The sequence below is a fragment of the Colwellia sp. KS18-150 genome (assembly GCF_057551365.1).
This window is the reverse complement of sequence record NZ_BAAJMC010000004.1, coordinates 173,015-230,685: the sequence shown is the minus strand read 5'-3', so window position 1 is coordinate 230,685 and position 57,671 is coordinate 173,015. Positions and strand designations below refer to the sequence as shown.

Here is a 57,671-nt window from a genome sequence, read left to right as displayed (position 1 = left end):
GTTAATCATGTTATGTGTCTGTCTCGCTTTATTTGTTCAAGTGATCACTGCCACTTTAATAGGGGCTGTTCTGCCCTTGTTAGCCGTATATTTTAAGCAAGACCCTGCTGTAGTGGCTAGTCCGGCTATTACCACTATTGTTGATATGACAGGCCTATTCATTTATTTTTCACTGGCTAATTATTTACTATTAAATTAAGGGCGCATATCTGCGCTCTCTTACCTAATGACTTGAGTTCATAACTTAACCTCATCATTTAAAAAACTTGTATCAAAATAAGTTAAAAACGATCAGAAAATTACATTGATGATGTCTTCGTTTAGGCATTATGTTATTGATTGTTAACCTAGTATTCTTTTCATAATCCTGTCACAAAACTGTCATAAAAGTTTGTTCTACTGCGCCTGTCACAACAAAGTGACCTATTAGGAGACAAGAGAATGAACCCTTTGAAAAACATTTTAGTCAGTACGGTAGTACTAACAGGCCTTTTCAGTTCACAGGTATTCGCCAGTAAAACAATTACCGTAACTGGCTCAAACTCAATGACAAGTTTGATGGAAGTACTCGCTGAAACTTATAGTGAAAAAACAGGAAACTTCGTTGAAGTTCAAGGACCAGGCTCTTCTGCAGGTGTTCGTGCTGCTAATAATGGTACCGCAATGATTGGTATGGCTTCACGTGAAGTAGCCAATGATGAAATTAGCGATAAAATTAAAGTATTACCCATGGCACATGACGCTATTGCAGTCATCGTTCATCCCTCTAAAGCTAAGCAATTAAAAAACTTAAGTGTTGAACAATTAGCAGATATTTATCGTGGCAATATAACCAACTGGCAAGACGTAAATATCGACAGTAGCCCTGTTGTCGCTGTTACTCGTGATTCAGCTTCAGGCACTCGTGCAGGCTTTGAAGGAAATTTAGGATTAATTCGAAAAGTGAATGATATTAACGTTTCTGCCATTTCACCACGAGTACGTGTGGCTAACAGCAATGGCGCGATTAAAACCATGGTTGCCAGTAATCCCAATGCTATTGGTTATATTTCACTTGGTACAGTTGATGAAACAGTAACAGCAATCGCGATTGATGGCGTTGAGCCTAGCATTGCAAGTATTCAAAGCAGCCAATATCCAATCGCCCGTAATTTTAACTTATTACTGTCACACGATGTTGAAGACGAAGCTGGCGAATATTTACAATGGATATTATCAACAGAAGCTCAAAAAATTATTGCTGATAAAGGATATGTTCCTGTTACCTAACACCCGCCAACTCATTTTAAGATGAAATAAACCTTACTTTTTTATGACGTAGTTATTAGCTACGTCATTGCTTTTATTAGGTATGTCATAGTTATGAAAAATACAGCTCTAAACATATCCCACTTACCGTTAGCACCTAAGGCAAAGTCACCGCCAAAATCCTTGTTAACGCCGAGCACAAGGTTCGCTTGGAAAGATAAACTCTTTCATGGCTTATTATTACTCTGCGCACTGTTAGGTGTCACCTCGTTATTATTTATCGGTGTTTTCATCGTCAAGGAAGCTATACCTGCTTTTGAATTTTCAGGTCTTTGGGGATTGCTACTTGGCCGAGAATGGTTACCACCTGCCCTTTACGGTATCTTCCCAATGATTATGGCCACTCTGTGGTCAACTGCAATAGCGGTAGCCATTGGAGTACCCATTGGCGTGCTTTCGGCAATATTTTTAGCGGAAATAGCACCAGAAAAATTGGTGAAGGTGATGCGCCCTGCGATTGAATTATTAGCCGGTATCCCTTCTGTTGTCTATGGCTTTTTTGGTTTAGTGGTTATCGTGCCATTACTGGAGTCAAGCTTTGGTTTATCCTCTGGCTCGACGATTTTTGCGGCCAGCGTAGTATTAGCCATTATGATTTTACCGACAGTGATCACTGTCACTGAAATTTCATTACGTGCGGTGCCCAAACATTATAAAGAAGCAGCTTTTGCTCTAGGCGCTTCTCATATTTACACCATATTTGTTGTCCAAGTCCCTGCTGCTCGTTCAGGCATATTAACTGGGGTTATCTTAGGTATAGCACGTGCTGTAGGAGAAACCATGGCGGTTATTATGGTAATGGGTAATTCCCCAGCAATGCCGGATGGTATTTTTGAAGCTGCTCGCTCAATGACCGCTAATATCGCTTTAGAAATGTCGTATGCAACGGGTGTTCATGCAAGTGCTTTGTATGCAACGGGCGTTATTTTATTAGTATTTATCATGATATTAAATGCCGTATTAATGTATTTAAATCGACAGAGGGTTAAATAAATGATCACACGTTTGAATAAAGATCGTCTCTTAACTGCTACTGTTTGGGGATCCGCAGCAGTCACCATTACCTTTTTGCTATGGATACTACTCTATATCGTGATGCATGGCGCGGATCATGTTAGTTGGTCATTTATCACCAGTAACTACACTCGTTTAGGTGGTGAGTCTGGGATCTGGCCGATGATTGTCGCTACCGTTTATATGATTGGGTTGTCTATCGGTATTGCCGCGCCCATTGGTATTATGAGCGCCATTTACTTAACTGAATATGCCAAACCAGGCAGTACTATTGTTAAGGTATTACGCTTTGCAACAGAATCATTAGCCGGTATCCCTTCAATAATCTACGGCTTATTTGGCATGACATTTTTTGTCAGTATTTTAGGGCTTGGATTTTCAGTACTTTCTGGCGCATTAACCTTATCAATAATGTTGCTGCCAGTAATTATTCGCACAACAGAAGAAGCCATTATGGCGGTACCGATGAATTACCGAGAAGGCTCTTATGCCCTAGGTGCCCCCAAAATTTATATGTTGTGGAAGCTAATTTTACCTAGTGCATTACCGGGTATTGTTACTGGCCTTATCTTATCTATTGGCCGCGTTATCGGTGAGTCTGCGCCAGTATTTCTTACTGCAGGCATGGTTGCCCGAATTCCAGATTCAGTATTTGATTCAGGCCGTACATTAACGGTTCATCTATACATGCTAACCACAGAGCTATACACCCAACATGATTGGGATATGGCCTTTGCTACAGCCACTGTTTTAGTGATTTTAGTGTTAATCATCAATGTATTAACCAAGCTAATCTCAAACCGATTCAGCGCGTCATAACCCATTTTATCGAGAAACTTATGCATACTTTTGAAATTGAAAAATTAAATTTGTTTTATGGTGATAAACAAGCCCTAACGGATGTGTCGATGACAATTCCAGCAAAACAAGTTACCGCCTTTATTGGCCCGTCAGGTTGTGGAAAATCAACCTTATTACGGGTATTAAATCGCATGAACGACCTTATTGAGGGGGTAAAAACCCAAGGTAGTGTCTTACTCGAAGGTGAAGGTATATTTGGTAATATTGATGTACGCCAATTGCGCATGAAAGTCGGTATGGTGTTTCAAAAACCAAACCCTTTCCCTATGAGTATCTATGACAATGTTGCTTTTGGGCAACGTGCCCAAGGGGTCAGTGATAAAAAACTCCTCGATGACATTGTTGAAGATGCCTTAAAACGGGCTGCATTATGGGATGAAGTGAAAGATAGGCTAAACACCAGTGGCTTAGGTTTATCAGGTGGTCAGCAACAACGATTGTGTATTGCACGCACTATAGCCATGAAACCCGATATTATTTTAATGGACGAGCCAACATCGGCATTAGACCCTATTGCAACCACACGCATAGAAAAAATGATGGCTAGTTTACGTGAACATTTTACTGTAGTTATTGTTACTCACTCTATGTCACAAGCAAAAAGAATTGCCGATAATACCGCCTTCTTTTTAATGGGTGAATTAGTAGAATACGGCAAAACTGCGCAGATATTTAACCAACCCAAAGACCAGCGAACATTAGGTTATATTTCAGGTGACTTTGGTTAACTTAAAATGAGTAGTTAAATATCCCTGTTGGTCTCATTAATTGATGGGGATTTTTTTCACTGCTAAGTCATTCGCTTCATTACTTCATTAAGATGCAAAGCTACATGAATTGTTACATTCTGTGATGAAATGAAAAATGCTTTTAGGCTATCTTCTAGTCATAGATAATGATCGATGGCTAACAAAACTCAATGGAAAATACGGAAACCTTTTGCTTTAATAAGAATAAACTTAGCCATCTCATATGGAAAACAAGTCTACCAATGTTTGGCGCTATTCTAGCGTTGTTGATGTACGACTTGTTAGAATCCAGCCTGTTATCATTTAGTGGTGTTGATACGCTAGCCGCAATAGGCTTCACCCTCCCCTTAACCACAGCAATGACAGCTATAGCCATAGGGCTAAGTATTAGAAGTAACAATAAGGTAATAAAGGCGAATTGTTTAGAAAAAACTAGGCTAAACAGTACGATTACCACATCGCTATTCACCACTGTGCTAGTTATTTGCATCTTTGCCCTTTTCGCATCTTTTGCTAATCAAACATTATTATCATTGATGGGCAATGAGCACTGGGCTGATGTTAGCTTAACGAGTACAAAACTAAACTTAATCAACCAGCAAGCAGATTATATGTCTGCGCGGTATATTAGCTGGATATTCTTAGCATTAATATGGCAAGTAAACGCTATATTAAGAGCGTTAGGTCATGGCGTTATTGCCAGCAACTTAATGTTCATCTGGTTAGCGATTAAAAGTATATTAGCGGTACTATTACTATACCCTGCAAGTGATTTATCCCTTAGTGCATTACCTGCTTTATCCTATGTGCATGTAACAAGCGACTCACTATTAGCGATAATATCCGTGGCTATATTAACCAGAAAACTCAACTTATCCTTGCCAAGCTACTCTGCATTAAAGTCACAACTAACGACAGATAAAAAAGATGCTGTCATTGTGATTTTACAGCAATTAGTTACTCCCATCAGCATGTCATTACTTACCATTATTGCCGCAAGTATTGATTATTCATATGTTGCAGCTTTTACCTTTATCTTAAGAATGGAAGCATTGTTTTTATTAATTCCGATGGTACTAACGACATCTATGCCTGCCATTGTGGGCAGCAATTTCTGGGTGGGAAATACAAAACGTGTAAAACAAGCCTACATTATCACTTTTGCAGTTATCATCCTTATCCAACTTATTATTGCGACGGTTTTGTTTTACTACATCCCTTCCTTTTCTCAACTAATTTGTGCTCAGCAAAACGTCACAAATTATATCAGTCAATACTTCATCTGGGTGTCTTGGGGATACATATCCATAGGCTGTATCATGGTCTACCAGTCATGTCTAAATGCAAAAGGTAAAACGTTACAAGCCTTAACTTTAGGTGTGCTACATAGAATTATATTCTTGTTGTTTTTTGCTTATATTGGTTCATTTTATGCTCTACAAGAAGATTATTATCAAGGCATGCTATATGGACACGTGATCAGCGTTGCCATCACAGTTAACGATCACTTTTACCAAGGTATTTTATCGGGGCATATCTTCAGTGGTTTATTGGTCATACTATTTTTGGCCAAAGATAAAACCCTCTTTACAAAATCCAAGTCAAAACCATTGAAGCCAATTGCTATTCAACAGCTAACTCGCAAACCAACATAATCATTACTTCACTGAAAAGGAAATACCATGATCAAAAAAACATTATATGTACCTTTATTAGCACTAGGTTTTACAAGTCTATTAGCAACTTCGCTAGTACACGCTGAAACATTAAGTGATAAGCAATTTATGATTGCCATGCAATCAAGCGATCGCGCCGATGCTGATAAAGCAAGGGATGCAAATCGAAAGCCAGATAAAGTCATGGAGTTTTTTGGTGTTGAGCCAGGGATGACGGTACTAGAAATATTAGCTAGCGGTGGTTATTACACTGAGGTTTTATCTCATCGCGTGGGAGATACTGGTAAAGTTTATGCGCAAAATAATAAATTCATTTTGGAAATAATGAATGGCCGTTTTGCAAAAGAATTTAATGAACGCATTGCAAACAATCGTTTAAATAACGTGGTGCATTATCAAAGTGAATTTAATGAAATTGATCTTAAAAAGCAGATTGACGTTATTACAATCGTATTGAATTACCACGACTTTTATTCCGTAATTCCAAAAGAGCAACGTATTGATATTTTAAAAAACCTAAAAGCGTCATTAAAATCTGGCGGTGTCTTAGGATTAATTGATATGGAGTCAGGTACCACAAACCATAATAAAGATTTACACCGTATCCATCACCAAATTGTACGTGATGAATTTAAAGAAGCGGGCTTTACCCTCGATGCAGAAGCTGACTTTCTTAAAAATGAAAACGATGATTACTCAAAAATGGTTTTTGAGCCTTCAGTAAGAGGAAAAACGGATAGATTTGTTTTCCGTTTTAAAGCTTAGCTTTTCCCCACTCACATTATTTTATATAAAACATAACGAAAGCCCGTTAATGCTTAACATTAACGGGCTTAAATTATTGTATAAATATGGACACAAGTATTGCGTTTTAGCTTATTGAAAATCCTCTGTTTCAAAATACAAAGGCTTTATCGTCCCACAATTTAGAAATTTGTATTGCAGCTCTGTTTCTTTGGGTACAGGTGACGAAGTATTAAATCGGGATAAACAACCGGCAACTAAATCTACCCCTAATATATGATCAAAACTCGGTGCTTGCTGAATTCTATGAATATAGATTTTATAGTTTTTTCTTAACGAGATAACATCATATTCTTGCTTAGTGCTTGAAGGTTTAATGTCGTCAAAAGTACGAACATATAACTGTTTATCAAAAGACAATGGAATATTTTCATACACTAGCATGCCACCACGCTCAAAATGTCCTGCATATAAATCAGCGTGTATGATCATTTTTTCACCACGCATTAAACGTTGTAAATTAAATGCTTTAGGTTTGATAGTAATAAATGAACTATCCCTAACGGTTTGTAATACCGCTAAGTCATTATTATCCAATTTATAAACAAGTTGTACGTTATGAGGCTTTTTATAAAGAGGTAAATGAGAGGCATAAATACTTGAGCCCTGTGTCACTAACACCATCCCATGAACCCCCATATACTCAGGGTCTAACGGTGGTAATGCTTTAACTTCTTCTTCAGCTAAACTCACTTGACTTAATAAAATTAAAATAGCACTTAATACTTTTTTCATGAAAAATCTCACAAGATAAATAGGTGGTATATTTATACAAAAACTAAATTTCAAACACTGTCTTTACAGTATAGTTGCTTTAAAATATATCGATTAAACGAATATCTATAATCAGTACTGCATTAGCACCTATTTTACTTCGATTGCCTTTTTTCCCCCATGCTAAGTCTGCGGGGATCACAAATTCAAAACGCTCACCTAAAGTCATATATTGTAATCCTTCAGTTAAACCATCAATAGCTTCTTCAACAGAGAACTTTTCCGTGCTATTGGTTTTATAGGTATCCGCGATTACTGACCCATCTGTAAGTGATAACCTTTGATGTACTTCAACACTGTCATGAATAGTTGCTTTTTTATTACCTGAGTTAGTATCATCAATAACACGGTACATTAGCCCAGATGGGCAATTGACAACGTCATTTTTATTCTGATATTTACTTAAAAACTCTTCACTATTCTTTCTGTTTTGACCAGCAGAGCCCTTGCCTGATTTTTTGTCTTTTTTACGTGCCACAGTTAAACTTTTGAGTTTGGAAATAATATAATAATTATAACCAATTATGATAAAAAAAGTACATAATTCAATTACTAATTGCTTAGCGTTTTTACCAGAAATGGTAACTACTTCTTGCTAGGAATGTTCATCCAGATATCCGCATTTGCTGATGATTTATTCTTACGTTTTTTCTTGCCGCTACCTTCTGGTTTTGCCATGGGTTTGTCGGCAACGGATAAGTAAATGTCATCCACTTCAAAACCTTCAATTTTCTCTCGTTCTAATCGTATTTTGTTCTTTTTTTCTATGACCTGAAAGTGGTGATAATCTTCATGATCTATCAAAGAGATGGCTAAGCCTACTTCACCAGCGCGTCCACTTCGACCAATACGGTGCATGTAATCTGAGGGGCTTCTAGGTAAATTAAAATTAATCACTACAGGCAGTTTATCTATGTCTAAACCACGGGCAGCAATATCCGTGGCAATTAAAACATCAACCTCACCTTCTTTAAAGGCTTCAAGTACTCGTGTACGAGCACCTTGCCCTTTATCCCCATGAAATACTTGTGCGGTTATACCGCGCTTAGCTAGTTTCTGCGCTAAATGTTCACAATGATTTTTGGCATTAACAAAAATAAGCGCTTGTCGCCATTGTTCACTCTTTATTAAATGCGCTAACAGGGCTGTTTTCTCACCCTTATTCACGGTAAATACGCGCTGTACTAAAGTACTGCTATCTGCACTTTGTAATTGTATTTCAACAGGATTAATCAGTAAGGTTTTAGTCAATGCCTGTACTTGCTCTGGAAATGTTGCAGAAAAAAGTAAGGTTTGCTTTCTCTTAGGTAATAAAGCTAACAACGAAGATAATTCTTCAGTAAATCCTAAGCTTAACATCCGATCCGCTTCATCAAGTATAAAGGTACTAACCCTATCAAGCTTAATGGCATTACTTGAGATCAAATCAAGCAATCGACCTGGTGTTGCCACTAAAATATCAGTGCCACCACGTAATGCTAACATTTGAGTATTTACCGACACACCACCAAACACAGCCACTGTTTTGATTTCACCGTTAAAGTGCGCTGCATAAGATTTAATGCTATCAGCAACTTGCTTGGCAAGCTCTCGAGTAGGTACTAATATAAGCCCCGCCGCATAGTTACCCTTGCTGTTTTTACCCGCTAACGGCTTTGCTCCATACAATTGCTGTAAGAGCGGTAGCGCAAAAGTAGCTGTTTTACCTGAGCCAGTATTGGCCCCCGCGATCAAATCTCGACCAGCTAAAACACTGGGGATAGCTTGTGCCTGTATAGGCGTTGGTTGCTGATATTTCAGTTCCATTAATCGAGCTAATAAAGGAGGGATTAGACCAAGCTCGGTAAAGTTGGTGTCAGTTGTAACTGAAGTCATTAATGTATAGGGCTCAAAGCAAAGGTAAGTATCTCCATTTTAGCGTATTAATGACGGCAAAGTTAGTAAAATAGCAGGTATAGCGAATAAAACATTTAATTGAGGTGAAAGGTTTTCGACAACAATATACAGATAATACCTTTAAAAATAGTAGTTATAATTTGGCGATTAAGGGTAATATAATCAGACACTAACTAAGAGAGCATCACGAATTGAAAACCGATTTAACCATTAATTTTATCGATGATATTAATAATATCTCTTCGAAAATATGGAGTGACCTAAATCACACTCAGTGCCCTTTTTCTCAATTTGAATTTTTTAATGCCCTCGAACAAAGTCAATCAGCTAGTGCTAACCAAGGGTGGCAAGCTCACCATTTAATGGCTTCTTCAAACCATGAAGTGAAAGCTATCATGCCAATGTATTTGAAAAGCCACTCTTGGGGTGAGTTTGTTTTTGATTGGGATTGGGCCAGCGCATTTGAGAAAAATGGCATAGAATATTACCCTAAATTAGTTGCCACTATTCCTTTTACACCGGTTAGTAGTAATAAGTGTCTATCTACTGAGCAACAAGCACAGGCTTTATTTCCTGCTTTAATTGAACATTGTCAGCAAGAAAATATTAATAGTTGGCATATCTTGTATTGCGATGAAATTAAGACTCCGTTACCAGAAGATGTTTATCAACGAAATACCGTACAATTTCATTGGTTTAACCATGACTACCAAACATTTGATGATTTTCTTGCTCATTTCACCTCGCGTAAAAGGAAAAACACCCTTAAAGAGCGGCAATCTATCAGCCAACAAGGTATTAAAATTCGCCAATTGAAAGGCGCTGAAATAACACCACAAGATCTGAACTTCTTTTATTTAACTTATCAACTAACCTATTTAAAACGTAATCATCAACCACATTTAAGTATTGAGTTTTTTCAGCAGATAGTTACGACTATGCCTGATAATATTTTATTAAACATTGCCAGTGATGAACGCGAAGATATCGCCTGCGCGATATTCTTTTACGATAATGAACAATTGTATGGTCGGTATTGGGGCTGTACAAAATCTTATAAAAACTTACATTTTGAACTTTGTTATTACCTAGGTATAGAATTTTGTATAAACAACAAACTCAAACGCTTTAACCCCGGAACCCAAGGTGAGCACAAAATAAAGCGCGGCTTTGAACCGGTAATAACACACTCTTACCACTGGATATCGCACCAGCCATTTAGAGATGCAATTAAAGACTTTTGCCAGCAAGAGCAACGACATATGCTAACGTATCAAGAACAATGCAAATTATTGCTACCTTTTAAAAAACATTAAATACAAGACTCAATGATGAACAAACCATACTCTCAAGCATGCGAAAATAACAAACATCCCATTTTAACGATTTTGAGCGAAGCGTTCGTAAACGCTAAGCAAGTATTAGAAATTGGCTCAGGTACTGGGCAACACGCGGTATTTTTTGCTAAGCATCTCCCCCACTTAATGTGGCAAACGAGTGACTTGTCAGTAAACCACCTTGGTATAAACGCTTGGATAGATGACAAGCTTTCAGTGAATATACAAAGACCTATCGCTTTGGATTTAAACGAGGATTGGCCTACTTGTAGCAATAATCAAAGCTTTGATGCCTTATATACAGCCAATACCTTACATATAATTAGTTGGCCATTAGTGGTTAAGTTTTTTCAAGCACTTGAGAAAAACCTTGCCGCTAACGCAAGAGTTTGTATCTACGGCCCCTTTAAATACCAAGGAGCATTCACCAGTGAAAGTAATGCTAATTTTGACTTATGGCTAAAAGACAGGGATATAAATAGTGGTGTTCGTGATATAGAAGCTATTTTGTCATTGGCCACTAGTGCTGGCTTAGTATTAGATGAAGATCATAAAATGCCCGCGAATAACCAGCTATTGGTTTTTACTAAGCAATAAAGAGTAAAGCGCTAATATGAGTTTACTCCATTACAAAGCGCTAACTCATATGTCGTTGCTGTCTTTGTAATGAATTATTTTTACTCACCGCCTCAACTTGTTGCTCTGCATAAAGCTTAAGGCTATTAAACAAGCTTTTTAGTTTTGCTGCTTCATAGTCGACTTCAAGTGTTGAAATAACTTCTTGATGTTTTTCTGGATATAAAGCCTCTACCGCTTGTGAGATAAGCTCAAATAGCTTTTTCAGGTTAATTTTATGTATTTGCCCTGTTTTATTAAAAATCCACTCGGTAATTGCCATAAAATCATCAAAAGGTTTATCAGATAGAATAATCGGCAGCGAGTATTTAAAACGCCCTGAATTACCAATCATGTCCCAGTAACGGGCAAAACGGTTAATTCGCTGCATAGTGGCAAAGCTTACTCTATCGGTACTTAATATATTAAACGGTGGTAATGGGTTAAAGCGTAAATCGAAAGTTTCAGTATGACGAATAATTGGACTCCCCTTTAACCGTTTTAAAATACCCATTTGTATTTCATGCGGACGACAATGATAGAGCTGATTAAAGCTGTCTTTAAAGCTATCAAAGGTTTCGCCAGGTAAACCGAAAATAAGATCGGCGTGGATATGTGCGCTGGTATTATCTCTTAACCAAAGTAAGTTTTCTTTTGACTTAGCATTATTTTGCTTACGGTTTATATTCGCTTGTACTTCCACGTTAAAAGTTTGTATGCCAACTTCAAATTGTAAACTACCTTCAGGGAACTGACTTAGTAACTCTTTTAATTTTCTCGGTAGGTGATCCGGAACCACTTCAAAATGCAAATAGAGATCGTCCGTCATTTTATCTAAAAAGAACTGCATAATTTGCATCGTGGTTTTAATGTTTAAATTAAACGTTCTGTCGATAAATTTAAAGTTTCTTGCTCCGCGTTGATAGAGGATCTCCATTTGTTCAAGAAATACTGTTAATTCAAAGGGAACTGATGATTTATCTAAAGACGATAAGCAAAATTCACATTTAAATGGGCAACCTCGTGACGCTTCAACATATAGTAAGCGCTGCGTTAAATCTTCATCGGTATAATACTGATAAGGTAATGCTATTTCTGATAACTCTAATGGTTTCGAGTTAAGCACTTTTTTATCGGGCGGTGTGTTATTTATAATGTCTTTACACAGCTGATAAAAACTTAAATCTGCCGCGCCAGTTAAAACATAATCAGCACAACTTACAATTGGCTGCGATTCAGTTTCATAACTAACTTCTGGCCCGCCTAGAATGACCTTGATTTGGGGTGCGATGACTTTCAATAAATTAACGACATCGGTTGTTTCAACAATATTCCAGATATAAACGCCAAAACCGACAATATCTGGTTTTGACGCTAATATTTGCTCAACAATATCAATAGCGCGAGTTTGAATAATAAACTCTTTGATTTCACAGCATTGCTGTAACTCTTTTAAATTAGCGTAGAGATAACGCAAACCAAAACTGGTGTGAAAGTATCTCGCATTTAAAGTAGCAAGCACTATTTTAGCTGAGTCAGAGTTTGTTTCATGAATTGATGAACTGAACTTGTTCAAATCGACAATATTATCTTGCGCTAATGGAACTTGCGAAATGGTGAGTTCAGGTTGAATTATTTGCTCTGTCATACTGCACTTTAAGTAATTTAATGCGATTATCACAATTATACTGTGATTAGGTACGTTATTCAGTAATCTTATTTTTTAAACGACGGAATCCTCTATTTAACACATGCTAGCAATCGGCGGCCATATACTCGTTTGGTACACAAACTTTATTTCTGCCTGCATCTTTAGCCATATATAATTGGTTATCTGCAGATAAAACCATGTCATCGAGGTTTTTCATATTTTCATTAAAACTCGTTAAACCAATAGATACAGTAACTTTTATGCTTACTTTTCTACTAATACGAACTTTATTTTTTTCAACAAATTTTCTAAGCCTTTCGGCCGCAGCATGTACTTCTTCAAATGTTATTTCAGGTAGGATAACAATAAACTCCTCCCCACCCCAGCGCGCAATAGAATCAATGCCCCTTATATTTTTATGAAATATTTTTGCAATTCTAACCAGTACCTTATCGCCTGCAGCATGTCCATGAACATCATTAACCTTTTTAAAATAATCAATATCGATCATCATTAACGAAAAGCCAGTTTTTGTTCGTTGGTAACGTTCAATTTCTAGTTTAGCTATATCTTCAATGCCTCTGCGATTTAATACACCAGTTAAGGCATCTGTTTTACTTAACTGAGACAAAGGCAGCACAAACTTTCGTTCAATATACATACCTATGAAAATCACTGCTGTTAACCCTATAACAGCTAATACCCACAATACATTGATGTAATATTTAATTTGCGATTGAGACCGATTAACTTTGGTTGCAATACGTTCTTCAAGACTTGTTATGACGTGACTGATAGGGATCATAATATTTTCTTTAGCTTGCATGTATTCATCATTGTAAAGTAATAAAAGTGCTTTATTACTTTGAATACTAGCCATTTGAAAATCACCTTTAACGATTAAGTTATCAATAATGGCAAATGCTTGTTGTTCTATTAAAGCTAGCTTGTCAGATTCACTTTTAGAGTTATCAAGTAATGATATTTCTGACTTTGTAAAATTAGCATTGAGCATCAGTGACCTAAGCGAGGCTAATGGCTTATCGCTAGTAGGCTCAGCGTAAATATCCTTGTCTAGATATAAATGCCAATAGATAGAAGAATAATCTTTAGGACGTGGAATAATTCCATTTCTGATATTGAGAATATTAAAAAAGGCTTTTTTATAAATAGGTTTACCTGTAGAAACATATGAGTGGGCCATTCGAGTAAGATCTTCAGAGGACTGAAAAAGATCATAAGCGAGTTTTTTAGAATGACTGGCATTAAGGTGAGTATTCTTGATATCGTCATGCAAAACATTCATTTTATAAGCAATTGCCAATAAGAGCACTAAATAAAGTAGCCCTACAAGTTGCATTAAATATGAAAAATATTTGAATCTACTGATTAGTTGCATACTAATACATCATTGACAGTTAACTTTTAAAAAGTGAACGATAAACGCCCCCCTTACTATTTCCCTGTTAGTTTGAATACAAAAAGTAACTTCTGTTATTGAGTATGATATATGAATCGCTAATTTTCCTGTTCTTTTGGTAAAAGATGACAGAATATTCAATGTTATTCATATGCAGAGATAATCTAGGTTGGCAGACTCATTGATTATTCTGTTTTTTTAGCTTGGGCGATAAAGTCATTTAAATAGTCAATATGCTGATCGTTCTTGCGAATTCCTACAAAGATTTGCTTGCTAATCCCTTGCTCACCAAAACGAATGCTCTTAATAGGCATTGATTTTGAATACTCGTCGACTAGCCAACCGGGCAAAGCACAAACACCTCGACCTGCGGCCACCATTTGTAACATGATTTCAGTTGTTTCAATGTTTTTATGTTGCTTGACAGAGCATTTTGCGGGATTGAGAAACTGACTAAAAATATCTAGCCTCAATGGCTCTACAGGATAAGTAAACAGCACTTCATCGCTTAGTTGATCAGGTAAAACAAAATCTTGCTTTGCAAGTTGGTGAGACGTGGAAACGACAAGCCTATGTTCATAATCAAAAACAGGGATGTATTCTATTTTAGGTTTAAAGAGCGGATCGGGCGTAATTAGCACATCGATTTCGTAGCTAAGTAATGCCCCTAAAGCCCCAAACTGGAACTCCTGTTTCACATCCATATCAATGTCTGGCCACTGCTCTAGATAAGGCTGAATAACTCTAAGTAGCCATTGATAACAAGGGTGACATTCCATTCCTATACGTAGCGAACCCATTTCACCTTTTGCAATCTGATCCAGTAATAATTCCGTGTGTGAAAATTGCGGCAACACCCTATTAGCAAGTGTTTGAATACGTTCGCCAGCTGCAGTTAGACGCAAATTTCGACCATCTTTTTTCCATATTGGCGTAGCAAGTTGGCCTTCTAGTTTTTTGATACTATGACTTAACGCAGACTGGGATAGGTATAATGCATCTGCAGCTTTAGTTAAGGTTCCGTGTTCTTTAATTGCGGTTAGTATTTCTAAATGAATCCTCTCTAACACTTATTAACTCCTGTTTATCATTAATTGATGAACAAAACTCATCAATTAATGACGTTATATTACTTTTGTTCATCAAACAAGTTATTTACAAGGTGAAAAGCAACCAAGCCTATAGGATAAATTGTGCCAACATGCGTAAGCCTGTCAGTAATAATACTAAAGCAAAAATTCTTTTTAGTTTTACCGCATCTAATTTTGTAGCCAGTGATGCCCCAACCGGCGCGAACAGAACGGTTAACGGCACAATACAAAGAAAACCAATGAGATTAACTAAACCAAATGTAGCCACGGGTGCATCAGTGGGTGTACTTCCCAAAATCAGCATGGTTAGTGTAGCGGGTAAGGAAATAATTAACCCTATGGCGGCAGCTGTGCCAACGGCCTTATGAGCAGGATAGTTATACAAGGTGAGTAATGGCACCGAAATTGTACCGCCGCCAATCCCCACCATTGAGCTGAAAAAGCCAATGGAGGTACCCATCACGGTTTGCCCTGCTTTACCGGGTAAGGTGTTGTATAGAGCTGACTTTCCCGTTCTAAATAACATATTCAAAGCGGATAATATCGCGATACATCCAAACATCACAGTAAGTAAGGTACCGTCAACTCTTGTTACCAACCAACTGCCCCCCATGACACCGATAAGAATAAATACTGCCCAACGTTTAAGTAGAGTAAAATCTACATTGCCTTTTTGACGATGAGAACGTATTGAACTTATCGACGTGGGAACTATGGTTGCCAGTGAGGTAGCGGTTGCAACAAGCATCGCTGACTCTGGTGATACCCCAAAACTTTTAAACAGGAAAAATAGCACGGGTACAATGACAATGCCGCCACCTACTCCTAACAAGCCAGCTAAAATTCCTGCGAACACGCCTGTCGACACTAAGGCCAAAAAGGTAGAGATATTATTTGTTATAAATTCAAGGATACTCATTAATTACTACTTCTAATTTTCATTACTGCTGGAAAGCTCTTTTCGCACTATTTCTGCGCCAGCACTTAAGGCACTTAATTTGCCCCTTGCAACATGACGAGATAAAGGAGCCATACCACAATTGGTACAAGGATATAACTTGTCAGCATCAACATACTTAAGTGCTTCTCGTAAGGTGTTGGCGACTTCCTCAGGTGTTTCTATGGTATCGCTTGCAACATCAATGGCACCTACCATGACTTTTTTACCGCGAATAAGCTCAAGTAATTCGATTGGCACATGAGAGTTGTGACACTCTAGCGAGATGATATCGATATTCGACTTTTGCAGTTTAGGAAAAGCTTCTTCGTATTGACGCCACTCAGTGCCTAAGGTTTTTTTCCAATCGGTGTTGGCTTTGATGCCATAGCCATAACAAATATGTACAGCCGTTTCACATTTAAGTCCAGCAATTGCTCTTTCTAAACAAGCAATTCCCCACTCATTAACCTCATCAAAAAACACATTAAAAGCAGGCTCATCAAATTGGATAATATCAACACCCGCAGCTTCTAACTCTTTGGCTTCTTGATTAAGAATTTTAGCAAATTCCCAAGCAAGTTTTTCTCGGCTTTGGTAATAGTCATCATAAAGCGTATCTATCATCGTCATAGGACCTGGCAAAGCCCACTTTATAGGTTTATTAGTTTGCTTACGCAACAGTTTGGCATCTTCAACAAAAACGGGTTTTGTGCGAGAAACAGCGCCAACCACAGTAGGTACACTTGCATCGTAGCGATCGCGAATTTTAACGGTTTTACGTTGTTCAAAATCAACGCCGCTCAGGTACTCAATAAATGTAGTTACAAAATGCTGACGAGTTTGTTCGCCATCACTGACAATATCAATACCTGCTTGTTGTTGCTCTTGCAACGACACGAGTAATGCATCGTGTTTGCCATCAATTAATTCTTCACCTTGTAATTTCCACGGTGACCATAACGCTTCAGGCTGTGCAAGCCACGATGGTTTAGGCAAACTGCCTGCCGTTGATGTAGGTAAAAGTTGTTTTGGAGTCAATGTTTTCATAATACCTTTGTTCATAACATGATTGTTCATAATACGTTTCTTCAGAATAAATACAGCTCTGCTTTTGAGTTTATTAAAAAGCGTAATTAGCAGACCACTGCTCAAGTACAGTTTGGTAAGGTTTGATAAAGTGCTCTTCTGCAAATTTTCCCTGCTTAATAGCTAACTTACTGCGCTCTTCTCGATCATAAACAATTTGAGTTAATGAATGATCTTGGTTTTTCAAATTCGGTTGATAGCAATTACCGGCAACGGCATTAGCATTATAAATTTCAGGTCGATAAATCTTTTGAAATGTTTCCATCGTGCTGATGGTACTTATCAGCTCAAGATTACTGTAATCATTAAGTAAATCACCAAAGAAATAAAAGGCCAAAGGCGCTACGCTTTTAGGTGGCATAAAATAACGCACTTGCAAGCCCATCTTTTTAAAATACTGCTCAGTTAACGAAGACTCATTAGGGTGATATTCATAACCCAACAAAGGGTGTTGATTGCCAGTACGATGATAAGTTTTGTTATCCGAAACACTCAAACAAATAACCGGTGTTTTCTTAAAGTGCTCTTTATAGGTAGTTGAATTAACAAAATACTGAAAGAGCTTTCCGTGAAGATCACCAAAAGTCTCTGGAATGCTAAAACTACTTTGACCTTTATTATGATCAGAAAGTAAAACACTAAAGTCATAATCTCGCACATAAGAAGAAAAGTTATTGCCAACAATACCCTCAATGCGCTCGTTAGTTTGATGATCAACAATAGTAGTTTTTAACACTTCAATTGACGGAAAGGCCTCACCACTGTTTTCTATCGCCATATCAACGGAAATGATTTCAAGCTCAACAGAATAACGATCACCTTTAGGGTTATCCCAATAAGCTAAAGCATTAAAACTGTTATCGATCATCTTCAACGCGTTGCGCAAATTCTGCTGCCTACTCTCTCCCCTCGCTAAATTTGCAAAGTTGGTAGTAATACGTGTGCTTTCTGATGGATGATAGTTTTCATTAAGACGAATGTTCTTAATACTAAAGGTAAAATCTTTATTCATGATGATGTGATATCCAATTTCGGTAACTAAGCCTGAATGTATGTTTGTTCTTTCATAGGGCAATTTTGCCTAACGTTGAAAGCTAGGTGTATTTATACGTGGTTCATTCTATGAAAAAAATTGATATTACTTCATTGATACATGAGCAATACTCATGGTTCGTTTTTCAGAGTAAGTTTTGAAGTAAAGTTTGGGGCTGTTTCAGTCTGACTGTGAGAGAAATATTTGATCTGACCCAGAACGAAAAAACCCGCTAACTCTTTCGAATTAGCGGGTTTATCTAAATGTGGCGGTGATGAATGGAACGAGTATTGGCACTGGCTTAATTCAATTAACTCACCGTTAATTTAAGTATTATAAAAGCTAAAGCGTACACATTAAACAGTCAATATAATAACTAAAGAGTGTTTACTAAGCAGGTGGCTACGCTATATATTTTGGATATCAACAAATAATATCGATGACCTTTTATATTTACTTATACCACATTAGAGACATTGGCATTTAACCTGTTATGTTGATTTAGATTAAAATTTGTATTTATAGCGCTCTATCAGCCAGCGATTTAGCGGTCGGCTGTATTGGTTTTTTAAGCATTTTGCGATTATCTTTAAGGCCAGAGTTTACTGCTGCCAAGATACATATAATTAGGAGCACGGAAGAAATATAGATGTAATAGCTTTTAAAATAACTAAAACTCCCTTTCTCAAAAAACTCATATCCACCAAATTTTGACATAATTACTTTTGGCACAATTATAAATAATGGCAGGAATATTGAAGCAAATATAATCCACCATGTATAAATAGCAGGATCTTTAAGGCCATACCACAACCATATACCAATAGGCATCAAGACTCCAATGACCAAGTAAGGAATTAAATTAGGTTTAATCTCATTCCCGTATTTTTCACTAATCTTACGGAACGCTACTTTTTGGCCCATTGCCTGAACACGCATCCCAATAGAAGTACAAATAGATGAAACTGTTGCAACGTGTATTTCTAGTTCGGTGTAGTTCAAACCGATATGCGATGAAAGATAAGTTATCGGTTCAACGAAAATCGAATGATAAAACCTCAACCCATCAAATATTAATCCTTTCCACGCTACGATTTTTCCAGACAGTTCCGCCATAGAACTTAGAAGAAGAAAGAAGCCCATAACCATTACAATTCTGGTTAATGTGTTCCCATCTTTAAAGGAGCTTTTGAGCTCATTCAATTCTTTATTTAAATCTATCATTAATAATTCACTGATTAAGAAGTAGTCTCATTCAGACTAAAAGGACTATAATACGCACCAAGAAGTCCTTAGCGGTTACCTGTTTTTAGTTGGTCATTGATTACGTTCTAAAGTAATTGAATCCACAATTTAAGACATTTTATGATCATCAATCGCATTTAGAAATTCTTCTCTTGTATCATACAGATCTATATTTTGTAAAAGCGTCATGTAAAAAAATAAACAAATTTCATAAACTCTTCTATTATTTCAGTATCTTCTGAATTTTTACCGTGATGCAAATAATTAGACCTTAGCGCATAAACTGATCTGGTTGTCTTAATTAGATTCTTTCTATCAATTAAATTTCCCTGACTAAAAATAGCCATCCTTTCAGCTAGATTTTGTTGGATAGGTTCATTAGCATTCTTAAGTAAAAAACTCTCCAAAGAAGAAAGCATAAAAACTAATTTATCGAGGGGATCGGCAGTGAATGCAGCTTTTGAATATAGCATTAAAGAATTTAATGCCGACTCTTTAAAATTATTTAATTGATTAGTAGTTATCAATTTGGATACTTTTTCTATACCTAGTTCTTTAGTTTCTCGACTTCTATTTTAGATAAAAGCCAAGGTTCCATTGATGCTGTATCTAACATCTGGCTACTAAAAACTGGAGCTTCCTCTCCCAAACCAATAAATGATGTTACTGATTTAATATTTTCGAGTCCTTTAATTTGACTCATACATCTTATATCTGGGATTATTGTCGCTCTTGAGAATATAGCTAAAACAGAAACAACTTTTTTAGCTTCTTCTAAAGCTACATCTGAAGCATAATCAGGCTCAGCTTCAACGCTTGTAACTACACAAGCTAACCCTTGATACTCTTTTCTAAATTTTGTGATTATCTCATTAGGCAAAGCACTCGTCGATTGCATTTCATCAAAATATTCTTTTTTTATAGTGCGTATTTCAGAGCTACATATCTTAAATGATTCCACAACATGTAAATTTGAAATTGGAGTGAAAAAGGTGAAGTTATTAATATTTAAAAGTGCTTTTTCGATAAAAAAAGTTATGAAATTTAAATCATGCTTTTTTTTAAATCTATCTTTTATCCATTCAAAGAGATTTTGTTCAATAAAAGAAATGCTCAGTTTATCTCGGCATAACGGATTTGACTGAATTGTTTCTGCTAATTTATTTACTTTTTTATAATTATCAATAGTAAATTTTTCACCATTAAAGCTAAATAGACGCTCTACTATGTTTCCTTTATGATCACACTTTGAAGGTTCAATATCACCTATGATATTACTCTCATCAAATGAAGCTGACACATACCTTTCTGAAAAAACCTTGCTAGTTGCAGATGGAATATGGGGTGTAGGTTGAACCAATTGAAGTAATTCAGAGGCTTTGCTATTGAAATTATTCGTAGCAGAGGGGTGAAACTGAATATTCATATACGTCCTTGGAAAAATAAATACATATCCCTATATTACAAATAATATAAGCTAACAATAAACCAACTTAAAATTTAAATCTTACTATGTCAACAAAGCCACTATCAGGTTTCTATGCAATAGAATAACATCCATGGAGCCAATGGATTAGAAAATATATGGCAAATATTTTTAAGCTAACGTCTCCAATGCGCACAAAGTGCTCCTTAATAATGTTTTAATTAATTGGTAATTTCATAGTAAATCACAAAAAGTAGAAAGCAAAAAGCCGCTAACTCTTTCGAATTAGCGGCTTTTCTATATGTGGCGATAAATCCAGATTTGAACTCTACTGTAGGTATTACGCTACAACCCCCTCACTTAACACTCAAATATTGAATAGCAAAAAGCCGCTACAATAAATTGCAGCGGCTTTTCTATATGTGGCGGTGAGATAGAGATTTGAACTCTAGAAGGGCTACAAACCCTTGCCGGTTTTCAAGACCGGTGCTTTCGACCACTCAGCCATCTCACCTGAAGTTAACAAGTAGCTTGTAAAACAATGCTTGCTTGAGAACGAGGCGAATATTAAAGTGTCCCTTCTTACTTGTAAAGGCTTAATTAGCAATTAATAATCGTTTGCTAAAAAAATAGCCAGTTTGGCTCCAATTCAGGCAAAAGGATTAAAAATGCCCACTAAAGATGAAGAAATATGCCGCTGTCCTTGGCTAGATACAACTAAACCTGACTACGTTGCTTATCATGATAATGAATGGGGTGTTCCCGTGCATGATGATAAGACCATGTTTGAATTTCTAGTATTAGAATCTGCACAGGCGGGCTTAAGTTGGTACACCATACTTAAAAAGCGTGAGGGTTATCGTAAACTTTTTGCCGACTTTGAAGTCACTGAGGTAGCTAAGTTTACTGATGATGACGTTGAGCGTTTAATGGTTGATGCTTCAATTATTCGTAATCGTCTTAAAATTGAAGCGGCGATTAACAACGCTAAGCGCTTTATTGAGATACAAAATGAATTTGGTAGTTTTTGTAAATTTATCTGGGCGTATGTAGATAACAAAACCATTGTGAATAGTATCGACACTATCGGCGATTATGTTGCCACCTCAGCTATCAGTGACGCTTTAGCGAAAGATTTAAAAAAGCGTGGTTTTAAGTTTTTAGGATCCACAACGCTTTATTCTCATCTGCAAGCAACCGGGTTAATAAACGACCACTTAAATGCTTGTTATAAAAAATCGATAACTAAATAATGCACTACCCAATACTTAACCACATGTTTTATCAGAATAATAAACAGTTTAGACCTGTTACATAAGGAAACAATTATTCGCGTAATATCAATGCTAACATGCTAGTAATTTAAAAAAACGCATGCCATAATATGTCAAAAGAGCATAAGTTAAGTTTTATAAAACTTGAACTTTAACGAAATGCCCTTATCTTAGTAATTATAAAAACTACAGTATTTAGAATTAAACCTTAAAGGAAGTTTTATGCAATCTAATATGAGTTATCAATCAGCGAGTCAAAGCTCTGCTATCGAAATAAATAAAGTGTTGAAAAACACTTACATGTTACTCTCGATGACCCTAGCATTTAGTGCCGTTACTGCGGGCATATCAATGGCAATGAACTTGTCACATATTACAGCATTGGTGATGATGTTAGTTGCTTTTGGTTTAATGTTCGTCGTGAATAAAAAAGCAGATTCTGCAAGTGGTGTATTTTGGATTTTTGGTTTCACCGGCTTAATGGGTGCTTCTCTTGGTCCAATGCTTAATGTTTACGCAGCAATGCCTGGCGGTCCTGCAATGATAATGCAAGCACTTGGTGGCACAGCATTAATCTTTTTCGCTTTATCTGGCTATGCTTTAACCACTAAAAAAGACTTCTCATTTATGGGTGGTTTTTTAATGACAGGTTTGATTGTTGTGTTAGTAGCAAGTTTAGCTAACATGTTCTTTCAAATCCCTGCTCTTTCATTAGCCGTTAGTGCTGCAGTGATTATGGTAATGTCTGGCTTAATCTTATTCGATACTAGCCGTATTATTAATGGTGGCGAGCGTAACTATATTCGCGCAACTATTTCTTTGTACTTGAACATATATAATATTTTTGTTCATTTACTACATTTACTTGGCGTATTTGGCGGTGATGATTAATTTCATCCGTTGCCAATAGTGATTAAAGTGAATTCTTAAGTTTTATAACTTTATATTTATCACTATCCATTTATAATAAAGCCTCGCATTAGCGGGGCTTTTTTTATGCCTGCTGTTTTGCCAACTAATTTAAAGCACACAGTTTTGAGAAATCGTGACAATGTCAGATAAAACACTTGCTGTGGTAATTACCACACCACCTTATAGCAATTTAACAATCACAGCGCTCAATTATATTGAGACTGCTCTAAAGAGCGGTATTAAGCTAGTAGGAGTGTTTTTCTATCAAGATGGTGTTCTTAACGCCAATGATAAGGTGTACATTGCCAGTGACGAGTTTCAAACCATCAAACATTGGCAAACGTTACATGACACATACCAACTCCCCTTACATTTGTGTATTACTGCTGCTGAAAAGCGCGGTATGAGTGATGAAGCTGATAATAGTGTATTGCATACGGCATTTACCGTTTCAGGCTTAGGTGAGCTGGTAGAGCTATCAACTCGCGCAGATCGTGTGGTGCAATTTTAATGAGCAGTATTTCAAGCAACAATTCTTTAGCGCTAATTAACAGTAAAGCCCCTTTTGCTAATACTGCCGGTAAAGACTCATTAGATATTGCCTTAATTTTTGGCTCATTTGAGCAAGACGTAGCGCTGTTTTTTCAAGGTGATGGTGTCTATCAATTAATGCAAGGTCAACAAGGTGAGATAATTTCGGTAAAAGATTATTTAAAAACCTTTGCCGCTTTTGAGTTTTATGACATTGAAGATGTATATGTTTGCCAAGAATCCCTCAAAGAGCGTGGATTAAATAACACTTTTCACATCGAACCTGTGCAAGTGTTACCGGCACAAGAGTTTGCTATTAAATTAGCATCATATAAAACTATATTAAGATTTTAATAAAAGAGACATTATGACCACCTTGCATATTGTTAGACAAAGCGCCTTTTCCAGTAATGATTTTGCACAATGCCTGCAGGTAATCCAAAACGGCGATTGCCTCGTATTTTCTGACGATGGTTGTTATTGTTTGACCCATTCATTAATTAACCAAGTCTGTGAGCATGTGCAGCTAAAAGTTATCAGTGAGCATGCTAGCGCTCGAGCCATTGACCTAACTAAGTTATTAACTAACAATCAGACTACAGCTATTTTCATGCAAGATTTAGTTGAGTTAACTTTTCAAGCAGATAGAGTGATCACATGGCAATAAGTTTTGATTTCAACGGCCAGACAATAGCAACAGATAAACTCGGTTATTTACTCGATTATACACAGTGGCAAGAAGATATGGCGTTAGTGATGGCAGAGCTTGATGATTTCGAATTGACTCCTGCTCATTGGGAAGTCATAAAGTTTGTCCGTGAGTTTTATTTAACTTACAACACCTCACCTGCAATTAGAGCCTTAACAAAAGCAATGAAAGCAGAGTTAGGTGAAGAGAAAGCCAGTAGTCGATATTTATTTCGTTTGTTTCCAGATGGGCCCGCTAAACAAGCCACTAAATATGCTGGTTTACCAAAGCCCAAACGTTGTTTATAGCTTACTATGATGATTAATATGGTAAATGTCAGTTGTAACCCTGAGTAAATACCATTATGTTAACTATTGTAAATATTCATATATAGCAACAAGTTACATAAATATATAAATTACGCGTTACCAAAAACACAGCCAATTAGGTAAAAATTAATATGCAAAAAATAGCGTTTATCATTTTATGTCTTTTTCTTCAAACAGGCTGTGTTAACTTTACCAGTGAGTCTGGCGTAGAGAACTTATGGCGTCAACAACAGAGCTTTGAAAATGGTCAAACAACCAATTCACAAGTGTTAAAAGCTTTAGGGCCGCCATCGCAAATATTAGCCGTTGGACCAAACACTATTTATTATTATCTTAAAGAAGAAGTTACTCGCCAAGGGGTATTGTTATTAATTTATAATAACTCCACAGAAACCGTTACTTTTGATCGCGCAATCTTTATTTTTAATAAACAAGGTATTTTAGAAGACTTTTCCTACTCGAAACGACCTGAAAATAACGAAAGTTAATATGCCGTTTAAAATACTATCACTAGTATTAATCTTTTTATTACCTGCCTGCTCTATTGTTGAGCGTCAGTATGGTGATCAGCACCCTGAGCTCAACGATCAACAACAATTACCTAAAACCTACCACGACGTACTAGATTTTATGGGCGCACCTGATTCTATTGCAGTACTCAATGACGCTTATATATTTGCCTTCCACAGTGTTTATATTTATGAGCCACAGTTTGGCATGAATATCCCCTATTATGACTTGTTAAAGTTTAATTTAGGCACAGCAACCGCCAAGCATAACTATCACTTTTACGCTTTTGATTTTGATGGCAACTGTATTAACTTAAGTCAATTTAGTTGGCATAATGCGCTCGGGAATGGTTCAACCATAGGGCTGATTTTTGTTACAGAAGAAACGGTTGATTTAAGTAACTTTAAAGTCGCTAAAGAAGCGAGCTTATGGGGTAAAAACCTTCTAATAAATAAAGAACTAGCAGAGTTCGATTTTGAAGAAATAATTCTAGGAAAACGGCTAGATTTACTCGGGCAACGTTTTTAAATCATTAAACTGCCCGTGAGTCTTAATGATGACACTGTACGTACAGTGTATTCACGTTACTACCGCCATTTACATTACCAAAAAAGTCAGAGCTAGCGAAGATACCAGAGCGATGGTGAACCGACCAACCAAGGTAACATTCTTTTAATTTAGGTTGTTTGATGATATCACCAATACTAACGTCCCAACTCCAATCTAAATAGTTTAAAAACTTAGACGCGGAGCGGTTTTTACCTTCAACATGTTCACGCTCTACATAGGGCACTTTAGCCGCATAAGATACTCCTTCAGCGAGACCTAGACGTGTTTTAACAATATGAGACCAAGGAAATTTCGAAAAGTACGCTTTAAAGCCAAGTACGTACTCATTAAAATCACTTTGTAGACCTTTTTCAAAACGTCTGACATAGCCACCTGTTACATAAGCTTCTAACGGTAACCACATAAAATTATCAGCAATTTTTTTACCAACAAAGACACTTGCTAAACCTGTGCCCCGCTCTTCTGGCTCAAACATGTCTTGAAAGCGCATTAATTTATTGAAGGTGGTTTCTGTATGTTTACCTGCTGCAACACGCCAATACCACTCACCTTTAGTTAAATCTCGTGTAATACTGCCACTGGTATAAGGATCATCTTGAAAGTCATTAAACTCATAACGGTAACTTGCAAAGCTAGTGAATTGACCATTATCTGCGACGATGGGGCTATTAATTTTAGTAGAATCTAATTCTGAATATTGCATATTAAAAGCAACATAATGATGTTGGGCTAATCGATAACTCATATCGATACCATAACGCCACTCAATAGCGCTATCAGTTTCATAACTTGGGCGGTTTTCAGTGACTTCAGAAGGGTTAACACCAAAATAGTAATTCGTTAAATCTTGATCTTCATACGTTACTCCTAACCAAGGACGAAGTCGAAAGTTACCATATTTAAATAACTTGCCCCACTTTAGCTCTGCATCCCAACCATGAGACGCACCGCTGATATCTGCACCGAGATCAAAAGTGAAATTACCATATTCTGTCAGCCGTGTAATAGCAAAACGGCCATCTACGCCATCATCCCTATCGATTCCCTCAAGCTCTTCACTATCATCACCGTTAAAGCCAGCAAAGCGATAAGCCGCATAAGTGCCAATAAACCAATCATCATTGGTATATAAGTGGAAACCAGCACGTGTACCATCAATAAAGAACCGCTCACCGTTGTAGGTTATTAAGGGTAAAAAATCATCTATTTCATCTTGACCGATATAAGGGAACGTACCATTTCTTACCCCCATTCCTAAAGACCAGTTGCCATCGCCTGGCTCTAAGTGTAATTGGCTAACATCTCTGGCAGCAAAGGAATAATGACTGAAAAGGTAAACCACAAGTAACGATGTCGAAAGCGTGATTTTAGATAACATAAAAAACTCTATAATTTTTAAAGCGGTATAAAAACAAATTAACACATAAAAAACCTTGTAACTTGCCACCTTTAAGCATGAAACTAAAGGTTAATTTATTCATATTAATGAGACATTTTGCCATGCGTTGTTCGTTATTTATTTGTCTTTTAAGTGCCCATCATTATGTCGCTGCTGGTCAATGGACAATCCAGCTAGAAAATGACGTCACCTTTTATGAAGATGGTAATTATACTAATGGTTTATTAGCTAGCTGGCAAAGTGAATATATAGAAAAAGATAATAAGAACGCTAGTTTACCTTACATTGCCCATTGGCAAAGCCAACTTCTTTTTGCTAATGAAGGCGGCGAGAATAATTGGGGTGTGAAATTAGCACAACGAATGTGGACTCCTGACGAAATAAAAATTGATATACCGCAGCCATTTGATCGCCCCTATGCTGGTGTTTTAGAGCTAGAGCTTCATACTGCGCAATATTCACAAAATTCAGCCTCTAAAAACTGGTTAAGTATTGGCGTAATTGGCCCTGTCGCAGGCGCTGAAAATTTACAAAGTCTATTTCACTCAACAACAGGTGCATCATCACCCAATGGTTGGCAGTATCAAGTAGAAAACCAAGTTTTGATAACCTACGCCTATGAAATGGAACGATTGCTCTACCGCAGTACAAATCAAGCACAGCGCCAGTGGCAATTAAGCGGGTTTGGCTACGGGGCTTTAAGTACATTACGTAGTGAGGTAAACACAGGTTTAATGTTAAGTTGGGGAACAAACCTCGCTAAAAGCTTTGGCAGGCAAAGTAATCATTATGGTCAAGTGAGTAACATAACTTCGTTAACGTCATCTTATGACTACAGTATTTTTGCCAGGGCTGATATTGGTTATCGATTTAATGACTTAACCATTAGTGGCGATCTTCCCTATCAATCCGATGTAGAGCTTAAGCACGCACAAGCCGTTCTAAAATTAGGCACTCAATTAGTGCTACCAAAATTTTCAGTATTATGGAGTGTTAACGCCTATACGGCTGACTATCAAAATGATCCTGACTCTTGGCATGGCTATGGCTCTTTAAGCTTGAGCTGGCAATTTTAAGCCCATAAAAAAAGCATTTATCATAGTGATAAATGCTTTTCTATAACCTTGCTGCTATTCCATCAATTTACTTTAGTGGGATAGTCGGTACGGTAATGCCTGCCATTTCAAGCATGACACGAACCACTTGGCAGCTATAGCCAAATTCATTGTCATACCAAACGTAAAGTACAGCACGGTCTTCATCAACAATAGTCGCTTGAGAGTCAACAACTCCCGCATAACGAGAGCCAACAAGATCCGTCGATACTATTTCAGAAGAAGCAGTGTAATCAATTTGATTTTGCAACTCAGAATTTAATGAAATATTGCGTAAATAATCATTTAACGCTTTTTTATCAGTCGCTTCTTTCAAGTTCAAGTTCATGATCGCCATTGATACATTTGGCGTAGGTACACGAATCGCATTACCCGTTAACAGGCCTTTCAATTCTGGTAAAGCTTTAGAAACCGCTTTAGCAGCACCCGTTGTACTGATAACCATATTTAAAGGAGCACTGCGTCCACGACGTGGAGCCTTGTGATAGTTATCAATTAGGTTTTGATCATTGGTATATGAATGAACCGTTTCAACGTGACCATTTTTGATACCAAACTTATCATTAATTGCTTTTAGTACCGGCGTAATCGCGTTCGTTGTACAACTAGCAGCAGAGACAATAGTATCAGCAGCTTGGATCATATCTTGGTTAACACCATAAACGATGTTCTTGATATCACCTTTAGCAGGTGCTGTAAGTAGAACTTTTGCGACACCATTTGATTTAAGGTGTTGCCCTAGTCCATCTTCATCAGTCCAAATACCTGTGTTATCAACCACAACAGCGTTGTTAATGCCGTGCGCAGTGTAATCAACATCTGCTGGGGAATTAGCATAAATAACTTTTATGAAAGCACCATTGGCTTTGATAACATTATTTTCTTTATCAATAGTAATACTGCCGTTAAAAGCACCATGTACTGAATCACGACGCAATAAACTGGCACGTTTTTCAAGATCATCGCCACCTTTACTTGGGCGTAAAACAATCGCTCGTAAGTTAAGTTTGGCATTAGGGCCTGTTTGCTCAATTAATAATCTTGCTAATAAGCGGCCTATACGACCAAATCCATATAAAACGATGTCTTGGCTTTGCGAGTCTTTATGCGCTTCATTAATTGAAGTTAATTCTTTTTCTAAATATTGTTTAATAGACAAATCATTAGATTGGCCTTTAAATAAATAACGATAAGCAAGCTTACCAACATCGATACGTGCTGGAGCAAGCTCTAACTTACTTAGTGCTTCAACAAAAGGATAGCTTTCACGTAAACGTAGCTTAGTCTCTTCATGTAAAGCGACTGATTTGTGCGCTTTAATAATATCAATAGGAGAAGCGTTAAGTAATGGGCGACCATATACAGATATTTCTATTCCTTTATTTCTAAATAGCTGACCTATGATAGGTTGCATATTTTCAGCGAATGTCTGGCGTTCTTGCCAACTTATTTGATATTCTTCCTCAAGATGAGACGTCATTATTTAAACCTTTTATTTCAGTCAATTAAACGGTAGTTTACTATAATCATATTAGCCTACTAATTTATAAAACAAAACTCGACTATAGTGATAGATTATTTCGCGCACATTGTAATGCAAGATGTAATGTTTCGCCATAGATTACAACTTTATTTATGAACTATTATCAATCTATTTTATGAATCTTCTATCTCAAGTGATATTTTTATGAAACATCTAGCCGTCATTATTTTAATTTTTCAATTACTTGGTTGTGATTCAAGTAAAAGCTTAGCTGAGTTATGTAAAGAAAATCCACAAATATGCCAAGAGTTTGGGGAAGATAGTTGGTGTAAGAGTGAACGTGTCGATGTGGCTTTAGCGAGAATATCATTAAAAACAAACAAACAAGACTTACAGAGATATCAATTATTAGTTGCCTATGAAGGTTATGTAAAATGCATGTCGTTAGCGTCGCAAATTCAGCATATTAAATTAAAAGAAAAAACTACGCTAAGAAGAAACAATTTATTAAAAGCCAAAGAGCAATTGAGCGAGCTATCAGATCAAACATTAGACTCAACTCACCCGCACTTGCTTTACTATCATTGGTCAAGAGAGCTAAATGAACACTCATTAGCTCAGTTTATTGCTTTAGAAGGCAGCAGTGAGTTAGAAAATGCTATTTCTCAGTATCACCTTGCCAGCTATTATTCTAAGAAAGATCTTAATAAAACCTTAGGGTTATTATTTCACGCTTTGGAGCTTCACCAACCTACAGAAAAATTAATCCCTGAAGTAATGCAAACGTTGGCGACTATATTTAGTAATAAAGAAAAGCCTAAACAAGCTTATATATGGCTGAAGACTTACCAATTAGTCACTGATGATAGTAATAATCAACTTGAATTGACCCTAGAGCAAATTGCTAAGAGTAATGCGCTGGATGCGAGCTTTTTAGATAAAGTGGCAGAGAGTACTTTAGCTAAAATTGAACAGGGAAAGTTTGTTGCGCCTAAATATTAACAACTGAAGTTATTAACTGGTATGTGACTGAAAGCTTAGACTTAATGAATTGACACAATAGCGCTTTCCAGTGGGTTTGGGACCATCATCAAATACATGACCTAAATGCGATTGACAGTGTTGGCATTGTATTTCTATACGCTTCATATGAAGACTATCATCTTCAAAATAGGCAACATTATTAGCCACTGCTTCATAGAAACTTGGCCAACCACAACCGGCGTTAAATTTATGCTCACTGTTAAATAACGGCTTATCACAGCAAGCACACAAATAGAGGCCAGATTGCCAATGATCATTATAAATACCAGTAAAGGGTCTTTCTGTTGCGGCTAAGCGGCAAACTCGATAAGCCTCTTCACTTAACTTTTCTTTATAATGATCATCATTCATTGCTAGGTTAACCTTTCTAATCAATAACTACTGTTTTACGCTCTGCAGTAGACCATTGCACATGGTATTTTTTACCATCATTTTTATCTATACGCTCAAAGGTATGAGCGCCAAAGAAATCACGTTGGCCTTGTAATAAATTAGCGGGCAAAGTTTCACTGCGCATAGAGTCATAGTAAGACAACGCTGAAGACAATGCACCATTAGGGATACCAAACATAGTAGCGCCACACACAGCTTTTCGCCAATTTAATTGACGCTCACTAAGCTGTTTAGCGAAAAAGTTATCAAGCAATAAGTTATCTAAGTCTTCATCACGTTCAAAGGCTTGCGTAATTGATTGCAAAAATGTTGCTCGAATAATACAACCTGCACGCCAAATTTTAGCGATACTAGCAAAGTTAAGTGTCCAGCCATGCTCTTTTGCTGCTAACTTCATCAATTGAAATCCCTGAGCATAAGCACACATTTTAGCGCAGTAAATCGCATCATGAAGCTGTTCTATATAGTCTTGTTTTTCTTGATTTGAAAGAGCTTCTGACTCTGGGCCACTCAAAGTAACAGAAGCTTGTGTACGCAATGATTTGAATGATGAAATGGATCTAGCATAGACAGCTGACGCAATAGTTGGTGCTGGACACCCTACTTCTAAACTACTAATAGCAGTCCATAGTCCAGTGCCTTTTTGACCTGCTTTATCTAAAATCAAATCAACTAGAGTGGTATTAGTATCAGATGATTTATGTCTTAATACTTCAACACTGATTTCCATTAAATAGCTATCTAATAAGCCTTTATTCCATTGCTCAAATATATCGGCAATTTCATTTGCTGATAAGCCCAAACCATCATTTAGAATATGGTAAGCTTCACAGATAATTTGCATATCAGCATATTCAATGCCGTTGTGTACCATTTTAACATAATGCCCAGCTCCTGCTGGTCCTATATATGCGGCACATGGCTCGCCACCTGAAACAACTTGTCCTGGCTCAGTACGTTCGATTGGCTTACCGGTTGTAGCATCTACTTTTGCGGATATAGCTTCCCAAATAGGTTTAACACGTGACCAAGCATAAGGTGAGCCACTAGGCATTAAAGATGGGCCAAAACGTGCCCCGACTTCACCACCTGATACCGCAGATGAGAATAATAAGAAATTGCTCTTATATTTTTTCTCTCGTGCTACCGTATCTACCCATAAACTATTGCCAGTATCGATAACTATATCATCTGGTTGTATACCTGCACCAATTAAGTTTTCACAAACCTGATCTACGGGTGCACCGGCAGGAACACTAAGAACAATAAGGTGAGGAGCTTTTAATTGCGATAATAATTCAGTATATGAAGAACAACCATAAACACGAGGAGTACCAGTGGTGTTTTCTAAATTGTCTTGTTCGATTACCCCTTGTATTTTGTCATCACTTAAATCAAAAGCGGCAATGTTATAGCCATTATCTGCAAGGTTTAATACTAAGTTTTTACCCATAACACCAAGGCCAATGAAGCCGATGTCACACAAAGTTTTATCTTGTGTCATAAAATTACATTCCTAAAATTGATTGCTCATTTAAGAGCGCTTTCTCTTTATATAAACAAGAATATGATTTAGAGAAGCAAGGTAGGATTATTTTCGCGTTATCTTTCAAACCGAAAGCTTTAACCTACACACCGAAATTTATCGCATTCTACCATGCAAGCATTGCTAAATCATGTAAATATCGAATAAAAGAACAAAATCTAATGCTGTTTTATTTTATTTTATATTTTTTAGTAATCATACGTACAAATATAGGCTCAACTGGTATTTTTTCAGCAATTAATCTAAGTTTAACTTGTAATATTTTCAAAATGGTGTAATTTTACTACATAATTGTTTTATGCGTTTATGAGGTTTCACATGAGTATTAAAGTAGGTATTAACGGTTTTGGTCGTATTGGTCGTTTTGTATTTAGAGCGGCAGCAGAGAGAGATGATATTGAAGTTGTTGGTATCAATGATTTAATTGATATTGATTACATGGCTTACATGTTGAAATATGACTCAACTCACGGACGTTTTAAAGGTACAGTTGATGTTGTTGACGGACAATTAATTGTCAACGGTAAAACGGTACGAGTAACTGCAGAGCGCAACCCAGCTGACCTAAAATGGGATGCTATCGATGTTGATGTAGTTGTTGAGTCTACAGGTTTATTCTTAACAGACGAAACAGCACGTAAGCATATTGAAGCTGGTGCTAAGCAAGTTGTATTAAGTGCGCCATCTAAAGATGACACGCCTATGTTTGTTTGTGGTGTTAACTTAGATAAGTACGATGGCCAAGATATTGTTTCTAACGCATCTTGTACTACTAACTGTTTAGCGCCTATCGCCAAAGTATTAAATGATAACTGGGGCATTAAAGATGGTTTAATGACGACAGTACATGCAACTACAGCTACTCAAAAAACTGTAGACAGTCCTTCTGCTAAAGATTGGCGTGGTGGTCGTGGTGCTGGTCAAAACATCATTCCTTCATCAACAGGCGCAGCAAAAGCGGTTGGTAAAGTTATTCCTCAGTTAAATGGCAAGCTTACTGGTATGGCTTTCCGTGTGCCTACTCCTGATGTTTCAGTAGTAGATTTAACGGTTAACTTAGAAAAACCTGCAACTTACGCTGAAATCTGTCAAGCGATGAGTGCAGCTGCAGAAGGCGATTTAAACGGTATTTTAGATTACACTGAAGACCAAGTTGTTTCTAACGACTTCATTGGCGAAACTGCCACTTCAGTTTTCGATGCTAAAGCTGGTATTGCCTTAACAGATACGTTTGTAAAAGTTGTATCTTGGTATGATAATGAAATTGGCTACTCAAACAAAGTTTTAGATTTAGCTGCTTATATTTCTAATTACAAAAAATAATTTTGTAATTATTAGATCAAAAAAAGGGCTTAGTTGGAAAACTAAGCCCTTTTTATTTATGCATTTTTTGAAATACTCTTCAAATAAATCGATTAGCTAATTGATTTATTTATTTGTTCTAACACGAGTTGCGGATCAACCGCTTTTGTTATTGGACGTCCGATCACCAAATAATCAACACCAACATCAATTGCTTGTTCAGGCGTCATAATACGCTGCTGATCATCACTTGCACTTCCTGCTGGTCTAATTCCTGGTGTGATCAATTTAAACTCTTTACCAAGGGACAGTTTTAATTGTTCAGCTTCCCATGCAGAACAAACTACACCATCAAGGCCACTTTGCTTTGTGAGATTAGCGAGGAAATCGACTTGCTCAGCAGGTGTTTTAGTAATTCCTAAGCCTCGTAAGTCTTGTTCAGACATACTAGTTAGTACGGTAACGGCAATAAGTAATGGTGCGTCATCACCATAATGCTCTAGTGCTTGTTTCGCTTTAGTCATCATTTGACTACCACCACTAGCGTGCACGTTCACCATCCAAACACCAAGATCAGCAGCAGCCGTTACAGCTTTAGCTACTGTATTTGGGATATCATGAAATTTTAAATCTAGAAAAACATCAAAGCCCTTCCCTGTTAATGTTTTAACAAAATCAGGACCAAAGTAGGTAAACATCTCTTTTCCTACTTTAAGTTTACAGTCGCTTGGAGAAATTCTATCTACAAATGATAAAGCATCATTTTTTTTATCGAAGTCTAACGCAACGACTACTTTTGGATCTAACATGGTGTTTCCTATTCTCAATTTTTTTAACAACTGAAGATTACGGCTCAAGATGCCACCGAAATGACGTTGTGTTTACAATATAATTAAATTAGTTGCCTTTATATGCTAAATCAAACGAAGCTACTTCAAGGAAAACGCACGGAGTTGACGTTAGTCAATGAGTACTTTTGACGATGAAATAGCAAAGTATGATAACGCAGATTAAGACTACTCTCCTTCGAGGCCTCGCACAGGTTTCAATTGTTCCCACTCGTGACATGAAGGACAAGACCAATAATGTGTCGAGCTATCAAAACCACAACTACGACAACTATATCTATGTTTAACTTTTAAATACTCGCTAATTAATTCACGAATTAAATCTAAACTTGCATTATTGACTTCACTCGCAGGTTGATTCATTTGCATTTTAACAAAATGCCTAAAACCACGTATTGTTGGACGCCTTTTTAACGCCGATAACATAAACTCCTGTGACTTTTTATTACCGTGCTTTTGTTCTACATGGCTTAAATAAGATATTAAAGCGCTAGTACTTGCTGTTTCATCATAAACTTTTTTGATAAATTTAAAGAATTCATCACTGGCGTCAAGTTCAATATAACATTGATGCATTTGTTCAATAACATCAGGAAAAAATTCTCTATCCTGCTGATAGATGTCCTGATAACACTTACATGCTAATTCAGATTGCTTGTGGTTTTGATAAATTTTTGCCATTAACCAATTTGCACGGCAAGAATTAGGATCTAACTTTAATGCTTGCTCTAGCAATTCGATTACTTCAATAAATTTATCTTGCTCAAATGCGGTTGTTGCTTGTTCGCAGTAAAAGTTAGCTAAAGTGTGCAATAAGCGCTTATCATTTAACTTAATAACGAGCTTTTTATGATTTATCCCTTGTTGCCAATCTTTGGTAGACTGAAAAATTTGTAGCAAGTAAGTAAGTGATTTCAAGCCATAATCAGACGATTTAAGTAATTTACTGAACATTTTTTCAGCTCGGTCATATAAACCAGCACTTAAAAAATCTTTACCTAGTTCAAAAACGGCTTGCTGTTTATCTTTAGTAGGTAAATTACCATGACGTACTAAATGTTCATGAACCTTTAAAGCTCTATCAAGCTCACCACGTTTTCTAAAAAGATTTGCCATGGCAAAATGCGCTTCAACACTGTCATCTTCAACCTTTAAAGCATCGAGCAACGAATCTATAGCTTTGTCTTTCTGATTTGATAATAGATAATTCAAGCCTGTGGAGTATTTTATCGACAAGTCTTGCTTGATGGTTTGATCTTTTTGTTTAATGCTATTTCGTCCCATAAACCAGCCATAAGCCATGGCAACAGGGAGTAATAAGAAAAAATATTCTATCATGTGATTAATTACACTTATGCTTCAGTTGAGCGGTTTTTAGCGAGCGCCTTTTTACCTTTTCGAACTAATCGCCATAATATGGTGACTAAGAGACCAATGACAAAGCCGATGGCAGTAAACAAACTGACAGCTTCGGCAATAGACAACTCTACTCTAGCAATAAGGTAGTTTAATGAAATGATTTGTTCATTTTGACTGCCAAATATAAAGGCTATGGCGAGAAACATTAACACTAAGAAAAAAGTAATATAAATTCGCACGTTAGCTAACTCGCTTATAAAGTCTATTGGAAATATTGTAGACGAAAAAAAACGGCATACAATGGATGCCGTTTATTATCTAATTTTTTTGTCTTTATTACAATAAAAGCACTATAAAGAAGCAATTATGTTGTAATTAAGCTACTGAAAGATTGACTCTTTCTCGTAACTCTTTGCCTGGTTTAAAGTGAGGAACATACTTACCTGTTAACTCAACTGATTCACCAGTTTTTGGATTTCTACCAACTCTAGGAGCACGATAATGTAATGAAAAACTACCAAATCCTCTAATTTCTATGCGATCACCTTTAGATAAAGATTGCGCCATTAATTCTAAGATTTCTTTAATCGATTGTTCTACATCTTTAGCTGACAAATGTGATAATTTCTCGGCTAATTTTTCAATGAGTTCTGATTTGGTCATTTGACCCTCCAGTATTCACCTAGCTTCGCGCTAATGGAATTAATATAAAAGGAGAGTTTAACCTCTCCTTTCCCTAGTCTCTTTTTAGTTTAATATAAATTTAAAAGAGTGCAAAGAATTAAAAACTAATAAGTTTTTATATAAAATTAGTTTTTAGCGTTTTTAAACGCTGCTGCCATCGCACTTAAACCAGTCTCTTCAGCTTGGTTTAGGTTATCCATAGCTTCACGTTCGTCAGCTTGGTCTTTCGCTTTGATAGATAAGCTGATAGTACGGTTCTTACGATCCACACCCATAAACTTAGCTTCAACATCGTCACCAATAGATAATTCTGTAGATGCATCTTCAATGCGCTCAACAGAGATATCACTAACACGCAAGTAACCTTCAACACTTTCAGCCAACTCAATAGTTGCGCCTTTAGCATCAACAGCCGTTACTTTACCTGTAACAATAGCACCTTTTTTCTTATCTGTCAGATACATATTGAACGGGTCGTCTTCAGCTTGTTTAACACCAAGAGAGATACGCTCACGCTCTGGGTCAACTTGAAGTACGATAGCTTGGATTTCATCGCCTTTCTTATAATCACGAACAGCTTCTTCACCGCCATTCCATGAAATATCAGATAAGTGAACTAAACCGTCTATGCCGCCATCAAGACCAATGAAGATACCAAAGTCAGTGATTGACTTGATCTTACCTGATACTTTATCGCCTTTGTTGAAGTTCTTAGCAAACTCTTCCCAAGGGTTAGCGATACATTGTTTAAGACCTAAAGAAATACGACGACGTTCTTCGTCAATTTCTAATACTAGTACTTCAACAGTGTCACCTAAGTTAACAACTTTAGATGGGTGGATGTTCTTGTTAGTCCAATCCATTTCAGAAACGTGAACTAAACCTTCAACGCCTTCTTGGATTTCAACGAAACAACCGTAGTCAGTTAAGTTAGTTACGCGACCAGAAAGTTTAGAACCTTCTGGGTAACGGTTAGCAATAGCTACCCATGGATCTTCGCCTAACTGCTTCATACCTAGAGATACACGAGTGCGCTCACGGTCGAATTTCAATACTTTAACTTGGATTTCATCACCAACATTTACGATTTCGCTTGGGTGCTTAACACGTTTCCAAGCCATATCTGTGATGTGAAGTAGGCCGTCAATGCCGCCTAAGTCTACGAACGCACCGTAATCAGTAAGGTTCTTAACGATACCTTTAACTTCTTGGCCTTCCGCTAATGACTCTAGTAATTCATCACGTTCTGCACTGCCTTCAGCTTCGATTACAGCACGACGTGAAACAACTACGTTATTACGCTTTTGATCAAGCTTAATAACTTTGAATTCTAAATCTTTACCTTCAAGGTGAGCAGTGTCACGTACTGGACGTACATCTACTAATGAACCTGGTAAGAAAGCACGAATATTGCTAACTTCAACCGTGAAACCACCTTTAACTTTACCGTTGATAACACCGATAACAGTTTCTTTTTCTTCGTAAGCTTTCTCAAGTACTTGCCACGCTTCATGACGCTTAGCGTCTTCACGTGAAAGTATAGTTTCACCGAAACCATCGTCTGTTGCTTTAAGTGAAACATCTACTTCATCACCAACAGCAACTTCTACTTCACCAGAAGTATTTTTGAATTGGTCAATTGAGATAACACTCTCAGATTTAAGGCCAGCGTCAACGATTACGTTGTCTTTGGTTACTTTTACGATTGTACCGCGGATAATTGAACCCGGGCGAGTTTCGATTTCTTGTAAACTTTCTTCAAAAAGTTGTGCAAAATTTTCAGTCATAACTTGTGTATTAACTCGTTATTAGTCCAATCAACATCATGTTTCATGGGGTTGTTAAAATAGCCTCGGTACATCCATGACGTAGGCTTTAGTTAGTTTATCTTTTACAGTATAGGACTAAGCCCAAAGATAAAAAATAATGGTTTATGTTAATTTTTCATTCGCAAATGAAAGGACTTTATTAACCACTTCCTGTATAGAAAGGTCAGTAGAATCAACTATTAACGCGCCTTCTGCCGGCACGAGCGGGGCAACTTCTCGGTTGCTATCTCGCTCATCTCGTTGACGTATGTCATCCAAAAGGCGCCCGATTTTAACATCAAAGCCCTTCTCTTTCAACTGATTAAATCGACGCTCTGCTCGCTCTTCAGCGCTAGCGGTTAAAAATACTTTCACCGGAGCATTTGAAAATACTACCGTCCCCATATCTCTACCATCAGCAACTAAACCAGGGGGAACACTAAATGCACGTTGGCGTCTTAATAATGCTTCTCGAACACGAGGATATGCTGCAACTTTGGACGCTATAGCACCAATCTCTTCTGTACGAATAGAGTTAGTGACATCTTCACCTTCTAAAATTACTTTACTCTCACCTTGACTGCTAATTTCAAATTGCACATCAAGGTGTGCAGCCATAGGAATTAATGGCTCTTCATCGTCAAGGCTAACATGATGATGTAACGTAGCGACGGCTAATACACGATAAATAGCACCGCTATCAAGCAAATGCCAGCCAAGTTGCTCTGCTACAATTCTAGCAACAGTTCCTTTGCCTGCCCCACTAGGGCCATCAATCGTAATTACTGGAACGCTTTCCTGCATACATCTATCTCCAAATCTCAAAAAATCGGCGGCATTATACGGGATTTAACTTTTAAAATCGCCTAATAAATTATTATAGAGAATATTTAGCAAGAGACCTGTGCTAACTTATCAAAATAATCAGGAAATGTTTTCGCCGTACACTTGGGATCATTTATCGTCACAGGTGTGTCACTTAAGGCAACAAGTGAAAAACACATCGCAACGCGATGATCATCATAAGTATCAATTTCAGCATGTTTTAATGTGGCTGGCGGGGTAATTGTAATAAAGTCTTCACCTTCGATAACCTCAGCACCCACTTTTCTTAGCTCTGTCGCCATAGCAAATAATCTATCGGTTTCTTTTACTCGCCAGTTATAGATGTTTCTAATTGATGTCGTGCCTTTGGCAAAAAGTGCTGTTGTCGCGATAGTCATTGCTGCATCTGGAATATGGTTCATATCCATATCAACCGCTGTTAGCGGTTTGCCTTTAACAGTAATTGATTCGTCAGCCCAAATAACTTCTGCGCCCATTTTTTCAAGAACATCGGCAAAATGTTTGTCACCCTGAACACTTAATTTACCAACGCCATGGACGGTAACTTCTCCACCTTTAATTGCTCCTGCGGCTAAGAAATATGAAGCTGAAGAAGCATCCCCTTCAACCATATACTTTTCAACAGACTGGTAAGATTGATTACCTTTTACTGTAAATGATTGATAATCATTATTTTGTACATCAACACCAAAACGGCTCATGATATTGAGCGTAATATCAATATAGGGCTTAGAAACCAATTCACCTTCAATTTTTATCTGGGTGTCAGTTTTCAATAAAGGCGTGATCATTAAAATAGCCGTTAGAAATTGACTAGAAATAGAGCCATCTATCGTTACAGTGTTACCGGCCGAATTTGCAGTTAAGGCTTTACCTTTTATTTTAACAGGAGGATAGTCTTCATTTTCTAAGTACTCAGTATCTGCATCAAGTTGCGTTAGGGCATTAACCAAATGACCAATTGGCCTTTCCTTCATTCTTGGCTCACCCGTTAAGATAAACTCTCCTTCGCTAGCAGCAAGTGCTGCGCACAATGGGCGCATTGCAGTACCCGCATTGCCAAGGTATAACTCTACAGGCTCACTAACATTAAAAAAGCCATTATTACCAATGACGGTACACTCGGTACCACAATCACTTAAACTATATTCTATGTTAAGCGTTGTTAGAGCATTTAACATATGGTTAATGTCATCACTAACAAGCAAATTGGTGATTTTTGTTACGCCATTAGCTAATGCGGCAATTAGCAATGCGCGATTAGATAAGCTTTTAGAGCCGGGTAAAAAGATTTCACCATTAATTTTATTAATTGGGTTTAAGGTTAACTGTTCCATTCTATCTAATCTCTTGTTCAAATTTTTTCATAAAGATCACTAACGCTTTAACACCTTCAATTGGCATAGCGTTATAAATACTTGCGCGCATTCCACCAACAATTCGATGGCCTTTAAGTGCCATCAAACCTTGTTGTTCTGCTTGCTCAATAAATTTATCATTTAGGCTTTCATCTTTAAGCCAAAAGGGAATATTCATTTTACTGCGGTATTGTGATTCAACATTGTTGAGGTAAAAGCCACTACTATCAATCGCTTGATATAATAATTCTGCCTTTTCGTTATTTTCTTTCGCGATAGTTTTAAGGCCACCTTGTTCTTTCAGCCATTTAAATACTAAGCCAGCTAAATACCACGCATAGGTTGGCGGAGTATTGTACATTGAATCGTTATTAGCCGAGGTTTCATAATTCATGATACAAGGTGTTGCTTTTTGTGCGTTTCCTAAAAGATCTTCACGAATTATGACAATGGTTAAACCGGAAGGACCAATGTTTTTCTGAGCCCCTGCATAGATAACACCAAATTTAGTAACATCTATCTCATGAGATAATATGGTCGAAGACATATCTGCGACTAATGGCACGCCATGCGTTTCTGGAATATCATTCATTTCAATGCCATCAACGGTTTCGTTAGGGCAGTAATGAACATATGCCGCATCACTATTTAAAGGCCATTGATCAAGTGGCACTAAACCCGTTTCATTATTATCGTGTTCTTCACGAATGTTAATAACATTAATGTCACCAAAATTTTGTGCTTCTGCTGCCGCTGCTTTTGACCATGATCCGTTTACTATATAGTCGGCAGACTTTCCTGCAGGTAATAAATTTAATGGTACTGCAGAGAATTGTCCTCGGCCACCACCATGACAAAACAAGACTTTGTAATTGTCGGGTATAGCCATGAGTTCACGTAAATCTGCCTCGGCTTGCGCGGCCATCTCCATATATATTTCACTACGGTGGCTTAACTCCATAACCGAGCTGCCGGTATTATTCCAATTAATAAATTCTTTTTGTGCTTTTGCCATAACCACTTTAGGTAACATTGCCGGACCGGCACAAAAATTAAAAATTTCTAACATTTTCTTTTCTCAAATATTCAAAAACTAATAAATATAAACTCATGCTTTTTCACATCCAGCTGTTCGCGATATACCGCTCATTCTGAACATAAAAAAAGGCGGTTATTAGCCGCCTTTTAAAAGTGTGCGACGAATTATTCTTCTTCGTCGCTTGATGTACTTTCGTCATCCACTTGTTGAGCACTATGCTCTGGATTGTGTGTAGCTGTAGTTTCCTCAGTGCCTTCAGTCACTGTCGGCTCTTCATCTTCTAGGATTTCAGGCTCTTCAATCTCATCAATTCTCTGTAAAGCAACAACATGCTCGCCTTCAACGGTACGAATTAAACGTACACCTTGAGTATTACGACCAATTACACTCACTTCATTAACACGTGTACGTACTAATGTACCGTTATCAGTAATTGCCATGATTTCATCAAGCTCTTCAACTTGCACAGCACCAACAACTTTACCATTACGTTCACTTACTTTGATTGAAACAACACCTTTGGTTGCTCTGCTCTTCGCTGGATATTCAGCTAAGTCAGTTCGCTTACCAAAACCATTTTCAGTGATAGTTAATATAGGACCATCATTCTTCGGCACTATCAATGAGACAACTTTTTGCTCACCTTCAAGTTTAATACCACGAACACCAGTACCTGTTCTACCGATAGGTTTTAATGCCCAGCGCTGCTCACCTGTTTCAGGATCAAGTTTTATTTCGCCTGTTTCACTGTCTTTAACTTTCTCATTGAAACGTACTACTTTACCTGCATCTGAGAATAGCATGATGTCATTATTACCATCGGTAATATCAACACCAATTAGCGTATCATCATCACGCAAGTTTAAGGCGATAATACCGTTAGCGCGTTGGTTTTTATAAGCCGTTAATGCTGTTTTCTTCACAGTACCTGAAGCGGTTGCCATGATAATATACTTATCTTCTTCGTATTCACGAACCGGTAAAATTGCCGTAATTCGCTCATCTTTCTCAAGAGGTAGTATATTGACTATTGGACGACCACGAGCCGTACGACTAGCCAGTGGTAATTGATAAACTTTAAGCCAGTATAATTTACCGCGATCAGAGAAACATAAAATAGTATCGTGGGTATTCGCAATTAATAAACGTTCGATGAAGTCTTCTTCTTTCATCTTAGTCGCCGCTTTGCCTTTACCACCACGACGTTGTGCTTGATAGTCACTCAATACTTGATATTTAACATAACCTTCATGAGAAAGTGTTACTACTACGTCTTCTTCACAAATTAAATCTTCTAAAGATAAATCGTGAGAAGCATTAGTGATTTCGGTGCGACGTTCATCACCAAATTCATCACGAATAGCGACTAACTCTTCACAAATCACTTCCATCAAGCGCTCAGGGCTTTCAAGAATATGCATCAATTCGGCAATAAGGTCTAATAACTCTTTATACTCATTTAGAATTTTTTCGTGTTCTAAGCCACTTAATTTGTAAAGTTGTAACTCTACTATTGCTTTCGCTTGAACAGGCGTTAAGTAATATTTGTTATCACGAATGCCGTATTGTGGCTCTAACCACTCAGGACGCGCGGCATGTGTACCAGCGCGCTCTAACATAGCGCTAACATTACCTAAGTCCCAACCTTGTGCGACTAATTTTTCTTCAGCTTCTTTTCTTGAAGGTGAAGTTTTTACTAATTCGATAATAGGTTCAATATTCGCTAACGCAATTGATAAACCTTCTAAGATGTGAGCTCTGTCGCGTGCTTTTCTTAATTCAAAGATAGTACGGCGAGTCACCACTTCACGGCGATGAAGAACAAACTCTTCAAGCATTTCTTTTATGTTGAATATTTTTGGTTGGCCGTTACCTAATGCCACCATATTCAAACCAAATGACACTTGCATTTGAGTTAATTTGTAAAGATTATTTAATACAACCTCACCTACTTCACCACGTTTGATCTCGATAACCATACGCATGCCGTCTTTATCAGACTCATCACGCAGTGCTGAAATACCTTCAAGGCGTTTATCCTTAACAAGCTCTGCCATTTTTTCAATCAGGCGAGCTTTGTTAACTTGATAAGGTAATTCATGAACAATAATGGTTTCTTTACCTGTGCTTTCAGTCACTTCTATTTCAGCGCGAGCACGGATTTTTATTTTACCACGGCCAGTACGGTAAGCTTCTTCAATACCGGCACGTCCACTAATAATACCTGCGGTAGGGAAATCAGGACCTGGGATATGAGCTAACAACTCTTCAAAGCTGATATCTTTATTGTCAATTAATGCTAAACAACCATTGATAACTTCAGTTAAGTTATGTGGTGGGATATTTGTTGCCATACCAACAGCAATACCAGAGCCACCATTAACAAGCAGGTTAGGTATTCTTGTCGGCATTACCGCTGGAATATGTTCGGTGCCATCATAGTTAGGCACAAAATCGACGGTTTCTTTATCTAAATCGGCTAAAATTGAGTGAGCGATTTTATCCATGCGAATTTCGGTGTAACGCATTGCCGCTGCACTATCACCGTCAACCGAGCCAAAGTTACCTTGACCATCAACTAACATGTAACGCATTGAAAAAGGTTGAGCCAAACGAACAATTGTATCGTATACCGCAGTATCACCATGCGGGTGATACTTACCTATTACATCACCAACCACACGGGCTGATTTTTTATAAGCTTTATTCCAATCATTTCCTAATACATCCATCGCGAATAACACACGACGATGAACTGGCTTTAAACCATCACGTACATCTGGTAATGCACGACCGACAATAACGCTCATGGCGTAATCTAGATAGGAAGTTTTTAACTCATCTTCAATATTTACTGGAACTATTTCTTTGGCCAGATCTGACATAAATAGACGTATCCCTTAACTTAAAACGTAACTATAAAATCACAAGATTTTTATTATTATTTTTTTACAAACACTTCATAAAAAAATGTAAATCAACGCAGCATACTAGCATAATTTTTAGGGATGCCAAACAGCTTTATTCTCTTGTATAAAAGTGAGTTTTTATTAAGCTTTATTATGGCTATTTATCGAGCAAAAACTGCCTTTATTGATCAATTCGCTTTGTTTAGAAAAATGTTTGGTTTAGAATTGTTACCCACTTTCAAGTTATAGATATCACAATGACAACAAACTCACTTAACGTAAATAAAGAAGAAATTGAAAAATTTGAAAAAGTCGCTAGTCAATGGTGGGAGTTAACCGGTGATTTTAAACCTTTACATCAGTTAAACCCGTTAAGGGTACAATTTATTTGCCAACATATAAGTGAACAGCAAAAAGAAATCTTTGGCAGTAACATTATAGATGTTGGTTGTGGCGGTGGTATATTAAGTGAGTCTTTGGCGAAATTTGGCGCTAATGTCACCGGTATTGATATGGGTACAGAGCCTCTAAATGTAGCAAGGTTACATGCTCTGGAGTCAGGGTTAACAATAAACTATGAAAAAATCACTGCCGAAGAGAAAGCCCTACAAGCGAAAGAGTCATTTGATTATGTCACTTGTATGGAGATGCTCGAGCATGTACCCGATCCCTCTTCAATTATTAATGCCTGTGCTCAAATGATAAAACCTGGTGGCTTAGTTTTCTTCTCTACCTTAAATAAAAACATAAAGTCGTATTTACTGGCCATTGTTGCTGCTGAGAAATTATTTAAATTAGTACCTGATGGCACTCATGAGCATGATAAATTCATTAAACCCTCTCAACTCATAAGCTGGGCACAAGCATGTGATTTAAAATGTATCGATGCCAGTGGCATTCATTACAATCCTATTACTGAAAATCATAAACTAACGGACAATTTAGATGTCAATTACATCTTATGTTGTCAAAAACTTTAAGCGTATTTTTAGCAGTGTTTCTTAAATAAGCACTTTGACCACTCTGTAACCAAGCTAGCAACACATTGAAAATATGAGGTTTTATATTCTATATTCTAATTAGTAATATAGAGTCCTAAAATCCAATTAAAATATTTCTAATGGATATTTTTATTAAAAAAGTGTTTGCAATTAGCAAATCATTCAATGAAATGGTGGTACTAGGTTAGTCATCACTAACACAATACTAAACACTTAAAAAACAGCTAAAAACTAACCAATTTAAACGCTTGCAAAAAAAGGTAAACCTCATTATCTTGTGTTTAGAAAATAAATAAACCCAAGATGTTGTGCGCTGAAGTTCTTTTTTGCGTATTCAGGGAAATAATAAAAACAAAGGGGTTTCTTCAGTCGCATTTAATAACAGCTTTATTTGAAATTGCTGTGCATTGAAGAACAAAATAATAACAATTTTTATCACAGGTCTTTCATGAATAATAATCTTTTTGTTACAAAGCGTAATGGCGAAAAAGAACCCATCGATCTCGAAAAAATCCACCAAGTTATTGCTTGGGCTGCAGAAGGATTAGAGCAAGTTTCCGTATCTCAAGTAGAGCTTAAATCACATATTCAATTTTATGATGGTATTAAAACAGAAGATATTCACGAAACAATTATCAAATCTGCTGCTGACTTAATTTCAGAAGAAACCCCAGATTACCAATATTTAGCCGCAAGACTGGCTATATTCCATTTACGTAAAAAAGCTTACGGTAAATTTGAACCACCAAGGTTATATGACCATGTTGTTAAATTGGTTGAATCTGGCAAATATGATCAACATTTACTAAGTGATTATAGTGAAAGTGACTTTGAGCATATGTCTTTGTTTTTAGATCATAGCCGTGATCTTGACTTTAGTTATGCTGCTGTTAAACAGCTTGAAGGTAAATATTTAGTACAAAACCGAGTTAACGGTGATATTTATGAAAGTGCTCAATTCCTTTATATCTTAGTTGCTGCATGTTTATTTGCTAAGTACCCTACTTCTACACGTTTAAAGTACGTTGAAGGTTTTTATAATGCCATTTCAACCTTTAAAATATCTTTACCTACACCGATTATGGCGGGTGTTCGTACACCAACACGTCAATTTTCTTCGTGCGTATTAATTGAGTGTGATGATTCTTTAGATTCAATCAATGCAACATCTAGCGCTATTGTTAAGTATGTTTCTCAACGCGCGGGGATTGGTGTTAATGCCGGAAGAATTCGTGCTTTAGGAAGCACCATACGAAATGGTGAAGCATTTCATACCGGTTGTATTCCATTTTACAAACACTTCCAAACCGCTGTAAAAAGCTGTTCACAAGGTGGTGTTCGTGGTGGTGCGGCAACGTTATTCTATCCTCTATGGCACTTAGAAGTAGAAAGTCTGTTGGTTCTTAAAAACAACCGTGGCGTTGAAGAAAACCGTGTCCGTCATTTAGATTACGGTGTTCAGTTTAATAAATTGATGTATCAGCGCTTAATCAAAGGTGGCTCAATTACATTATTTAGTCCAAGTGATGTGCCGGGACTTTATGACGCTTTCTTTGAAGATCAAGACAAGTTTGAACAATTATATGTTCAATACGAAAATGATGAGTCAATTCGCAAAAAACGTATTAAGGCGATTGAATTATTTACTTTGTTCGCACAAGAGCGTGCAAGCACAGGGCGTATTTATTTACAAAATGTCGATCACTGTAATACTCACAGTCCTTTCGATCCAAGTCAGGCTCCTATTCGCCAAAGTAACCTGTGTTTAGAAATAGCTTTACCCACTAAACCAATGAATGAAGTCAACGATGAAAACGGCGAAATTGCCCTTTGTACTTTATCAGCGTTTAATCTAGGTGCTATCGACTCACTTGATGAACTTGAAGGTTTAGCTGATTTAGCGGTACGTGCCCTTGATAGCTTATTAGATTATCAAGACTACCCTATCCCAGCAGCCAAGAGTGCCAGTTTAGCTCGCCGTACATTAGGTATAGGTGTTATCAACTACGCTTATTATTTAGCGAAAAACGGATTGTACTACTCAAACGGTAGCGCTAATAACTTAACTCATAAAACGTTTGAAGCGATTCAGTTTTATTTATTAAAGGCAACTAACTTACTTGCTAAAGAGCAAGGTGCATGTCCTAAGTTTGATGAAACACGCCTTTCACAAGGCATTTTACCTATCGATACCTATAAAAAGACTATTGATGATATCACTGGTGAGCCGCTTCATTTAGATTGGGAGTCTTTACGTGAGAGTATTAAAGAGCATGGTGTTCGAAACTCTACTGTTTCGGCATTAATGCCATCAGAAACCTCTTCTCAAATATCGAATGCTACCAATGGTATTGAGCCTCCTCGAGGTTTAATCAGCATTAAAGCGAGTAAAGATGGCATATTGAAGCAAGTTGTTCCTGAGTATCAAAAACTGAAGCATAATTACGAGCTACTTTGGAATATTCCTGATAACGAAGGTTACTTACAAATTGTAGGTATCATGCAAAAGTTTGTTGACCAAACTATTTCGGCGAATACCAATTACGACCCATCAAAATTTGAAGGTGGTAAAGTTCCTGTGAAACAGATATTAAAAGATATCTTAACCGCTTATAAGCTTGGCGTTAAAACTATGTATTATCATAACACCCGTGACGGTGCTAGTGATGATGTAGAAGTTGAAGATGATGGCTGTGCTGGCGGCGCATGTAAAATATAACCTTCATATCGTTATTTACTGTAGCAAATAAAACAATAATAAACGTATAACAACTATAGAGCCTAGTCATAAACCTAGGCTCATTGTCACTGCACATGAGTGACATACTAAGGAATGACAACTAATGACGTATACCACGTTTAACCAAACGCCCAACAACGCTTTATTAGAGCCTATGTTTTTAGGTAATAGTGTTAATGTTTCTCGATATGATCAACAAAGATATACTGCTTTTGAAAAACTCATTGAAAAGCAATTATCCTTCTTCTGGCGACCTGAAGAAGTTGATGTTTCTAAAGATAGAGCGGATTGGCAAAGTTTAACGCACTCTGAAAGACATATTTTCATTTCTAACTTGAAGTATCAAACGCTACTTGACTCTATGGCTGCGCGTTCAGTTAATGCGGTATTATTACCGTTAGTTTCGCTTCCAGAAGTTGAAACGTGGGTAGAAACTTGGGCATTTAGTGAAACGATTCACTCTCGTTCGTATACGCATATATTACGTAATTTATTTACCGAGCCTGGTGAAGTATTCGACGATATTATCGTCAACCCTGCAATATTAAAGCGTGCGACTAGCATTGCTAAATATTTTGATGACGTTATTTTAACGACACAATTAATGCAATCTCAAGGTGAAGGCACCTATGATGTTGAAGGTACTAGCTATGAAGTAAGTACCCGTAAATTAAAAGAGCGTTTATTTCTAGCCGTATGCTCTGTAAATGCCCTTGAAGCCATTCGATTCTATGTTAGTTTTGCTTGCTCTTTTGCCTTTGCTGAACGTGAGTTATTAGAAGGTAATGCCAAAATAATCAAACTGATTGCTCGTGATGAAGCACTTCATTTAACAGGTACTCAACACATTCTTAATAACTGGATGAGTGGTAAAGACGATCCAGAAATGAAAGTAGTTAGTGAAGACATGCGTGATGCTGGCCTACAAATCTTTTTAGATGTAGTTGATCAAGAAAAAGAATGGGCTGAGTATTTATTTAAAGATGGTTCAATGATTGGTTTGAACGCCCAAATTCTCAATCAATATATTGAATACATATCAAATCAACGTTTGGCTGCGATTGGTTTCGACGCACCATTTGATATAAAAAGTAATCCACTACCTTGGATGAATGCTTATTTAGTAAGTGATAATGTCCAAGTAGCACCACAAGAAACTGAAATATCTAGCTACCTAGTTGGACAAGTTGACTCTAGTGTAGAAGCTGATGATTTTGATGACTTCGATCTGTAATGTCGCAAAAAATAATGGTCGAGGAGCAAGAAATTGTCTTCCTCGAACAAGAAGATAGAAATATACTCGATACCTTAGAAAGAAAAGGTATCGAAAGTCACTTCCATTGTCGGGATGGATTTTGTGGCGCTTGTCGCTGTAAGCTCGTTAAAGGTGAGATTAAATACGCTGTTGAGCCACTAGCTTTTGTCGGCGATGGCGAAATACTCACTTGTTGCGCTCAACCCATTACGGATATTGAGATTGATTTACATGGATAGAAGTGTAAAAAAACAATCTTATATCACCTATCTACTCGAATAAATCGATCAACATAAAGATTTAAATAATTAAAATATCTGAGTTTTTAATGGTGCTAAAGTCAATCGATGATTAGTTGAAATCCTCAGTAAAGTATCGTATTCCATCTGATTTTTTACAAAATTAACACAACTAACAATAGCTAAACTATAGAAATGTCACTTACCTTATACCTATAATATTTAAAAGGTTTTAGGTAAATATATTTCTGCAAGGATGTCTGGCTATGCATGTGCTTTTTCAGTTAAATAAAAATTTCAGAGTGATTCTATTTATTCTTCTGACGAGTATAACCAATAGTATATACGCCTTAGACTGTCATGAGTTTGCCACAGCCCTATCTGATGACTTTAAGAGGGATGCTACTCAGATATCAAAAGAATATTTTACAAAACTTGCGAAAGTGGAGAAAAATTATATTGGAATTCATGGTAATCAATCTGCTTCAACATTCAAAACTTTTTCAAGTAGATATAAAAAACTATATAGAGAAGACTACTTTATAAAAGAATATACAGAATTTTTCCCTCAAACAATTATCAGCGTCCCTAAAAATGAAGATACTAAGCATTTATGTGAGGACAGATCTAATTTTAAAAGTTTAATTTTCGAACATATAGAAAAATTTGAAAGTAAATTAACAGTACTATATCAAAAGATTGAAGAGCGGAGTGAACTAGATAACTTAGAAAGAAATGAAGGCTTGGCAGTTATAGTAGTACGAGCAAATTATAAAAATAATGCTACAGAGTATCACTTAAAAAGTGAGGCGTTATTTGGTAAAAATATAGTAATTGGTCCAATAGCCACTAGTTATTATATTAAAGTAGTCAAATTACCTGAAGGTGATTACTACTGGGATAAAATAAAATGGAATTCAAATAGTTACAATGGTCGTAGTCAGTATGAATACTATGATTTCAGTGATAATAACTTAACCTTTAAAGTCCTTTCAGGGAAAATAAATATCACAGGTGAATTCATTTCAAAAGTTATTAATGGTAATGGATATGGAGAAATAGAAGATAGAAGTTCAATAGTGTTAGAACAGTTAGAAAAGCACTACCCTGTGTTGATAGAACAATACCCTTGGGTTAACTCTTTAGCTTTATATGATCCTTTCCTCAATTTCTATAGAAATGAAAAATTAAAGATCGAGGGAAGTGACAGTGAATAAACATATTAATATATTTATATTAACTACTTTTTATATTCTTGTATCCATAAAATACTCTTTAGCGTCAGCTACTGTTGAGGATTACTTTCGAGAGACAAGCATATCAAGCTCTAGTATCAGCCCTCAAGGGGATATGATTGTTTATGATAAATTCAATACTATTATGATTGGAAATAGTCAAGTTGAGTTCAAAAAATTAGATTTTATAAACAATAGCCAAAACATACAAAAATTCTCTTGGTCTGGTAATAATGTACTCATAGTCCATTTATCAAGAAAGACTGATGGTAAGAAGAAATTAAGAAATATTAGAATTGATTTCGATAGTCAAAAGAATATGTTTGTGGCTAAACAAATAGCCGAAATTAATGTACACGGTTATGTCGTTGATACTGTTCCTCATCAAAGTGATAAAGTAATATTTGCAAAGTATAGGTGGGAAGATAACCATACTTATACTGATGTTTATAATATAGATTTATTTAAATATAAAAAAAACAAGTTTGGTAAACGGCACAGAATTAATTATAACAGTAAAGAAATTGTATACTGGTTAACGGATAGTCAAAACAAATTACGTGTTGGTATCAGTTATGAAGATGACAGACCATCTTTATGGACACGAGAGGGGGATAGAAAACGGTTCACAAAAGTGTGGGAAGGAGAAAAAGACACTAACTTTGTACCATATGGCATAAGTAAAGATAGCCAGAAGTTATGGGCTATTACTAACAAATCTTCAGACACAAACAATGCCGTTATCTTCGACCTAAAAACCGCTAAAGTAAAAAAAGTAATATTCAAAAAATCGGGAGTGGATGTTTCTTCAATAATTATGAATGCTAAAGGAACTTTACCTCTAGCGGTTAGTTATTTAGAACAAGGGAGGTATACATATAACTATCTTGATAAAAGTGCTCAAGCTGATTTCAACCTGCTACAAGAAAAATTTAATCAACAAAATCTTCATATAATCGATTTCTCTAGTAACAGAGAACACCAATTAGTTTTAGAAACGTCCCCAACACAGCCAGGTAAACTGTCTTATTGTAATATCGAAGAGAAGACGTGTGAACCAATTGGCTCTCTTTACCCATGGCTCAAAGGTGAAAAATTAGTAGAAACCAATACATATACAACAGAAAGTGAAAATGATTTCTATGTAGAGTCTTTTATTACAATACCTAAGAATCAATCAAAACTCATACCTTTAATAGTTATGCCACATGGAGGCCCTATTGGTATAAGAGATAACGGTTACTTTTCTGGGCATACACAATGGCTTGTCAAAAATAATTTTGCTGTATTAAAGGTGAATTACAGAGGCTCAGGTGGATACGGAAAAAACTTTAAGTATGAAGGCATGAAACAATGGGGCCGTGGTATTGAAGATGACATAGAGGCAGCTCTTTTTGATGCATTACAGAAATACCCCAAATTAAATAAAGATAAAATATGTATTTTTGGTTCAAGTTATGGTGGTTACTCAGCAATAATGAGCATTATTCGCTCCCCTAAAACTTACCTTTGTGCAGTATCATTTGCTGGTGTTACTGATTTACCATTATTATTTAACAAAACTTCGATAAGAAATGATGACTATTTAACTGCATCCTTAAAAGAGATTGTCGGAGATCCTCAAAAAGAAGCTGACACACTGATGAAGTATTCCCCCGTATATCAATACAAAAAAGTACAAACGCCCTTACTTATGATTCATGGAATTAATGACGAAAGGGTTGTAATTGAGCATATGTGGCGAATGAAAAAAATGCTGGAATTAGGAAATATTCAACATAGCTCTGTAGTAATGAATGGTGTGGGACACGGTTTTACGAAGACACATCAAGTAAAATCATTCTACGAAAAAGTCATGCCCTTTTTATCAATGCATTTGAATTAGAAAGTAACTAAAATTGGGCACCGATGATTATAAAGTCGATGCCCATATGACTCATAGTTTAATTATTTTTTACCACTTTCCCTGATTTCATTACAAAATCAACATCTAACAACTCTTCTATTCGATTTAAAGGATTGCCATCAAACGCAATAATATCAGCAATTTTACCTTGCTCAAGCGTACCTAAGCTATCACTCATGTTAATTAAATCTGCAGCATTAACCGTGGCGGATTTTAATATATCAGCGTTAGCCATGCCTGCTTGTGCCATCAATACACCTTCTTTACCATTATTCCCATGAGGTGATACGCCGCTATCGGTTCCATAAGCAATGTTAACACCTGAGCGGTAAGAGTTTTTGAAGTTAGCTGTCATATCAGCACCAACCCGTATAGCTTTCTTTTTTATTGCTTCGGACATAAAGTTGGTGGTTTTAGCGAGGTTTACTACGGTATCACCTGCCATTAACGTAGGTACTAAATAGGCACCCGATTTTTTAAAGAGTTTAATGCTTTCTTTATTGGCGTAACTACCGTGTTCAATACTGTCTACCCCTGCCCTTAACGCAGCATTTATACCATCAGCAGCGTGAGCATGACTGGTCACTTTTCGCCCTAAAGCATGGGCAGCATCAACCACTTCTTTTAACTCATCATCAGCCATTTGCTGGCCTGTTCCTGTGTTTGTATCTGAGAGTACTCCACCTGTGCTAGTGATTTTAATGACATCAGCACCATACTTAATTGCTTCTCTGGTTGCGCGACGACAATCATAAGGACCATCACAAATGACTTTGCTGGTTCGCATTTCTAGAATATCAGGACTTAAACCATCAACATCACCATGACCACCGGTTACTGAAACAGTATTACCCGCCGCAATAATGCGAGGGCCATCTACCCAACCTTTAGCGATGCCATCACGCAAAGCAAATATTTGCTCAGCACTTGCCCCTAAATCTCTTACGGTAGTAAAGCCAGCCATCAAAGTTTTATTGGCATTATAAGTACTATTCATTAGTACATCGGCATCAGACATTCGTAATGATTGGCTATCATTTTTTGGCCCTAGTTCGCCTTGCAGATGTACGTGCATGTCCATTAAGCCTGCCATGACAAAACTTGAGGATAGATCAATAAGCTTGGCATCTTTATCAATTGAGCTAGGCTCAACAAAGCCCTTTTTGATACTGACTATTTTACCGTCAGTGATCACTAGCGTTTGTTTCGCTACAGGTTTATCACCCGCAACTTGCAATAAAGTACCGGCATGGATGACTTGAGTTTGTGCGAACAAATTAAAAGAAGAAAGAAGAGAGAGTGTTAACAAGGAATGTTTTAAGGTATTAATTACTGGTATTGTTTTTATAGTCATTTGATGTTGCTCGTTGTTTTACTTAAGTTAATTAAATTAATTAACTAATTTAAGTAGTAAGAAATATAGCTGCCAACACCTTAACAGCTATATTTTTTTCGTCAATGTATATGCATACGCTACTTGATAAACACGTTCCGCAGCATGTAACGAATATTATACTAGTGCTGATGTCCACCAACACCATGTGCGTGCCCATGCTCAACTTCTTCATCTGTTGCTGCACGTACATCAACGACATTAATATCAAACGTCAGCACTTGTCCTGCTAGAGGTGGATTAATATCAACAGTAACCATAAATTTACCCGCTTTTACTACGGTTACTTGGCGCTGACCTTGTTCAGTATGCACAACACCTATCATGCCTGCTTTCCATTTAGCATTTTTACTTGGTAGGCCTTGTAGATGTTTAACCGGAACACGTTGCACCATGTCTTCTTGACGTTCACCGTAAGCTTCTTCTGGTTGTAAAGTAACGCTGAATTCATCACCAGCTTCTTTATCTGTTAATGCTTTTTCTAAGCCCACTAAGGTGTTATTAGCGCCATGTAAATAAGCAAGCGGATCATTACCCTGTGATGACTCAAGCTCTTCACCTGCTTCATTTTTTAATACGTAATGGAATTGAACAACGGTTTTATCTGCAATTTTCATTTTATTCTCTTTAAAGTAACGTTAATGCTATTTCAGTTTATGGGCGCAGTTTACCATTAATTTATGGTGTTTTATGCCCATAACAGCAAAATAACTACGCTTAAGACAATTAAAAACATACCAACATATTCAATAGGGGTGATTTTTTCTTTAAATAGTCGATAGGTCAGTGCCAAGGTGATAAAAAACTCCACCTGTCCTAATGCTTTAACATAGGCTGCTGTTTGTAAACTGGCTCCTGTAAACCACCCTATTGAACCGATCACACTGGTAATACCCACAAACAAACATAATCGCCAATGCTTGAGCATCAGCCTCAGTTGTGTTTTATCTTGCACATAAACATAGAATACAGAAATAAAGGATTGTACAGTGATCATAAACACTAGTGTCACCGCTGCACTGACTAGTAAATCCGTATTAAGGGCTAAACTCGATTCACGAATAAGTAACGTGGTAATAGCCAACCCTAAACCTGAGCCTAAACCATAAGCTAAGCCCGTCATCGCATCTGAGCCTGCTAACATTTCTTTGATGCTAAATTTAACTTTGGAAACGAAAAACACGCCGATAACACCAATCAAAACACTTACCCAGCCTAGAATACTGAGTGAGGCAGAAAAGAGTAATGCGCCAACTATAGCCACTTGAATAGCTTCTGTTTTGGCTAAACTTGTGGCGACTGCAAAATTTTTGAAACGAAAAGCCGCTACTAAACAAGCAGTTCCGATAATTTGCGTAATACAAGCAATTAACGCATACGATAAAAAATCATTATTAAGTACGGGTACAGAAACATCTCTAACCTCTAACATCCACCATAGATATACCCAGGCAAATGGCAAAGCATAAACATAACGTACAGCGGTTGTCGCCATCGAATTTAATTTACCTGATAGCTGTTTTTGTCCAGCGGTTCGTACAGCTTGCATAGTTGCGGCAAGCAAAGTGAAATAAATCCAAATTTCCACTGTAATTCCTTCTTACATCGTTTTGAAAATGGTGACTGCTAAGTATTCACTGCCACAAACTTAAATCTTGGGTCTAAACAGCTAACCCCTAACCCACTTTGTTTTTCAACTTTAATTTGTACTGCTATACGCTCTTTTAATGCTTCAACATGGCTGATAATACCTATCATCTTGCCACTAGCATTCAGGTTATCGAGCGCGTCTAAGGCTATTTCCAAGGTGTCATTATCGAGCGTACCAAAACCTTCATCAAGAAAAAGAGAGTCAATACTAGTTTTGCTACTCACCAAATCTGACAGCGCTAATGCTAAGGCAAGGCTTACTAAGAAGCTTTCGCCACCAGAGAGTGTTTCAATATCACGCACTGTGTCACCTTGCCAAGTATCGAGAACTTCTAAACTTAAGGTTTCACTTTGCTTACATTGTAATTGATAGCGGCCATCAATTTTATTGAGCTGCTCGTTGGCTAAATAGACTAAATGGTTCAGTGTTAAGCCTTGAGCAAATTTCCTAAATTTAGCGCCATCAGCAGAGCCAACTAAACTATTAAGGTAAGCAAGATCATCTAATGCAACTTGATCACTGGCTATTTGAGTCAATAATGTTTGCTGCTTACTTTTATTTTGCTGATCATGATTAATCGCTTGTTGTACTTGCCCTAATTTGATTTGCTGTTGTTTCAAATATTCATCAATACTTAGCAAAAAATTCACGGTATTTTCTAAAGGGATATTTTGTAAATCAGCTAAAGTAAACTGGGTATTCACCCCTTCTATATTCAGTTGATGACAATGTAATTCATGCGACTTTTCTATTGCCACAGTCAGAGTCTTATCAGCCGTATTTAGCTTGACTTCAACGTCTTTAATCTGCAAATTAAAGCTCTTTTCTTGCCCTAAAAGCTGCTGCAGCTTACCTTCGACACCTTGTTGCTTAGTTTGCAGTGCTTGTAAGTGATTTTTCGCTTCACTAGATTCACTACTTAAACTTTCCCTAATAAAAACAGAAGATTGAGACTCATTATCATGATAACCCAGCTCAACAAAACCAGTTACACGTAACCCTAAATTGCTTTCTACTTGCTTTTTAAGTTGATCACTTTGCTGTATAAGAGCTGTTAATTTCTCATTAGCATGAGTGAGCTGAGACTGACTTAACAAACATACTTGCTCAAGCTCATTAGCTTGTGTTGATAGTGCTTGATGCGCTGCTAATTTTTGCTCAAAATCAACGACATGTTGCTGCAGTGACTGTAGCCAATCATCACTGTTTAAATCGATACCAAATTGATTGAGTTGCAGCGTTTCTGTGTCTAAAGAAAGCTGTTCATTTAAGCCTTTTAAGTCCGTGTGTAATTGGGTAATAACAGTAGATTGTTGAATATGATTTTGCTGCGCATGGTTAATCTGCTCTTCAATTAATCGCGTTTGATATTGATCTT

The 57,671-nt window shown here is 36.9% G+C and carries 55 protein-coding genes and 1 tRNA gene (2 of these 56 running past the window's edge); 26 read left to right on the top strand and 30 right to left on the bottom strand.

The features are described 5' to 3' along the window. The 7 genes from AC27IF_RS08490 to AC27IF_RS08460 form a co-directional block, all read left to right on the top strand. Positions 1 to 199: the 3' portion of a magnesium transporter gene (locus tag AC27IF_RS08490; RefSeq protein ID WP_487053623.1), read on the top strand. 803 nt of this gene lie to the left of the window's left edge; only the last 199 of its 1,002 coding nucleotides appear in the window; its start codon lies beyond the left edge, outside the window; the stop codon is at positions 197 to 199. 242 nt (positions 200 to 441) lie between these two features. After that, positions 442 to 1,269 (top strand): phosphate ABC transporter substrate-binding protein, encoded by an 828-nt coding sequence (locus AC27IF_RS08485; protein WP_487053622.1) that lies wholly within the window; start codon positions 442 to 444, stop codon positions 1,267 to 1,269. A 93-nt stretch (positions 1,270 to 1,362) separates the two neighbouring features. Next, entirely contained in the window at positions 1,363 to 2,301 is a 939-nt protein-coding gene (gene pstC, locus AC27IF_RS08480; RefSeq protein WP_487053621.1) for a phosphate ABC transporter permease subunit PstC, read from the top strand. Continuing rightward, positions 2,302 to 3,141 carry a phosphate ABC transporter permease PstA gene (pstA, locus tag AC27IF_RS08475; RefSeq protein WP_487053620.1) on the top strand — a complete coding sequence of 280 codons (840 nt, stop codon included), beginning with the start codon at positions 2,302 to 2,304 and terminating at the stop codon, positions 3,139 to 3,141. Positions 3,142 to 3,161: 20 nt separating this feature from the next. Continuing rightward, on the top strand, positions 3,162 to 3,911 hold the full coding sequence (gene pstB / locus AC27IF_RS08470) for a phosphate ABC transporter ATP-binding protein PstB (protein ID WP_487053619.1): 750 nt from the start codon (positions 3,162 to 3,164) through the stop codon (positions 3,909 to 3,911). 191 nt (positions 3,912 to 4,102) lie between these two features. Continuing rightward, positions 4,103 to 5,587: an MATE family efflux transporter gene (locus tag AC27IF_RS08465; RefSeq protein WP_487053618.1), complete on the top strand. Its 1,485-nt coding sequence runs from the start codon at positions 4,103 to 4,105 to the stop codon at positions 5,585 to 5,587. Positions 5,588 to 5,614: 27 nt separating this feature from the next. After that, positions 5,615 to 6,373 carry a class I SAM-dependent methyltransferase gene (locus AC27IF_RS08460; RefSeq protein ID WP_487053616.1) on the top strand — a complete coding sequence of 253 codons (759 nt, stop codon included), beginning with the start codon at positions 5,615 to 5,617 and terminating at the stop codon, positions 6,371 to 6,373. Between the two features lie 111 nt (positions 6,374 to 6,484). Here AC27IF_RS08460 and AC27IF_RS08455 read toward each other — a convergent pair whose 3' ends face one another. The 3 genes from AC27IF_RS08455 to AC27IF_RS08445 form a co-directional block, all read right to left on the bottom strand. Then, positions 6,485 to 7,147 carry a hypothetical protein gene (locus AC27IF_RS08455; RefSeq protein WP_487053615.1) on the bottom strand — a complete coding sequence of 221 codons (663 nt, stop codon included), beginning with the start codon at positions 7,145 to 7,147 and terminating at the stop codon, positions 6,485 to 6,487. A 79-nt stretch (positions 7,148 to 7,226) separates the two neighbouring features. Beyond that, a complete protein-coding gene (locus tag AC27IF_RS08450) occupies positions 7,227 to 7,664 on the bottom strand; it encodes an FKBP-type peptidyl-prolyl cis-trans isomerase (RefSeq protein WP_487053614.1) in 438 nt (145 codons plus the stop codon). A 107-nt stretch (positions 7,665 to 7,771) separates the two neighbouring features. Then, positions 7,772 to 9,061: a DEAD/DEAH box helicase gene (locus AC27IF_RS08445; protein WP_487053613.1), complete on the bottom strand. Its 1,290-nt coding sequence runs from the start codon at positions 9,059 to 9,061 to the stop codon at positions 7,772 to 7,774. 212 nt (positions 9,062 to 9,273) lie between these two features. Here AC27IF_RS08445 and AC27IF_RS08440 point away from each other — a divergent pair, with 212 nt between their 5' ends. Then, positions 9,274 to 10,398 carry a GNAT family N-acetyltransferase gene (locus AC27IF_RS08440; protein WP_487053611.1) on the top strand — a complete coding sequence of 375 codons (1,125 nt, stop codon included), beginning with the start codon at positions 9,274 to 9,276 and terminating at the stop codon, positions 10,396 to 10,398. 15 nt (positions 10,399 to 10,413) lie between these two features. After that, on the top strand, positions 10,414 to 11,016 hold the full coding sequence (locus tag AC27IF_RS08435) for a DUF938 domain-containing protein (RefSeq protein WP_487053702.1): 603 nt from the start codon (positions 10,414 to 10,416) through the stop codon (positions 11,014 to 11,016). A 40-nt stretch (positions 11,017 to 11,056) separates the two neighbouring features. Here the strand turns inward: AC27IF_RS08435 and AC27IF_RS08430 are convergent, their stop codons facing one another. From AC27IF_RS08430 to AC27IF_RS08385, 10 genes are all read right to left on the bottom strand, one after another. Next, positions 11,057 to 12,682 (bottom strand): B12-binding domain-containing radical SAM protein, encoded by a 1,626-nt coding sequence (locus tag AC27IF_RS08430; protein WP_487053610.1) that lies wholly within the window; start codon positions 12,680 to 12,682, stop codon positions 11,057 to 11,059. 106 nt (positions 12,683 to 12,788) lie between these two features. Then, positions 12,789 to 14,084, bottom strand: a complete 1,296-nt coding sequence (locus tag AC27IF_RS08425) for a GGDEF domain-containing protein (RefSeq protein ID WP_487053609.1) — start codon at positions 14,082 to 14,084, stop codon at positions 12,789 to 12,791. Positions 14,085 to 14,290: 206 nt separating this feature from the next. Further along, positions 14,291 to 15,175 (bottom strand): LysR family transcriptional regulator, encoded by an 885-nt coding sequence (locus AC27IF_RS08420; protein ID WP_487053608.1) that lies wholly within the window; start codon positions 15,173 to 15,175, stop codon positions 14,291 to 14,293. Between the two features lie 109 nt (positions 15,176 to 15,284). Next, the gene (locus AC27IF_RS08415) at positions 15,285 to 16,115 is read right to left on the bottom strand and encodes a sulfite exporter TauE/SafE family protein (protein ID WP_487053607.1); all 831 of its coding nucleotides are present in this window, start codon (positions 16,113 to 16,115) and stop codon (positions 15,285 to 15,287) included. Positions 16,116 to 16,127: 12 nt separating this feature from the next. Further along, positions 16,128 to 17,183: a methionine synthase gene (locus tag AC27IF_RS08410; RefSeq protein WP_487053700.1), complete on the bottom strand. Its 1,056-nt coding sequence runs from the start codon at positions 17,181 to 17,183 to the stop codon at positions 16,128 to 16,130. A 73-nt stretch (positions 17,184 to 17,256) separates the two neighbouring features. Beyond that, a complete protein-coding gene (locus AC27IF_RS08405) occupies positions 17,257 to 18,234 on the bottom strand; it encodes a DUF1852 domain-containing protein (RefSeq protein WP_487053605.1) in 978 nt (325 codons plus the stop codon). A gap of 540 nt (positions 18,235 to 18,774) precedes the next feature. Beyond that, a complete protein-coding gene (locus tag AC27IF_RS08400; RefSeq protein ID WP_487053603.1) occupies positions 18,775 to 19,479 on the bottom strand; it encodes a hypothetical protein in 705 nt (234 codons plus the stop codon). Positions 19,480 to 19,685: 206 nt separating this feature from the next. Next, complete coding sequence (locus tag AC27IF_RS08395; protein ID WP_487053601.1) at positions 19,686 to 20,027, bottom strand: hypothetical protein; 342 nt, start codon at positions 20,025 to 20,027, stop codon at positions 19,686 to 19,688. 20 nt (positions 20,028 to 20,047) lie between these two features. Next, the gene (locus AC27IF_RS08390; protein WP_487053599.1) at positions 20,048 to 20,926 is read right to left on the bottom strand and encodes a hypothetical protein; all 879 of its coding nucleotides are present in this window, start codon (positions 20,924 to 20,926) and stop codon (positions 20,048 to 20,050) included. A gap of 423 nt (positions 20,927 to 21,349) precedes the next feature. Then, positions 21,350 to 21,440 (bottom strand) — tRNA-Ser (locus AC27IF_RS08385). A gap of 154 nt (positions 21,441 to 21,594) precedes the next feature. Here AC27IF_RS08385 and AC27IF_RS08380 point away from each other — a divergent pair. The 8 genes from AC27IF_RS08380 to AC27IF_RS08345 all read left to right on the top strand — a co-directional run bounded on the left by AC27IF_RS08380 (position 21,595) and on the right by AC27IF_RS08345 (position 25,698). Then, positions 21,595 to 22,179, top strand: coding sequence for a DNA-3-methyladenine glycosylase I (locus AC27IF_RS08380; RefSeq protein WP_487053598.1), 585 nt, complete (start codon positions 21,595 to 21,597; stop codon positions 22,177 to 22,179). Positions 22,180 to 22,422: 243 nt separating this feature from the next. Next, the gene (locus AC27IF_RS08375) at positions 22,423 to 23,091 is read left to right on the top strand and encodes a Bax inhibitor-1/YccA family protein (protein WP_487053597.1); all 669 of its coding nucleotides are present in this window, start codon (positions 22,423 to 22,425) and stop codon (positions 23,089 to 23,091) included. Positions 23,092 to 23,251: 160 nt separating this feature from the next. Then, entirely contained in the window at positions 23,252 to 23,623 is a 372-nt protein-coding gene (gene tusD, locus AC27IF_RS08370; RefSeq protein WP_487053595.1) for a sulfurtransferase complex subunit TusD, read from the top strand. Then, positions 23,623 to 23,997 carry a sulfurtransferase complex subunit TusC gene (gene tusC / locus AC27IF_RS08365; protein WP_487053594.1) on the top strand — a complete coding sequence of 125 codons (375 nt, stop codon included), beginning with the start codon at positions 23,623 to 23,625 and terminating at the stop codon, positions 23,995 to 23,997. The genes tusD and tusC overlap by 1 nt, the downstream gene beginning before the upstream one ends. Positions 23,998 to 24,010: 13 nt before the next feature. Beyond that, positions 24,011 to 24,310, top strand: a complete 300-nt coding sequence (gene tusB, locus AC27IF_RS08360) for a sulfurtransferase complex subunit TusB (protein ID WP_487053593.1) — start codon at positions 24,011 to 24,013, stop codon at positions 24,308 to 24,310. Further along, complete coding sequence (locus AC27IF_RS08355; protein WP_487053591.1) at positions 24,301 to 24,639, top strand: TusE/DsrC/DsvC family sulfur relay protein; 339 nt, start codon at positions 24,301 to 24,303, stop codon at positions 24,637 to 24,639. The genes tusB and AC27IF_RS08355 overlap by 10 nt, the downstream gene beginning before the upstream one ends. Positions 24,640 to 24,791: 152 nt before the next feature. After that, positions 24,792 to 25,148, top strand: a complete 357-nt coding sequence (locus AC27IF_RS08350) for a hypothetical protein (protein ID WP_487053590.1) — start codon at positions 24,792 to 24,794, stop codon at positions 25,146 to 25,148. Between the two features lies 1 nt (position 25,149). After that, positions 25,150 to 25,698, top strand: coding sequence for a hypothetical protein (locus AC27IF_RS08345; RefSeq protein ID WP_487053589.1), 549 nt, complete (start codon positions 25,150 to 25,152; stop codon positions 25,696 to 25,698). 22 nt (positions 25,699 to 25,720) lie between these two features. Here the strand turns inward: AC27IF_RS08345 and AC27IF_RS08340 are convergent, their stop codons facing one another. Then, a complete protein-coding gene (locus tag AC27IF_RS08340) occupies positions 25,721 to 27,118 on the bottom strand; it encodes a MipA/OmpV family protein (RefSeq protein ID WP_487053588.1) in 1,398 nt (465 codons plus the stop codon). A gap of 122 nt (positions 27,119 to 27,240) precedes the next feature. Between AC27IF_RS08340 and AC27IF_RS08335 the strand changes: the two genes are divergently transcribed. Further along, complete coding sequence (locus tag AC27IF_RS08335; protein WP_487053586.1) at positions 27,241 to 28,215, top strand: lipid A deacylase LpxR family protein; 975 nt, start codon at positions 27,241 to 27,243, stop codon at positions 28,213 to 28,215. A gap of 67 nt (positions 28,216 to 28,282) precedes the next feature. Here the strand turns inward: AC27IF_RS08335 and AC27IF_RS08330 are convergent, their stop codons facing one another. Next, a complete protein-coding gene (locus tag AC27IF_RS08330) occupies positions 28,283 to 29,734 on the bottom strand; it encodes a glyceraldehyde-3-phosphate dehydrogenase (RefSeq protein ID WP_487053584.1) in 1,452 nt (483 codons plus the stop codon). Between the two features lie 207 nt (positions 29,735 to 29,941). Between AC27IF_RS08330 and AC27IF_RS08325 the strand changes: the two genes are divergently transcribed. Then, a complete protein-coding gene (locus AC27IF_RS08325; RefSeq protein WP_487053583.1) occupies positions 29,942 to 30,739 on the top strand; it encodes a DUF2989 domain-containing protein in 798 nt (265 codons plus the stop codon). 12 nt (positions 30,740 to 30,751) lie between these two features. Here AC27IF_RS08325 and msrB read toward each other — a convergent pair whose 3' ends face one another. Next, entirely contained in the window at positions 30,752 to 31,132 is a 381-nt protein-coding gene (gene msrB / locus AC27IF_RS08320; protein ID WP_487053581.1) for a peptide-methionine (R)-S-oxide reductase MsrB, read from the bottom strand. Positions 31,133 to 31,148: 16 nt separating this feature from the next. Further along, entirely contained in the window at positions 31,149 to 32,678 is a 1,530-nt protein-coding gene (gndA, locus tag AC27IF_RS08315) for an NADP-dependent phosphogluconate dehydrogenase (RefSeq protein ID WP_487053579.1), read from the bottom strand. A gap of 360 nt (positions 32,679 to 33,038) precedes the next feature. Between gndA and gap the strand changes: the two genes are divergently transcribed. Further along, on the top strand, positions 33,039 to 34,043 hold the full coding sequence (gene gap, locus AC27IF_RS08310; protein ID WP_487053578.1) for a type I glyceraldehyde-3-phosphate dehydrogenase: 1,005 nt from the start codon (positions 33,039 to 33,041) through the stop codon (positions 34,041 to 34,043). 92 nt (positions 34,044 to 34,135) lie between these two features. On the opposite strand, the gene pyrF is transcribed toward gap, so the two are convergent. The 9 genes from pyrF to gyrA all read right to left on the bottom strand — a co-directional run bounded on the left by pyrF (position 34,136) and on the right by gyrA (position 44,849). After that, a complete protein-coding gene (gene pyrF, locus AC27IF_RS08305; protein WP_487053576.1) occupies positions 34,136 to 34,831 on the bottom strand; it encodes an orotidine-5'-phosphate decarboxylase in 696 nt (231 codons plus the stop codon). Positions 34,832 to 35,038: 207 nt separating this feature from the next. Further along, positions 35,039 to 36,208: a lipopolysaccharide assembly protein LapB gene (gene lapB / locus AC27IF_RS08300; RefSeq protein ID WP_487053575.1), complete on the bottom strand. Its 1,170-nt coding sequence runs from the start codon at positions 36,206 to 36,208 to the stop codon at positions 35,039 to 35,041. A 14-nt stretch (positions 36,209 to 36,222) separates the two neighbouring features. Next, positions 36,223 to 36,468 (bottom strand): lipopolysaccharide assembly protein LapA domain-containing protein, encoded by a 246-nt coding sequence (locus AC27IF_RS08295; protein ID WP_487053574.1) that lies wholly within the window; start codon positions 36,466 to 36,468, stop codon positions 36,223 to 36,225. Positions 36,469 to 36,604: 136 nt separating this feature from the next. Continuing rightward, positions 36,605 to 36,892, bottom strand: a complete 288-nt coding sequence (gene ihfB / locus AC27IF_RS08290) for an integration host factor subunit beta (RefSeq protein WP_487053573.1) — start codon at positions 36,890 to 36,892, stop codon at positions 36,605 to 36,607. Positions 36,893 to 37,038: 146 nt separating this feature from the next. Next, positions 37,039 to 38,700: a 30S ribosomal protein S1 gene (gene rpsA / locus AC27IF_RS08285; RefSeq protein WP_487053571.1), complete on the bottom strand. Its 1,662-nt coding sequence runs from the start codon at positions 38,698 to 38,700 to the stop codon at positions 37,039 to 37,041. A 144-nt stretch (positions 38,701 to 38,844) separates the two neighbouring features. Then, positions 38,845 to 39,525 (bottom strand): (d)CMP kinase, encoded by a 681-nt coding sequence (cmk, locus tag AC27IF_RS08280; RefSeq protein WP_487053569.1) that lies wholly within the window; start codon positions 39,523 to 39,525, stop codon positions 38,845 to 38,847. Between the two features lie 86 nt (positions 39,526 to 39,611). Next, complete coding sequence (gene aroA, locus AC27IF_RS08275; protein ID WP_487053698.1) at positions 39,612 to 40,904, bottom strand: 3-phosphoshikimate 1-carboxyvinyltransferase; 1,293 nt, start codon at positions 40,902 to 40,904, stop codon at positions 39,612 to 39,614. 1 nt (position 40,905) lies between these two features. Then, entirely contained in the window at positions 40,906 to 41,994 is a 1,089-nt protein-coding gene (gene serC / locus AC27IF_RS08270; protein ID WP_487053568.1) for a 3-phosphoserine/phosphohydroxythreonine transaminase, read from the bottom strand. A 134-nt stretch (positions 41,995 to 42,128) separates the two neighbouring features. After that, positions 42,129 to 44,849: a DNA topoisomerase (ATP-hydrolyzing) subunit A gene (gene gyrA / locus AC27IF_RS08265; protein WP_487053567.1), complete on the bottom strand. Its 2,721-nt coding sequence runs from the start codon at positions 44,847 to 44,849 to the stop codon at positions 42,129 to 42,131. A 281-nt stretch (positions 44,850 to 45,130) separates the two neighbouring features. On the opposite strand from gyrA, the gene ubiG reads away from it, so the two are divergent. From ubiG to AC27IF_RS08235, 6 genes are all read left to right on the top strand, one after another. Next, positions 45,131 to 45,853, top strand: a complete 723-nt coding sequence (gene ubiG, locus AC27IF_RS08260) for a bifunctional 2-polyprenyl-6-hydroxyphenol methylase/3-demethylubiquinol 3-O-methyltransferase UbiG (protein WP_487053565.1) — start codon at positions 45,131 to 45,133, stop codon at positions 45,851 to 45,853. Between the two features lie 469 nt (positions 45,854 to 46,322). Continuing rightward, entirely contained in the window at positions 46,323 to 48,593 is a 2,271-nt protein-coding gene (nrdA, locus tag AC27IF_RS08255; RefSeq protein WP_487053564.1) for a class 1a ribonucleoside-diphosphate reductase subunit alpha, read from the top strand. A gap of 124 nt (positions 48,594 to 48,717) precedes the next feature. Then, on the top strand, positions 48,718 to 49,848 hold the full coding sequence (gene nrdB / locus AC27IF_RS08250; protein ID WP_487053562.1) for a class Ia ribonucleoside-diphosphate reductase subunit beta: 1,131 nt from the start codon (positions 48,718 to 48,720) through the stop codon (positions 49,846 to 49,848). Beyond that, positions 49,848 to 50,108 carry a class I ribonucleotide reductase maintenance protein YfaE gene (yfaE, locus tag AC27IF_RS08245; protein WP_487053561.1) on the top strand — a complete coding sequence of 87 codons (261 nt, stop codon included), beginning with the start codon at positions 49,848 to 49,850 and terminating at the stop codon, positions 50,106 to 50,108. The genes nrdB and yfaE overlap by 1 nt, the downstream gene beginning before the upstream one ends. A gap of 266 nt (positions 50,109 to 50,374) precedes the next feature. Then, on the top strand, positions 50,375 to 51,325 hold the full coding sequence (locus AC27IF_RS08240) for a hypothetical protein (RefSeq protein WP_487053560.1): 951 nt from the start codon (positions 50,375 to 50,377) through the stop codon (positions 51,323 to 51,325). Beyond that, positions 51,318 to 53,228 (top strand): alpha/beta hydrolase family protein, encoded by a 1,911-nt coding sequence (locus tag AC27IF_RS08235; protein ID WP_487053559.1) that lies wholly within the window; start codon positions 51,318 to 51,320, stop codon positions 53,226 to 53,228. Before AC27IF_RS08240 ends, AC27IF_RS08235 begins: the two co-directional genes overlap by 8 nt. Before the next feature lie 58 nt (positions 53,229 to 53,286). Here AC27IF_RS08235 and AC27IF_RS08230 read toward each other — a convergent pair whose 3' ends face one another. From AC27IF_RS08230 to AC27IF_RS08215, 4 genes are all read right to left on the bottom strand, one after another. Next, positions 53,287 to 54,603, bottom strand: coding sequence for a metal-dependent hydrolase family protein (locus AC27IF_RS08230; protein ID WP_487053558.1), 1,317 nt, complete (start codon positions 54,601 to 54,603; stop codon positions 53,287 to 53,289). Positions 54,604 to 54,764: 161 nt separating this feature from the next. Continuing rightward, on the bottom strand, positions 54,765 to 55,259 hold the full coding sequence (locus tag AC27IF_RS08225; protein ID WP_487053557.1) for an FKBP-type peptidyl-prolyl cis-trans isomerase: 495 nt from the start codon (positions 55,257 to 55,259) through the stop codon (positions 54,765 to 54,767). Positions 55,260 to 55,330: 71 nt separating this feature from the next. After that, the gene (locus AC27IF_RS08220; protein ID WP_487053556.1) at positions 55,331 to 56,230 is read right to left on the bottom strand and encodes a DMT family transporter; all 900 of its coding nucleotides are present in this window, start codon (positions 56,228 to 56,230) and stop codon (positions 55,331 to 55,333) included. Positions 56,231 to 56,268: 38 nt separating this feature from the next. Further along, positions 56,269 to 57,671, bottom strand: the 3' end of a protein-coding gene (locus AC27IF_RS08215; RefSeq protein ID WP_487053555.1) for an AAA family ATPase. Its footprint extends 2,110 nt past the window's final position; the window shows 1,403 of its 3,513 coding nt (coding positions 2,111-3,513); its start codon lies beyond the right edge, outside the window; its stop codon occupies positions 56,269 to 56,271.

Bases quoted from the DNA above. Each gene is read 5' to 3' on its own strand.
- AC27IF_RS08485 (WP_487053622.1), top strand. From the start codon at position 442: ATGAACCCTTTGAAAAACATTTTAGTCAGTACGGTAGTACTAACAGGC.
- pstC (WP_487053621.1), top strand. From the start codon at position 1,363: ATGAAAAATACAGCTCTAAACATATCCCACTTACCGTTAGCACCTAAG.
- pstA (WP_487053620.1), top strand. From the start codon at position 2,302: ATGATCACACGTTTGAATAAAGATCGTCTCTTAACTGCTACTGTTTGG.
- pstB (WP_487053619.1), top strand. From the start codon at position 3,162: ATGCATACTTTTGAAATTGAAAAATTAAATTTGTTTTATGGTGATAAA.
- AC27IF_RS08465 (WP_487053618.1), top strand. From the start codon at position 4,103: ATGGAAAATACGGAAACCTTTTGCTTTAATAAGAATAAACTTAGCCAT.
- AC27IF_RS08460 (WP_487053616.1), top strand. From the start codon at position 5,615: ATGATCAAAAAAACATTATATGTACCTTTATTAGCACTAGGTTTTACA.
- AC27IF_RS08455 (WP_487053615.1), bottom strand. From the start codon at position 7,147: ATGAAAAAAGTATTAAGTGCTATTTTAATTTTATTAAGTCAAGTGAGT.
- AC27IF_RS08445 (WP_487053613.1), bottom strand. From the start codon at position 9,061: ATGACTTCAGTTACAACTGACACCAACTTTACCGAGCTTGGTCTAATC.
- AC27IF_RS08435 (WP_487053702.1), top strand. From the start codon at position 10,414: ATGAACAAACCATACTCTCAAGCATGCGAAAATAACAAACATCCCATT.
- AC27IF_RS08430 (WP_487053610.1), bottom strand. From the start codon at position 12,682: ATGACAGAGCAAATAATTCAACCTGAACTCACCATTTCGCAAGTTCCA.
- AC27IF_RS08425 (WP_487053609.1), bottom strand. From the start codon at position 14,084: ATGCAACTAATCAGTAGATTCAAATATTTTTCATATTTAATGCAACTT.
- AC27IF_RS08415 (WP_487053607.1), bottom strand. From the start codon at position 16,115: ATGAGTATCCTTGAATTTATAACAAATAATATCTCTACCTTTTTGGCC.
- AC27IF_RS08410 (WP_487053700.1), bottom strand. From the start codon at position 17,183: ATGAAAACATTGACTCCAAAACAACTTTTACCTACATCAACGGCAGGC.
- AC27IF_RS08405 (WP_487053605.1), bottom strand. From the start codon at position 18,234: ATGAATAAAGATTTTACCTTTAGTATTAAGAACATTCGTCTTAATGAA.
- AC27IF_RS08400 (WP_487053603.1), bottom strand. From the start codon at position 19,479: ATGATAGATTTAAATAAAGAATTGAATGAGCTCAAAAGCTCCTTTAAA.
- AC27IF_RS08390 (WP_487053599.1), bottom strand. From the start codon at position 20,926: ATGAATATTCAGTTTCACCCCTCTGCTACGAATAATTTCAATAGCAAA.
- AC27IF_RS08380 (WP_487053598.1), top strand. From the start codon at position 21,595: ATGCCCACTAAAGATGAAGAAATATGCCGCTGTCCTTGGCTAGATACA.
- AC27IF_RS08375 (WP_487053597.1), top strand. From the start codon at position 22,423: ATGCAATCTAATATGAGTTATCAATCAGCGAGTCAAAGCTCTGCTATC.
- tusD (WP_487053595.1), top strand. From the start codon at position 23,252: ATGTCAGATAAAACACTTGCTGTGGTAATTACCACACCACCTTATAGC.
- tusC (WP_487053594.1), top strand. From the start codon at position 23,623: ATGAGCAGTATTTCAAGCAACAATTCTTTAGCGCTAATTAACAGTAAA.
- tusB (WP_487053593.1), top strand. From the start codon at position 24,011: ATGACCACCTTGCATATTGTTAGACAAAGCGCCTTTTCCAGTAATGAT.
- AC27IF_RS08355 (WP_487053591.1), top strand. From the start codon at position 24,301: ATGGCAATAAGTTTTGATTTCAACGGCCAGACAATAGCAACAGATAAA.
- AC27IF_RS08350 (WP_487053590.1), top strand. From the start codon at position 24,792: ATGCAAAAAATAGCGTTTATCATTTTATGTCTTTTTCTTCAAACAGGC.
- AC27IF_RS08345 (WP_487053589.1), top strand. From the start codon at position 25,150: ATGCCGTTTAAAATACTATCACTAGTATTAATCTTTTTATTACCTGCC.
- AC27IF_RS08340 (WP_487053588.1), bottom strand. From the start codon at position 27,118: ATGTTATCTAAAATCACGCTTTCGACATCGTTACTTGTGGTTTACCTT.
- AC27IF_RS08335 (WP_487053586.1), top strand. From the start codon at position 27,241: ATGCGTTGTTCGTTATTTATTTGTCTTTTAAGTGCCCATCATTATGTC.
- AC27IF_RS08330 (WP_487053584.1), bottom strand. From the start codon at position 29,734: ATGACGTCTCATCTTGAGGAAGAATATCAAATAAGTTGGCAAGAACGC.
- AC27IF_RS08325 (WP_487053583.1), top strand. From the start codon at position 29,942: ATGAAACATCTAGCCGTCATTATTTTAATTTTTCAATTACTTGGTTGT.
- msrB (WP_487053581.1), bottom strand. From the start codon at position 31,132: ATGAATGATGATCATTATAAAGAAAAGTTAAGTGAAGAGGCTTATCGA.
- gndA (WP_487053579.1), bottom strand. From the start codon at position 32,678: ATGACACAAGATAAAACTTTGTGTGACATCGGCTTCATTGGCCTTGGT.
- gap (WP_487053578.1), top strand. From the start codon at position 33,039: ATGAGTATTAAAGTAGGTATTAACGGTTTTGGTCGTATTGGTCGTTTT.
- pyrF (WP_487053576.1), bottom strand. From the start codon at position 34,831: ATGTTAGATCCAAAAGTAGTCGTTGCGTTAGACTTCGATAAAAAAAAT.
- lapB (WP_487053575.1), bottom strand. From the start codon at position 36,208: ATGATAGAATATTTTTTCTTATTACTCCCTGTTGCCATGGCTTATGGC.
- ihfB (WP_487053573.1), bottom strand. From the start codon at position 36,892: ATGACCAAATCAGAACTCATTGAAAAATTAGCCGAGAAATTATCACAT.
- rpsA (WP_487053571.1), bottom strand. From the start codon at position 38,700: ATGACTGAAAATTTTGCACAACTTTTTGAAGAAAGTTTACAAGAAATC.
- cmk (WP_487053569.1), bottom strand. From the start codon at position 39,525: ATGCAGGAAAGCGTTCCAGTAATTACGATTGATGGCCCTAGTGGGGCA.
- aroA (WP_487053698.1), bottom strand. From the start codon at position 40,904: ATGGAACAGTTAACCTTAAACCCAATTAATAAAATTAATGGTGAAATC.
- serC (WP_487053568.1), bottom strand. From the start codon at position 41,994: ATGTTAGAAATTTTTAATTTTTGTGCCGGTCCGGCAATGTTACCTAAA.
- gyrA (WP_487053567.1), bottom strand. From the start codon at position 44,849: ATGTCAGATCTGGCCAAAGAAATAGTTCCAGTAAATATTGAAGATGAG.
- ubiG (WP_487053565.1), top strand. From the start codon at position 45,131: ATGACAACAAACTCACTTAACGTAAATAAAGAAGAAATTGAAAAATTT.
- nrdA (WP_487053564.1), top strand. From the start codon at position 46,323: ATGAATAATAATCTTTTTGTTACAAAGCGTAATGGCGAAAAAGAACCC.
- nrdB (WP_487053562.1), top strand. From the start codon at position 48,718: ATGACGTATACCACGTTTAACCAAACGCCCAACAACGCTTTATTAGAG.
- yfaE (WP_487053561.1), top strand. From the start codon at position 49,848: ATGTCGCAAAAAATAATGGTCGAGGAGCAAGAAATTGTCTTCCTCGAA.
- AC27IF_RS08240 (WP_487053560.1), top strand. From the start codon at position 50,375: ATGCATGTGCTTTTTCAGTTAAATAAAAATTTCAGAGTGATTCTATTT.
- AC27IF_RS08230 (WP_487053558.1), bottom strand. From the start codon at position 54,603: ATGACTATAAAAACAATACCAGTAATTAATACCTTAAAACATTCCTTG.
- AC27IF_RS08225 (WP_487053557.1), bottom strand. From the start codon at position 55,259: ATGAAAATTGCAGATAAAACCGTTGTTCAATTCCATTACGTATTAAAA.